The sequence below is a fragment of the Streptomyces sp. NPDC003379 genome (genome assembly GCF_053589195.1).
The window spans coordinates 32,360-86,237 of record NZ_JBSFRK010000004.1; the positions used below are offsets into that span (position 1 = coordinate 32,360).

Sequence of the window (53,878 nt, forward strand, 5' to 3'; positions counted from 1 at the left end):
CGGCCGACACGGCCGACACGGCCGACACGGCCGACACGGCCGACACGGCCGACACGGCCGACACGGCCGACACGGCCGACACGGCCGACACGGCCGACACGGCCGGTCACAGCTCGCGCAGGAGCGGCAGCAGCTCCTCGGCCGTGCGGTGTACGGCAGACCGGTACTTCGGCTCCGTCAGCTCGTCGGTGGGCAGCCGGAGGATGAGGTGGCGGGCCCCCTTCTCGACGTACCGCGCCAACCAGTCGGCGACCTCGTCGCGGGTGCCGCCGAAGATGCCCTGTGTGGTGCGCATGGTGGTGAGGGGCAGGTTGTAGTAGGCGCCGAAGTACGACGACAGGGTGTCCTCCGCCCTCTGCTTCGTGTCGTCCACCGCGACGGACAGGTAGACGGCGCCGGTGACGGCGTCACCGCTCCGCCCGGCCTCGTCACGCGCCGCCGCCACCTGCCGCCAGCCCTCGCCGTACTTCTCGGGAGTGGTGGACGTGGGCATCCAGCCGTCGAGTTCGCGCCCGGCCCGCCGCAGCATCTTCGGGCCGGAGTGGGCGATCCACAGTGGCGGTCCGCCGGGCTTCCAAGTTCGCGCCGGTGATCCGGGCGCTTCAGGACGACCCACGCTTCCACCCGATCGTCATCTCGACCGGACAGCACCGGCAGATGCTCGACGAGACCCTCGACGCCTTCACCCTCAAGCCGGACATCGACCTGGAGATCATGGCGCCGAAGCAGACGCTGTCCCAGGTCACCTCCCGGTCCTTGCACGGCCTCGGCGAGGTGTTCAAGGACCTGTCGGCGGAGGCCGTCCTCGTGCACGGCGACACGGCGACCACCCTGGCCGCCGCGCTGTCCGGCTTCCATCACCAGATTCCCGTGGTCCACGTCGAAGCGGGACTGCGCAGCGGGCACCTGCGGTCGCCGTTCCCCGAGGAGGGCAACCGCAGGCTCGTGGCGCAGATCGCAGTGCTGCACCTCGCCCCCACCCCCGGCAACCGCACCAACCTGCTGCGGGAAGGGATCGCCGACGACGACATCGTGGTGACGGGCAACACCGTCATCGACGCCCTCCAGTGGGCCAGCGGACAGTCCTCCTCCTACGGTGACCCCGCGCTGGAGGACCTCGACACGGACACCCGGCGCATCGTCATCGCCTCCGCCCACCGGCGCGAGGCCTGGCCGCATCTGCCCGAGATCGCGGACGCCTTCGTCGACGTGGCGGAGGAGCCCGACGTCCGCGTCGTCGTGCCGCTGCACCGCAACCCCGCGGTGCGCAATGCCCTGCTCCCGAAGATCGGTGACCACCCGAACATCACCGTGGTCGACCCGCTGCCCTATCTGAGCTTCAGCAAGCTCATGCGGCGCGCGGACATCGTCCTGTCCGACAGCAGCGGCGCACAGGAGGAGGGTCCCGCGCTGGGCAAGCCGACGCTGGTCCTGGGGAACGTGACCGAGCGCTCCGAGGCCGTCGTGGCGGGTACCGCACGGCTGGTCGGCACGGACCGGGACGGCATCGTCGCGGCCACGACCGAACTGCTGCGCAGCCCCGAGACGTACCGCCGCATGGCCACCGCCGCCAACCCGTACGGCGACGGCCGCGCGACGGAGCGCACCGTCCAGGCCATCGCCCACTACTTCAGTGACGGCCCGGCTGCCGAGTCCTTCGCTCCGGCCGTTCCCATCGACGACCTGTCGGTGGAGCTGGCCCGGACCGCCACCCCCACCGCCGCGCCCGCCTGAGCCGTGCGTCCCGGAGCGCCCACGCCGACTGACAAGGGAAGCAGACCGTGAACGACCCCACCCTCCTCGCCCGCACCGCGGCCGAGGACCGCAACGCCGAGACTCCGCTCAACTTCTCGGGCCGGCATGTCGAGGCCACGCTGGTACGCGACGCCGAGAACTTCGTCGTGCGCGGCACCGCCATCGTCGTCAACCTGGGCGTCGACGCGGTCCCCGTCGCCGAGGAGCCACGCAAGGGCATCCCACCGCTGTCGTCCACCATCCTGCGCGACACCGTCATCGAACGAGCCGACGGCCTCGTCCTGTTGCGCACGGACGACGACGTGCCCGTGGCGCCGATCGTCGACGAACCGGGGTGGCGACTCCTCGGCGACCTGCCGGCACAGGCCGCGAAGCAGGGCCCGCAGCGGGACCCGCAGCCCGGCGAGGGAACCCCCTTCCCTCGGGACACCCCCCTGTGGCGCAGCCCGCAGGACGACGCGGGGACGATCCGCTTCGACCCCGCGTACGTCCTCAAGCAGAGCCGACTGCCGGATCGGGAGCAGGAGTTCCGGATCAAGGTGAACCTCTGGTTCGCGCCGGCGGGCACCGACTGCGCCATTCACAACCGGCATGACTTCATCGAGGTCCACACGCAGGTCCACGGGCTGGGCAGCATGCAGAAGTTCCGCGCCCAGGACCACGCGACGCTCTACGAGGACCTGCGGATGAGCCCCGGATACACCACCCCGGACCCCTTCTGCGTCCGGGAGCCCGACGGCTCGTACCGCTACCCCTGGCACCAGTACCGCGCCGACACCGACTGCGTCTGGCTCGCCGTCGAATACCACGCCACCGCCCGCTGAGACGTCCTGGAGAAGACCATGTCCCCCACCGACGCGACCCCGTTCCGCGCCCCCGAGTTCACCCCCGAGACGGTCGCCGACCAACTGCGCGACGGCTACTGGCTCGAGGCGCCCGACATCGACAACGACGGCAAGCCCGACCTGTTCGGCTACGGCCTGAGCCTGGGCGAGATCTACTGGTACCAGAACGGCGAGGAGTGGACCCGGCGACTGATCGCCGACCGGATCAAGATGCCGGTCGGCGCGGACTACGCGGACGTCAGCGGCAACGGCCACCCCGACATCATCGTCTGCTACGACCTGTACGGGCCCATCGGCACCATCTACGACGCCAACGACGCCGGCGGAAAGATCGACTGGCTGGAGAACCCCGGCAGCCCCGACAAGGACGAGTCGCGTTGGAAGCGCCACTACATTGGCCGGACCACCGGTATGCACCGGCTGCGCGTCGGCCACTTCACCCAGAACGAGCGGCTGGAGATCATCGGTCTGCCGATCGTGGCCAAGGAGGACGTCCACGCGGTGCTCCCCGTCGTGCTGTTCACGCAGCCCGACGACGTGCACGGCGCCGAGGAGTGGCCGATGACGGTCATCGACGACACCCACTTCCGGATGATCCACGGGGCGGAGAAGAAGCAGGGCCTCATCCCGGGCTCGGACCGTGACTCGCTGCTGCTCGCCTCCGACGAGGGCGTCACGTGGATGTACTGGGACGCGGACAAGCAGGAGTGGATCCGCAAGCTCATCGGCACCGGCGAGCTCACGCAGTTCGAGCAGACCGGCTTCCGGGGCAGCGGCGACCTCAACGTCGGCCGTGTGGGCGACGATCCCATGGCGTACGTCGCCGCCATCGAGCCCTTCCACGGCAACACCGTCGCCGTCTACACGAAGGCCACCGACGGGCCGGCCGACGAGGTCGAGTGGAACCGCGTCCTGCTCGACGTCTACGGCGACCCCAACGAGAACGGTGAAGGCCCCGGCCACCAGATCGTCACGGCCGACTTCGACGGCGACGGCGAGGACGAGTTCCTGGTCGCCCTGCGCGGCCCGTGGCCGTGGCAGGGGGTCATGTACTACAAGGCCGTCGACCTGAAGAACGGCATCTGGACCAAGTGGCGGGTCTCCGACGAATCCGTCGCCCGCATCGCCACCGCCGACTTCAACGGCGACGGCCGGCTCGACTTCGCCACCATCGCGTACTCGGTCCAGAACTACTACGTGGCCAAGGACGCCAAGCTCATGGTCTACCGCAACGAGATCGACATCCCGTAGCGGAGCCTTCGCTCCCCCTCCCGCGGCACCTCACGTCACACCATCCATGCTTGCACGCGACTGTAAGACGCGTTATCCAGTAAGCGGCGTTGGCCGGTATAAGGCGTGTGCAATTATTACTCCGTTGTCCGCACCCGGCGGCACACCTGACAGGAGGTTGTCCATGCCCCTCGCCCTGTTGGCCCTGGCCATCAGTTCGTTCGGGATCGGTACCACCGAATTCATCATCAACGGCCTGCTGAACGAGGTAGCCGGCGACCTGAACGTATCGATCTCGACAGCGGGCCTGCTGACGTCCGGATACGCGCTCGGCGTCGTCGTGGGCGGGCCCGCGCTCACCGCTCTCACCGCGCGCATGCCCCGCAAGGTCATCCTGCTGGCGCTGATGGCCCTGTTCATCGCGGGCAGCCTGCTGTCCGCCGTCGCGCAGAGCTACGAGCTGCTGATGTTCGGACGCATCGTGTCCGCCTTCGCACACGGCGCGTTCTTCGGCGTCAGCACCGTGGTCGCGGCCGACATGGTCGAACCGGCCAAGCGGGCCCGCGCCATCTCCCTGATGTTCACCGGTCTCACCCTGGCCAATGTGCTCGGCGTGCCCATGGGCACCCTGCTCGGCCAGCAGTTCGGCTGGCGGTCCACCTTCTGGGTGGTCGCCGCCCTCGGCCTCATCGGCTTCATCGGCATCGCCCTGCTGGTGCCGTACTCCCCGGCCGACCCCACGGAGCGACTGCGCGGACAGCTCGCCGCCTTTCGGCGTCCGCAGGTGTGGCTGGCCTTCGGCATCACCGCCATCGGCATCAGCGGTCTGCACGCCTCTTTCACCTACGTCACTCCGCTGATGACCGAGGTCGCCGGCTACAGCTCCGGGGCCATCAGCTGGCTGCTCGTCCTGTTCGGCATCGGCCTGGTGGTCGGCAACCTGCTCGGTGGCAAGGCCGCCGACCGGGCCCTGATGCCCACCATCCTGGTGGTGCTCGCCGGACTCGCGGCGACGCTGGCCCTGTTCACGCTCACCTCGCACAACCGGCCCGCCGCGGCCGCGACCCTCGCACTGCTCGGCGGCGTGGGCTTCGCGACGCTCTCACCGCTGCAGATGTACATCATCAAGCAGGCGGGGGGCGCCAACGCCCTGGTCTCGTCGGCCAACATCGCCGCGTTCAACATCGGTGTGGCACTCGGCGCGTGGGTCGGCGGCCTGACCATCAGCGCCGGCCTGGGATACGCCTCGGTGAACGGCGTCGGCGCCCTCCTCACCACCGGCGGTCTGCTGCTTGCCTTCCTCGCCGCGGCCCTCGGCCGCCGCAGCCCGGCCACCACCCCGGCCACCGCCCCCGCCACGGAACCAGCCACCGCCACCGCGTCCAACTAGGCACAGCGGGGGCCGAGTTCCCAACCCCTGACAGAACCCTGGCAGAACCCTGGCAGAAGGAGACGGAGCAGAGGAGAACCCGTTCCCTCTGCTCGTCCCGTCCATCGCGTATCGCCGCACGGCGGCAGGAGAACTGGAGACGACCCGTGGGGTCCAACTTGCAGAAACGGCTGCCCTCACTGACGGGGATGCGCTTCATCGCGGCTTTGCTCGTCTTCCTCGCCCATATCTCCATCGAGAACCTCTGGGACGAGCCCGAGGTCAACGACTCGCTGACGCACACCGTCAACCGCCTGGGCTGGGTCGGCGTCGGCTTCTTCTTCATCCTCAGCGGCTTCGTTCTCACCTGGTCCGCGCGGCCGCAGGACACGACACGGTCCGCGCCTTCTGGCGCCGACGGCTGATGAAGATCTACCCGAACCACCTGGTCACCCTGGTGATCGGCGCCCTGCTCCTGCTGTGGAGCGGGCAGGCGCTCAACTGGGGCAACACCGTGCCCGGCGCACTGCTCATCCAGTCGTGGTTCCCCAGCCCGAACGTCTTCTCCAGCACCAACCGCCCCGCCTGGTCGCTGGCCTGTGAAGCGCTCTTCTACCTGTCCTTCCCCCTCCTGCACCGGCTCATCCTGCGCATTCCCCGCAACCGCCTGTGGGCGTGGACGGCCGGAGTCCTGGCCGCCGTCGTGCTGGTGCCGGTCTGCGTCCAGCTCTTCGTCCCCGAGCGGCCGCTGGCTCCGTGGGCGGACATCCCGCTGCGGCAGTCCTACGTCGTCTACAACCTCCCGCCCGTCAGGATGCTGGACTTCACCCTCGGCATCCTGCTGGCCCGCCTGGTGCGCACCGGCCAGTGGCTCCCCGTCCGGCTCTCCGCGGCCATCCCGCTGCTCGCGGCGTCCTGCGTCGCCGTCATGTTCGTACCGGCGATCTACGGCATGCTCGCCGTGACCGTCGTACCGCTCATGCTCGTCATCGCCGCGGGTGCCCAGGCGGACGTGGACGGCGCCCGGTCCCCGTTCCGCGGACGGGTCATGATCTGGCTCGGTGAGGTCTCCTTCGCCTTCTAAATGGTCCATGACCTCGTCCTGCACTACGGCCACGAACTCATCGGAGCCGAACAGACCTGGTCGACTCCGGGCGCCATCGGGATATCCGTCCTGTTCGCCGCCGCCAGCCTGTTCTTCGCCTGGCTGCTCTTCACCCTGGTGGAGCGGCCCGCCATGACCCGCTGGGGACGCTCGTCCCGCCCCGCCGGGACGCCGCGCCCGCGGCCGACCGACGTACCGGTACTCCCCGTGGTCCCGCCACAGGCCGAGCGGGAGAAGTCACCCGTCGACCAGTGAGCCCAAGAACCGGCCCGCCTCACGCATCCCCTGGCTGAGGCGGGCCGAGCGGGGGCCGGCGCCCAACACCGTCGGCCTCCGCATGCCCACACTCCGCAGGCCCACCTCCCGCCGAGCGCCGGACATCCGCCCTTCTGCGTCGTGCTCGGCCCCGATCACGTGGGCAAGTCGACCGCCCTCGACCACCTCGGCAGGTCCGCGCCCCCCTGGCGGCTGCTCTCCGTCGACGACGGCCGCCTGGCCCCCGAGCACAGCCTGATCGGCCGGCTGCGCAGGAACGTCGTCAAGGACGTCGCGCCCCACCCGGACGCCTGGTCCCCGGAGGCCAGGACCTGCCGCGCGGTGCCTACTTCCCGTGGGGCACCGGACCCCACCGGTGCGTCGGGGAGCACCTCGCCGAGACCACGATGACGGTGGCCCTCGGCTCCCGGAACCAGCGTGGCAGCACTATCTGCCCTTCGTCCGGCAGCGAGGCATAGCCCTGTGGCACAGGGGTACTGCGGGCGGGGTCACCCCGACGAATGTCCGACGAACGCTTGCAGGAAGGGCTCAGCCATGGCTGTTTTCGTAAGGGACGTCATGACGCCGGGCGTCGTGGCGGTACGCCCCGACGCTTCTCTCGTCGAAGCGGCGCAGCTCATGCGCGCCCAGGACATCGGGGACGTGCTCGTCGCCACGGACGGTCAGGTCGTCGGTGTGCTCACCGACCGGGACATCGCGTTGCGTGCCGTGGCCGACGGGGCCGATCCGCTGACCGTCAGCGCACAGGCCGTGTGCACGCCCAACCCCGTCGTGGTGGCGCCGGACGACGCCGTGTCGGACGCGGTCGGTCTGATGCGCGACCACGCGGTCCGCAGGCTGCCCGTCGTCGAGGACGGCCACCCGGTGGGAATGGTGAGCCTCGGCGATCTGGCGCTCTCCCAGGACCCGTCGTCCGCCCTCGCCGACATCAGCCGCGCCGATCCGGACAGCTGGCCGGGCATCCATCAGGCCTGAGTCACCCGGTCGGCCCCGCCTCGCCGTGACACCGTCCCCTGTGGATCAGGCCGGTGTCACGGCGAGGCGGCCAGCCGCAGCGGCGTGGAGTCGTCGCGCGTGCCGTCACCGTCGCCGTCGCCATCGGCGGCGTTCGCTTCTTCCCTGGTCCACCACGCCGCGTCGCCGTCCTCGATGTAGCGCAGCAGGATGCCCTCCCGCAGCGCCCACGGGCTGACCGTCAGGGTTTCGATGCCGGTCAGCTTCATCGCCGTGTGGGCCACCACCGCGCCTGCCAGGCACTGTCCCGCCCGGGCCGCCGAGATCCCCGGCAGCTGCGCCCGCCGGTCGGCGGGCAGAAGCGCGAGTTCCTTGAGCGCCGCGCCCAGTTCGACGCGGCCCAGCTCCCGCTGGACGAAGGGGCCGTAGCGCCCGGGCGCGGCGCCGCACAACCGGGCGAGCTGCTGGAACGTACGCGAGGTGGCGACGGCGGTGTGCGGCATCTCCCAGCGGATCCGGGCGGCCACGTCCCGCAGCTGGTGGCGGACCTGGCGGCGTACGGCCTTGATGTCCCGTTCGCGCGGCGGGTCCTGCCCGTCGAAGAAGTCCCGCGTGAGGCGGCCCGCGCCCAGCGGCAGCGACGCCGCGTAGTCGGGCAGGCGGCTGCGGCCGAAGGCCACCTCGAACGTGCCGCCGCCGATGTCGAAGAGCACCAGCGGTCCGGCGCGCCAGCCCATCCACCGCCGGGCGGCGAGGAACGTCAGCTCCGCCTCGGCCTCACCGGTCAGGGTGCGCAGCCGCAGCCCCGTCCCGGCCTCCACGGCGTCGAGCACCTCGGCCCGGTTCGGGGCGTCGCGCACGATCGACGTGGCGAAGGCGAACGGCTCCGCCACTCCCCACCGCCGCGCCTGCGCCCGTACGTCCCGCACCGCGTCGACCAGCCTCTGTACGGGTTCGTCGCCGAGACGCCCGTCGCGGTCCACGTCCTGGGCGAGCCGCAGCCGGCGCTTCACCGTATGGACGGGCAGCGGCACCTGCCCGTCCGCGTCCGCGACCACGAGCCGCACCGTGTTCGACCCCACGTCCACCACGCCAACTCTCATGGCAGATCCGGTACCCCGATGCGCACGAAAGGAATCGGCCGCCGCCCGCGCCGTGCCCGCCGTTCTCACACCCGGCGGCCGACCAGGCTCAGCAGCCTGGTCTGCGCGTCGGCGTCCGGCGGCGGCTCCACCGGGGGGTCGAACAGACCGCTCTTCGCCAGTTCCGCCGCGTACGGCGAGATCTCCCGTACGGCGAAGTCGACGAGCTCGTCGGGCAGCGTCTCGTCGGCGCCGATCGCCCGGGACAGGTCCCAGGCGTGGACGACCAGGTCGGTGGTCATCTGGCCGCAGTAGAAGGTGGCGGGGCTCTCGCCGGAGGTGAGGTGGACGGTGCGGTCCAGGGCGCCCGGCTCGCGGAACGCGGCGCGGGAGGCGGCGGCCGCGGTGTCCCAGGAGACGGCCGGATCGGGGCCGAGCAGATCGCCGTCGAAGGTGTCGCCGACGGCTTCGACGGTGGCGCCGTCGCGGACCAGCGGCGGCACCCACAGCTGCTCGGACGTGAGGTGGTTGACCAGCTCGCGCACGGTCCAGTCGGTGCACGGCGTGGGCGCGTCCCACTGGTCGGCGCGGACGGCGTGCACCCGGTCGGTGAAGAGGTCGAGCGCCTGGCCGTGCCGGTCGAGCAGGGGCGGGGCGGTGCTGTCCGTCATGAGTCCGCGCTTCCCCTCTCCCGTGCGCCCGTACGGGTCCGCCCGGGGGCGATCGACCTGCGCGGGTGGCGGCGCACGTACTCGCCCTCCAGCTCCGCCATCCGCTCGCCGTGGGTCCGCAGGGCGTCGTCCGAGCCGTGCAGCAGGGTGGTGTGCCGGGTCCGGTGGATCGCCTCCAGCTCCTTGATGAGCTGCTGGTCGTCCAGCTGGCCCGGGTCGACTCCGTTGCTCATGGATCGCTCCTTGTCGCGTCGCTCCGGTGCCCCCCGGGTACCCGCTCGGCGCGTACTACCCCAGCATGCACCGCGTCCGCTCCGGCCGCGCGGCGCGAAGGCCGCGGCCGACGCAAGGCCGCGGCTACCGCTTGCGCTCCACGCGGCGCTCGTCCCAGACCGGCTCGGGGGTCTCCCGGACCCGGCCGTCGCTGCCGAAGACCAGATAGCGGTCGAAGGAGCGGGCGAACCAGCGGTCGTGGGTGACGGCGAGGACCGTGCCCTGGAAGGCTTCGAGACCTTCCTGCAGGGCTTCGGCCGACTCCAGGTCGAGGTTGTCGGTGGGCTCGTCCAGGAGCAGGGCCGTGCAGCCCTCCAGCTCCAGGAGCAGGATCTGGAAGCGGGCCTGCTGGCCGCCGGAGAGGCGCTCGAAGTTCTGCTCGGCCTGGCCGGTCAGCTCGTAGCGCCGCAGCCGGGACATGGCGGCGCCGCGGTCCTGCGCGTGCTCGCGCCACAGGATGTCCAGGAGGGGGCGGCCGGTCAGCTCGGGGTGGGCGTGGGTCTGCGCGAAGTGGCCGGGCACAACGCGCGCGCCGAGCTTCCAGGCGCCGGTGTGCGCCACGTCCTCGCCCGCCAACAGGCGCAGAAAGTGCGACTTGCCCGAGCCGTTCGAACCGAGGACGGCGACCCGCTCGCCGTAGAAGACCTCCAGGTCGAAGGGTTTCATCAGACCGGTGAGTTCGAGCGCCTCGCAGGTGACGGCCCGTACGCCCGTGCGGCCACCGTGCAGGCGCATGGTGATGTCCTGCTCGCGCGGCGGCTCGGGCGGCGGGCCCGCCTCCTCGAACTTGCGGAGCCTGGTCTGCGCCGCGTGGTACCGGGACGCCATTTCATGGCTGACCTCGGCGGCTTGGCGCAGTGTGCGTACCAGCTTCTTCAGCTGCTCGTGCTTCTCGTCCCAGCGGCGGCGCAGCTCCTCGAAGCGGGCGAAGCGCTCCTTGCGGGCCTCGTGGAACGTGCCGAAGCCGCCGCCGTGCATCCACGCGTCGGCGCCCCCGGGGCTCTGCTCGACGCTGACGATCTTCTCGGCGGCGCGGGCGAGCAGCTCCCGGTCGTGGGAGACGAACAGGACGGTCTTGCGGGTCTCCTTGAGCCGCTCCTCCAGCCAGCGCTTGCCGGGCACGTCGAGGTAGTTGTCCGGCTCGTCGAGGAGCAGCACCTCGTCGGAGCCGCGCAGCAGTGCCTCAAGGACGAGCCGCTTCTGTTCGCCGCCGGAGAGCGTGCGGACCTCGCGGAACTGGGCCTTGTCGTAGGGGACGCCGAGCGCGGCGGTGGTGCAGATGTCCCACAGCGTCTCGGCCTCGTAGCCCTGGACCTCCGCCCAGTCGGAGAGCGCCTGCGCATACTGCATCTGCGCGGCCTCGTCGTCGACCGTCATGATGGCGTGCTCGGCGGCGTCCACGGCCTTCGCGGCCGCCCGGATCCTCGGGTGGGAGACGGAGACGAGCAGGTCGCGCACGGTGCTCTCGTCGCGTACGGAGCCGACGAACTGCGGCATCACGCCGAGGCCGCCGCTCACCGTGACGCTGCCGCCGTCCGGCTGGAGCTCGCCGGAGATCATGCGGAGCAGCGTGGTCTTGCCCGCGCCGTTCGCCCCGACCAGGGCGACCACCGAGCCCTCGCCGACCCGGAAGGAGACATCACCGAGCAGCGCCCGCCCGTCCGGCAAGTAGTACTCGAGGTGCGCGGCTTCCAGATGTCCCATGGGCGGGATTCTCCGTGTCCGGCCGCCGCCACGGCAAACCGGTTTCCCCGGCGGTAGTGGCCGCGACCGCCCCGGGTACCTGGAGCGTATGACCACAGACGTCTCCGTCACATGTCAGGACGGCCTGCGGGCCCGGCTGCTCGCCCTCGACTGCCGGGTCTTCGACGCCGTCGCCTCCCGGCACTGGCCGGGCGCGGACCGCCTCCTGCCCCGGCTGAGCCGCGGCGCCAACCACGGGCTGCTCTGGTTCGGCACGGCGGCGGTGATCGCGGCGACCGGCACGCCGAGGGCCCGCCGCGCCGCCGTGCGCGGGGTCGCCTCGCTCGCGGTGGCCTCCGCGACCATCAACACGCTCGGCAAGCGCTCGGTGCGGCGTGCCCGGCCGCTGCTCGACTCGGTGCCGCTGATCCGGCAGCTGAAGCGGCAGCCCATCACCACGTCGTTCCCCTCGGGGCACTCCGCTTCCGCCGCGGCCTTCGCCACGGGGGTGGCGCTGGAGTCGCGGGGCTGGGGCGCCGGGGTCGCGCCCGTCGCGGGCGCGGTGGCGCTGTCCCGCGTCTACACCGGTGTGCACTTCCCGAGCGACGTCCTCGCGGGCGCGGCCCTCGGCGCGGGCGCCGCCTTCGCGGTACGCGGCCTCGCGCCGACCCGCGCCCAGCTGCCGGCGCCGGGCAGGCCGCGCGCCGACGCCCCGGCGCTGCCGGGCGGCGAGGGCCTGGTCCTGGTCGCCGAGTCCGCGCCGCGCACCGCCGAACGTACGAAGGCCCTGCGCGCCGCCCTCCCTCTGGCGGAGGTCATCACCTGCGAACGAGCCGAACTGTCCGCCGAGCTGGAGAAGGCGGCGGCCCGCGCGCGGGCACTCGGGGTATGCGGCGGCGACGGCACCGTCAATGCCGCGGCCGACACCGCCCTGCGCCACGGCCTGCCACTCGCGGTGCTGCCGGGCGCCACCCTCGGTCACTTCGCGTACGACATCGGCGTCGAGGAGACACGCGACATGTGCCGCGCCGTGGAGGAGGGCGCCGCGGTCTCGGTGGACGTGGGCCGCTTCAGCTCACCGGACGACGGCGCCGCCGGGGGCCGGGTCGAGGGGATCTTTCTCAACACCTTCGGTCTCGGCGTGCGCCCGGAGCTCGTCCGGCGGCGGGAGCGCTGGGCCCATCGTCTGGGTGAGAGGCCCGCGGCCGTTCTCGCCGCCGTCGCCGCCCTGCGGGCGCCGGGGTCGGTGCCGGAGCCGATGAGTGCCGTGGTCCGGGGCCGCAGGCGGGCGGTGTGGCTGCTCGTGGTGGGGAACGGGACGTATCACCGGTTCGGGCTCGGGCCGGGGCGCCGGCTCGATCTGGCGGACGGGCTGCTGGATGTGCGCGTCGTGCACGGCGGACGCAAGCCGGGCGCGCGGCTGCTCGCGGCCGCGCTGGCCGGTCCCGCGGCGGTGCGGCTGCGCAGTCTGCGGGTGGACGACGTCGGACCCGGCACGGTGGCCGCGTACGACGGTGAAGTCATCGGTGTGCAGGGCGCGTTGGTCATCGACAAGCTGCCGGAGGCGCTCACCGTGTACCGCCCGCTCCCGGCCGCCGACTGACCACAGGAGTGACCATGGGAGCGACCACAGGAATGACCAGATACTGATACGCGGGTCTCATTATTCGGCATGGCGGCGTACGGTTCGGCGTACCTCAGCACATACGCAGCGCACCTGGAGGAGTTCGCGCCATGCCGAAGGAGACCGCCGTCTACACGCACGGGCACCATGAGTCCGTGCTGCGTTCCCACACCTGGCGCACCGCCGCCAACTCGGCCGCGTACCTCCTCGGTTCGCTGAAGCCGCACATGAAGGTCCTCGACATCGGCTGCGGCCCCGGCACCATCACCGCGGACCTGGCGGAGCTGGTCCCGGACGGCCATGTCACGGGCGTCGACCACGCGCCGGACATCCTCGGCACGGCGCGCGCCACGGCCGCCGGACGCGGCCTGGGGAATGTCGATTTCGCCGTCGCCGATGTGCACGACCTCGACTACCCCGACGACACCTTCTGCGTCGTCCACGCCCATCAGGTCCTCCAGCACGTGGGCGACCCGGTGCGGGCGCTGCGCGAGATGCGGCGGGTCTGCAAGCCGGGTGGCGTCATCGCGGTCCGCGACGCGGACTACTCGGCGATGACCTGGTACCCGAACGTGCCGGGCATGGACGACTGGCTGGACCTCTACCTCCGGGTGGCCCGCGCCAACGGCGGCGAGCCCGACGCGGGGCGCCGCCTCAGGTCCTGGGCCCTGGAGGCCGGTTTCACGGACGTCACCGCGAGCGCCGGCACCTGGTGCTACGCCTCCGAGGAGGAGCGCGCCTGGTGGAGCGGGATGTGGGCGGACCGCACGGTCGCCTCCTCCTACGCCGAGCGGGCGGTGACGGGCGGGCACGCGGACGCGGAGCAGCTGGCGGCCGTCGCGGCGGCGTGGCGGGCGTGGGGCGGCCACGAGGACGGGTGGTTCGTGGTGCTGCACGGCGAGCTGCTCTGCCGGAAACAGCACGCCCCTTTTCCCCGACCGACGGCGTAAACACGCGGGTTGGGGTCACTCGGTCAGCAGGAGGTACACACTATGGTTCCCATTCTGCTGGTCCTTCTGCTGGCCCTTCTCCTCTTCGGAGCGGGCTTCGCCGTGAAGGTTCTCTGGTGGATCGCCATTGCCGTGCTCGTCGTCTGGCTGCTCGGATTCCTGATGCGCAGCACGTCGGCCACGGGCACGAGGTCCCGCTGGTACCGGTGGTGACCGGCCCCTGAGCGCCGGGTGAGCACTACTCCCTGGGAAGCAGGGGGCCCAGCGGCCCGAGGTCCAGATTCAGGTCCTCGGGCCGCAGCCCGTACCGCCCCCTCAGCTCCGCCATCCGGTCCTCCAGCAGCATGAGCGTCAGCCCGATACGCTCCTCCTGCTCCTCGGTCAGATCGCCGGTGTCGAAGCGGCGCACGGCCTGGCGCTCCATGAGCTGGCGCAGGAGTTCGACGATGGTCAGGACCAGTTTCACCAGGTCCCGCTCCACGGTGTCGGGGTCGAGGTCCATGCGGTTGCGACGGTCATGTTCCACACGGTCACGTTCCACAGTCCACTCACTCCAACTCCGGCCACGGTGACGGTACTTGCTCGTTCACCGAGCTGATCAGGGCGTTCAGGTCGATACGTACGAGATCGACGTCCGCGATCCGCAGGGTGATGTCGCCCGTGATGACGACACCGCCCGCGAGAAGGCGGTCGAGCAGATCGACCAGGGCGATTTCGCGGCGTTCCACGACGGTCATCGCGCGCGGCCCCTTCCGTTTCCGGACCCATTTTCGGTCCCGGTTCCGGTCCCGGTCCCGGTTCCGGTCCCGGTTCCGGTCCCGCTTCCGCTCTCCGTTTCGCCGACGTTGCGTTCCGTCTCGTCGCCGGTGAAGGAGTAGGCGGCCCACGGGCCCGTCAGTTCCACCCGCAGGTCGGCCGTGTCCCGCTCTTCGTCCTTGGTGCGGTCCACGAGTTCGACGAACTCCTCGGAGCGCGAACGCGGCACCAGGTAGGCGGCGTTGAGGACGTTGCGGCCCGGCGTGCGGGACAGGGACGAATTCTGCGGGGCGTGCAGCCGGGAGTCGTCGGCGTGCGAGGACAGCGAATCGTGCAGCCGCCGCGCGAACGTCTCGGCCCGCTCCCAGCTCTCCTCCTGGGCCGAGCGCTGCCTGCGCCGCTGGCGCAGATAGTCGCGGCCCGTACGGGGCTTCTCCGGCGCCGGCGGCTCCTGCGGGGCCCCCTCCCCCGGCGTCCCCTCGCCGCCCATGTGGACCTTGACGCCCCACTCCACGCACCCGTCGATCCGGTCCAGGACGCGCCGGAAGCGCTCCGCCCCGTCCTCCAGCATGGCGCGTACGCCGCTGTCGTCCCGGAAGACGGTCGCGAGCCGCAGCGGCAGCGGGCAGGTGACGGAGGTGAGCGCGGCGATCACCCGCTGGTGGGCGCGGGCCGTGTCGGCGAGCCAGTCCAGGTCCTCCAGGTGCGCGCGCAGCGGCTCCTCGGCGAAGTCCCGCTCCGGCACGGCGCCCACGAGGGCGATGAGGCCCTCGTGGGCGAGCTGCCGGGGCGGGACGCCGCCGACCCCGGTCAGGTCGGCGGCGAGCGGCGCGTCCAAGGGGCGGCACACCGCGTAGACGTAGCGCAGTTGCTCACTTGCCAGGCTCACGTGACTCCTTCTCGGCGGGCTCCAGGGCCTCCAGGGACTCCAGTTCCTCCACGCGGCGCCTCAACTCGGCGTTCTCCCGGGAGAGTTCCGTCCGGCGTGCCCCGGAGGAGAGCGCCGGATCGTCCTCCCACCAGTCGATGCCCATTTCCTTGGCCTTGTCGACGGAGGCGACGATCAGGCGGAGCTTGATGGTGAGCAGTTCGATGTCGAGCAGGTTGATCTTGATGTCACCCGCGATGACGATGCCCTTGTCCAGGACACGTTCGAGGATGTCGGCGAGGTTGGCGCCTCCGCCACTGCTGCCGTAGGGGCCGGGCAGTCCGCCGCCGGGGGTGGCCGTCATCGACGGCCCCGTCCGCCGCCGGCCGACTCGGCGTACTCGCGCTGCTTCTCCTCGTCGGCGTCGACATCGGCCTGGTCGTCGGCCTCGTCGGCCTCGTCAGCCTGGTCGTCGGCCTCGACATCGGCCTCTTCGTCATCGGCCTCTTCGTCGTACTCGTCCTCGGGCTCCTCGTCGAGTTCTTCCTCGTGCTCGTCCTCGTGCTCGTCCTCGTCCTCGTACTCTTCCGCCGGTTCGTCCTCCCGGACGTCCTCTTCCTCGTCGTACTCGTCCTCGGGCCGCCGCTCCTCGGTCTCCTCGCCCTCCTCCTCGGCCACCGCGTCCTCGTGGCTGCGGACGACCTCGCCGTCGCGGATCTCGCCGCGCCAGCCGTCGCTCGCCTCGCCGCGCAGCGAGATGTGCCGGGCGAAGTGCTTGAGGTCGAGGCGGGCCCTGCGGCCCTGGGCGCGCCAGATGTTGCCGGTCTTCTCGAAGAGGCCCTTCGGGTAGTACTCGATGACGAGCAGCACCCGGGTGAGGTTCTCCGCGAGCGCGTGGAAGGTGACGACGCCCTTGGTCGTGCCCTTGGCGCCCTCCGACGTCCAGGTGATCCGCTGGTCGGGCACCTGCTCGGTGGTGTGCGCCTTCCAACTGCGGTTGGACCAGAAGACCTTGAGCTTCCAGTCGGAGTCCGTGTCGTTCGCCACGGTGGCGCCCTTGACGCCCTTGGCGAAGGTGGAGAACTCCTGATACTGGGTCCACTGGTCGTACGCCTCACGGATCGGGACGCCCACGTCGACGTACTCCAGGATCACCGTGGGCTTCTGGCCCGCGCCGCCCTTCTTGCGCTTGCCGCCGCCGATGCCCTTGACGGCGTTCTTCACCGAGTCCTTGAGGTGGCTGCCGCCCAGTTCGAGCGCGCCGCGCACCGGGCCCTTGCCCTCGGCGAGCTTCTTGCCCGCCTGCGCCGCCAGCTTGCCGAAGCCGGGGCTCTTGCCGTCCGCGATGTCGTTCAGCTTGACGGTGGCGTCGCCGAGGCGGTGGCCCACGCCGATGAGCATGCGCTCGACCTGCGCCATGAGGTAGGCCTGCGCTTCTTCCTTCACGCGGTCGGCCGCGGGGCTGCGCGTGATGTTGCTCAGGGGTGACTCAGCCATGGTCGCCTCCCTTCGCCCCGCCGCCCGTGCGGGTGGTCGAGGCCGTCTTGCGGGCGGTGCCGCGGGCGGCCGAGGTGGACTTCTTGGCGGTCCTGCTCTGGGCGGTCTTGCGGGACGTGTTCTGTGCGGTCCTCTTCGCCGGGGTCTTCTTCGCGGCCGACTTCGAGGCGGACTTCGCGTCCGGCTTCGACTCCGATGCCGACTTCGACTTGTCGGCGGACCTCGGCTTCGAGCCGGACGTCCGCTTGGCCGGCGCCTTCCCGCGCCGACCGGCCGACTCGGACTCCGCGGCCTCGTCGCCCTCGCCCTCGCCCTCGTCCGCGTCCTCGTCCGCGTTCTGTTCATCCCGGCCGACGGCCCTCTTGGCACCGTCCGGCACCACGCCGGAGATGCGGTCCTGGACGTCCAGGGTGCGGTCGTGCAGGCGGTCGGCGAGGCCTTCGAGCTGCCGGTTCAGGAGCGAGCCGGTGGCGGCCTTGCCCACGCCCCGCATGTCCTGGCGCAACTGGTCGCCGATCTCCTTGAACTGCGGGTTGTTCTCCAGCTGCTGGGTCACGAGCGCGCCCAGCGCCTTGGGGCTCAGACGCAGCCGCTTCCCGGCCACCATCGTGCCCACGGCGAACGCGAACTTCGCCTTCTTCGTGCGTCCGAGCACGTACCCCGCGCCCACGGCGAGGCCCACTGCGAGTCGGTTCATTGTCTGAAGTCCTGTCCTGTGCTGTGTTGCAGCCGGTCGAGGAGTTCGTCCTCGGCCCGCTCGAACTCGTCCTCGTCGATCTCGCCCGCCTCCAGGAGCTCCTCGAGGCGGGCGAGTTCGCGACGGATGGCCGAGGGGTCGTAGTACTGCCGCTCCGCCTCGTCGACCACTTGTCTCAGCACCCAGAGGGAGCCACGGGCCGGGGCGAGGGGCAGCATCAGCAGTTCGCCGATCAGTCCCATGCCCTCACTCCGCGGACTTGGCGGGTCCCGGGTCGACGAAGCTGTACGGCGGCAGCGGCCCGTGCACCTTGAGCTCCAGGTGCGGCTGCGTGGACCGGAGTTCGTCCACCGCGGCGACGAAGCCCTCGGCCGACTTGCGGTTCACCAGGAAGGAGATGTTGGCGAGCCAGCCGGTGCCCTCGGGCCCCTCGGCGACCGCCTCGGCCGTCGGCTCCAGCGCGCGCCGCACCTCGACGCCGTCGCTCGCCTCCCGGGCCCGCACCGCGGCGGTGACCGCCTCGCCGAGCTTCAGCTTCTGCTCGTGGCTGCCGCCGCCCTGGCGCTGGTTGGCCTCCACCATGGCGCGCAGCTCCGGGTTCTCCGCGAGCACCTGGTGCAGCACGGCCTGCTCGTTGTGCGAGGCCTTCACGTTGTACTCGACCTTGCCGTCGAGGGCGCGCAGCCGCTCCGTGTAGTGATCGGTCCGCTCCCCGAGCACGGATACGACGGTCTCGTCGTCCGGCGCGAGGCTGCCGAAGCGCATCGGGAGCACGGAACCGGCGGCGCCCGCCTCCGACAGCACGTTCTGGTGCGCGAGCAGGTCACGCCGCTTGGGCTTGAGGTCCTCGGGGGCATCGCTGACGATGGCGGCGAGGTCACCCTGCTTCAGGATGCGCACGGTGCACGGCGGCTTCCCGATGCCCTCCATGCCGTCCGGCAGGGCCGGGTGGGAGCTGCTCGCGATGCCGTAGACGTAGGTGCTCACTCCTTCTCCTCCTTCCGGCGGGAGGTCGTGGAGCGCCGGGCCCGCGGGCGTTCCTCGGTCTGACGCTCGCCGTCCTCACGGGACTGCTTGAAGGCGTCCGATATCGTCTCGGCGGCTCCGGAGAGCGCGCCCTTGGACTTGCCCTTGGCGCCGGACTCGGTGATCTCGCCGACGAGGTCGGGCAGGCCGGGGTTCTTCTTCGGCCCGGATTCCAGGTCGAGGCGGTTGCACGCCTCGGCGAACCGCAGATAGGTGTCGACGCTCGCGACGACGACACGGACATCGACCTTCAGGATCTCGATGCCGACCAGTGAGACGCGTATGAAGGCGTCGATGACGAGTCCTCGGTCGAGGATGAGTTCCACGACGTCGTACAGGCCGCTGGAGCCGCCTCCGCCGCCGGACTGTTGTGCCGGGACCACGGTCATACCGACTGTGCCTCCTTGCCTTGTCTGCTCTGTCTTTCTCGGCTCTCTGTCTTTCTGGCTTTCTCGGCCTTCTTGTTCCCCTTACTTGCTGTGGGGGTCCGAACGGCCGCGCTCGTAACGGCGGACCCGCCGGTAACCGGTGAGTTCGCCCTGCGGGTCGAGCCGCACCTCGTAGCTCGCGAGCAGGCTCATCGTGTCGGGGACACGGGCCAGTTCGAGCACCTCGATCTCCAACTGCCAGCCGTCGTCGGTGCGTTCGAAGGACGACACCGACTCGGCCGTCATGCCGGTGAGTTCGGCGAGCTGGTCCTGTGCGGCCCGCAGCACTGCCATGGGGCCCGGCAGTTCTTCGTTCCGCGCGGCGTCCGTCTTCTTGGTGTCTGTCGTCTTGGTGTCTGTCGTCGAGTCTGTCGTCTTACGTGATGTATTGGCCATGTCCACCTCCCGGCCCGGGTGTCCCGGTGGCCCTTGGCCAAACCTCGCCGGTGCGTATCCCCCGGCGGCGCGGGAGGTGTTCAGCCGCGCAGGGCGCGCAGCTTGCGGCGGGCCGGTCCGAGGGCGCGTCCGGCGCGCAGGACGCCGGCCCAGGGGTCGGTGCGGGCCTGCTCCAAGGCGTCCTCGATGGTCCAGCGGCGGGCGTGCACCGCCGGGTCGTCGAGCTGCTCCCAGGCGAGGGGGACGGCCACCGGGGCGCCGGGCTTGGCCCGCACCGAGAACGGGGCCACCGCTGTCTGCGCGTACGCGTTGCGCTGCACGTCGAGGTAGAGCCGGTCGCCGCGCGCCTCTTTGCGGGCGGCCGTGGTGAACCGCTCGGGGTGGGCGGCGGCGAGGGTGTCGGCGACGTCCTTGGCGAAGTCGCGTGCGTCGTCGAAGTCGTGGTGGCCGTTGAGGGGCACGACGACGTGCAGCCCGCGTGAGCCGGTCGTCATCAGGGCGGACGGCAGGCCCATGTGGTCGAGGAGCTCACCGAAGAGCCGGGCCGCGTCGCGCACGGCGCCGAAGTCGTCCTTCGCCGGGTCGAGGTCGAAGACCAGCCGGTCGGGGCGGTCGATCCTGCTGGTACGGGAGAGCCAGCGGTGCAGGGTGAGGCAGGCCTGGTCGGCGAGGAAGAGCAGGGTCGCGGTGTCGTCGCACACGGTGTGGGTGACGGTGCCGCCCTGCTTGGCGACCTCGGCGCGGGTGATCCAGTCCGGGTAGTGGTCCGGGGTGTCCTTCTGCATGAAGCGCGGACCGTCGACGCCGTCGGGGTGGCGCTCCAGCATGAGGGGGCGGCCACGCAGGTGGGGCAGCATGAAGGGGGCGACGGACCGGTAGTAGTCGAAGAGGTCCGCCTTCGTGTAGCCCTTGCTCTTGCCTCTGCCCTCGCTCTTGCCTCTGCCCTTATCGCCGCCGGCCGGGAAGAGGATCTTCTCCGGCCGGTGCAGTTCCACGGTGCGGCGGCCCGCCCGCACTGTCCGTACGTCGGTCATAGGCGTTTCCTTCCGTTCGTCCCGTCAGGCCGGGACGGACCTGCCGAGTACCCCGGGGCGGTCCCGCCAGTCGCCCTGAACCCCCCGGTGTGGTGGTGTTCACCCTGGTCGGGAGGGTGGCTGGCCCCACCCGGAACTCGGGGGACGGCGGGCGTGCCCCGCGGCGCCCGGACCGGAAGGATCGAAGTCACCGAACGGTCGCCCCACACCGACGACCCGCGCATCAGCGCCCCCCGCACCAACGACCCCTCAGTGAGGTCTGCCATGACGCACAGCACCGACTCGCACAGCACCGACTCGCATCGCGCCGCCGCCCTTCGTCCTCAGCCCCGGCACCGGCCCCGGCCCCGGCCGCGTTCCCAGGAGCCGCGGCTGCTGCCCCGCATGCTTCCGGGGACCGACGAGCCGCCGGCCCCCGCCACCGTCAGGGCCGCCTTCGCGCTCTGGCTGACGGCGGTCGCCGCGGGCGTCTTCGAGACGGTGCTCGCGGTGGTCGGGACGGTGGCCGACAGCGACGCGTCCACCGGCGGTCTCGCGGGCGGCGTGGCGCTGCGCGTGGCCGTGTACTCCGCGGTCGTCCTGGTCGCGGTGCGGATGCGCCGCGGCGCGAACTGGGCGCGGCTGGCCCTGGCGGGCGTGCTCGGCGTGTTCGGCACGCTGTCCCTGGTGGTCGAGCCCGTCCGGTGGCTGGCCGGCGGGCACCCGCTCGGTGACGCCTTGCGTGACGTGGGTGTGGTGGACGTGCTGTTCGGCGGGAGCCGCGTCCTGCATGTGGCGGCGGTAGTGGCGGCGGTGGTCCTGATGTTCCGGCCGTCGGCGAACGCGTGGTTCAGGGCGGCGCGATGAAACGGCGACCGGCTAGACGAAGCGGCGCCCTGCCCCCTGCCTCACCGGACCACCGCCTCTTCCACCAGCAGTCGTGCCGCCGCCGCGATCGACTGGGCGTCGATGCCCGCCGCGCGCAGCTGCTGCTCGGGGGAGGCCGAGCCCGGCATCGTGCGTACCGCGAGCCGGACCAGGCGCGGCACCGGGCCGCCGTCGGTGAACGCGTCGAGGACCGCGTCACCGAGGCCGCCCTCCTCGCGGTGGTCCTCGACGGTGACCAGGCACCCGGTCCGCGTGGCCGCCTCGCGCAGGGTGCGGCGGTCGACGGGCTTGACGGAGTACAGGTCGACGACGCGCACCGGGATGCCTTCACCTTCGAGCAACTCGGCCGCGGAGAGCGCCTCGTGGACGGTCACTCCGGCGGCGACAAGGGTCATCCGGTCCGCGTCGGAGGAGCGCAGGACCTTGGACCCTCCGATGGGGAACTCCTCGCCGGGTCCGTAGATGACGGGCGTGTCCCCGCGTGACGTACGCAGGTAGCGGACGCCGTCGAGTTCGGCCATCTGTGCGATGAGCCGTCCGGTCTGGTGGGCGTCGCACGGGTACAGGACCGTGGAGCCGTGCACCGCGCGGAGGAGCGCCAGGTCTTCGAGACCCATCTGGGAGGGGCCGTCCTCCCCGATCGCGACGCCCGCGTGCGAGCCGACGAGGTTGATGCCCGCGCCGCTGATCGCCGCCATCCGTACGAAGTCGTAGGCGCGCGTGAGGAAGGCCGCGAACGTCGTCGCGTACGGCACCCAGCCGCGGGCGGCCATGCCGACGGCGGTGGCGACGAGTTCCTGCTCGGCGATGTAGCACTCGAAGTAGCGGTCGGGGTGTTCCTTGGCGAAGCGCTCCGTCCGTGTCGAGTCGCCGACCTCCCCGTCGATGGCCACGACGTCGCCGCGGGCGGTGCCGAGCGCGGCGAGTGCCTCGCCGTAGGCGTCGCGGGTGGCGATGGCCTCGCCCACCTCGTGGCGGGGCAGTTCCAGATGGCCGGTGCGTACCGCGTGCAGGGTCCGCGCCGCGGCGGGCTTGCGGACCTCCACGCGTACGTCGCGTACGCCGCCCAGCTCCTCGACCGCCGCCTCCGCCTCCGGCAGCGGCTTGCCGTGCAGGCCCTCGCGGTCCTCGATGGAGGCGACGCCCTTGCCCTTGAGGGTGCGGGCGAGGATGACGGTCGGCTGCCCGGCGGTGGAGCCCGCCTCCTGACAGGCGCGGTCGATGGCCTCGACGTCGTGCCCGTCGGTCTCGACGACGTGCCAGTCGAACGCCTTGAAGCGGTCCGCGTACGCCTTCAGGTCCCACCCGTGGCGGGTCGGGCCGCGCTGGCCGAGACGGTTGACGTCGACGATGGCGGTGAGGTTGTCGAGGTGCTCGTACCCGGCGTGCTCGGCCGCCTCCCAGACGGAGCCCTCGGCGAGTTCGCTGTCGCCGCAGAGCACCCAGACGCGGTAGGGGATGCGTTCGAGCCGCTTGCCGGAGAGGGCCATGCCGACGCCGACGGGCAGTCCCTGTCCGAGCGAGCCGGTGGCGACCTCCACCCACGGCAGGGCGCGGGGCGTCGGGTGCCCCTGGAGGCGGCTGCCTTCTTTACGGAAGGTGAGAAGCTCTTCGTCGGTGAGCGCGCCCGCCGCCTTGTACGCCGCGTAGAGCAGCGGTGAGGCGTGGCCCTTGGAGAGGATGAAACGGTCGTTGCCGGGGTGGTCGGGGCGGTCGAAGTCGTAGTGCAGATGGCGGCCGAGGAGCACGGCCATCAGGTCGGCGGCGGACATCGACGAGGTGGGATGCCCGGAGCCGGCGGCGGCCGAGGCGCGAACGGAGTCGACGCGGAGCTGCTGGGCGAGGGCGGCGAGGTCGCGGTCGCTGGGGGTGGTGGTCTGGGGCATGGGGGGCTCCTTGGGAGGGCGGGGCTTCTGGGCGGGGAGGTTCTTGGCGGGAACCGTCCTTGGGCGACTGCCTACGCGGCAGAAGGGCGTCCAGGAGCCAGTCTGCGGCGACGCGCACGCCGTCGCCCGGCAGAACCGGCTCCGACGATGACGGTGGCGGTGGCGGTGGCGGTGGCGGTGGCGGTAGCGGTGACGGTGGCGGTGCGGGATCGGCTCACGATGCGCCTCCGGCGTGGTCGGAACCTCCCGCGTGCCCCAGGCCGACGGGCACCAAACTCCGGATGCCGGGGCGCGGGGGACGAGCCCGGCGGCCACCCGGAAGCGAGCCTGGCGGGCGCCCTGAAGCAAGGCCGAGATCATCTGACGGGCAGGGACGAGAGCATCCGACGGCAAGGCCGAGGAGCGTAGGAAATCCGAGGTCCGTGACGCCTCGTGCACCGTTTGTCACCGCTCCTCGGGGTTACTCGGAGCAGTATCCGACCAGCTCCGCCGCCGCACCGGAGGCGCGCCCCACCATGCCTCCGGCCGACGCGCCCTGCCCGCGCTCCCCGGTCTCCACCGCACCGCCTCCCGCCGCCCCGCGCACGATGAACCTAGGAAGTCCCAGATGAAGGACGCAGTCTCCATCGAACGGCCGGCCGTCTCCGCGTACACCGTGCCCGCGGACGCACCCGAGGCGGACGGCACCTTCGCCTGGGACACCACGACGGTCGTCGTCACCGAGATCACCGCGGGCGACGCGACCGGCACCGGCTGGACCTACGCGCCCGCCTCCGTCGCCGCCCTCGTCGACGAGCAGCTCACTCCGGCCGTCCTCGGGCGGGACGCCCTCGACATCCCCGCCGCGCACGACGCGATGGCGAAGGCGGTCCGCAACACCGGCCGTCCCGGCGCCGCCGCCTGCGCGATCTCGGCGGTCGACATCGCCCTGTGGGACCTGAAGGCCCGGCTCCTGGAACTCCCTCTCGTACGTCTCCTGGGAGCGGCCCGCGACGAGGTTCCCGTCTACGGGAGCGGCGGCTTCACGACGTACCACGACACGCATCTGGCGGCGCAGCTGAACGGCTGGGTGCACGGCCAGAACATCCCGCGCGTCAAGATCAAGATCGGCGAGGGGTGGGGCCGGGCGGCGGCCCGTGACGTGTCGCGGGTGCGGACCGCGCGTGAAGTCATCGGCCCCCAGGCGGAGTTGTATGTCGACGCGAACGGCGGCTACACCCGCAAGCAGGCGGTACGGGTGGGCAGGGTGCTCGCCGAGCACGGCGTGGGCTGGTTCGAGGAGCCGGTGTCCTCGGACGACCTGCGGGGCCTCGCGCTGGTCAGGGACGCGATGGTGTGTGACGTGACGGCGGGCGAGTACGGCTACGACCTGCCCTACTTCGCGCGCATGATCCCCTCCGTGGACTGTCTCCAGGTGGACGCGACGCGCTGTGGCGGCCTCACCGAGTGGCTGCGCGCGGCGGCACTCGCGCAGGCCCACGGCCTGGAGGTCTCGGCGCACTGCGCGCCGCACGCGCACGCCGCGGTCGCCGCGTGCGTGCCCAACCTGCGGCACATCGAGTGGTTCCACGACCATGTGCGGATCGAGTCGATGTTCTTCGACGGGGCGCTCGACCCCACCGGCGGCGTAGTCCGCCCCGACGGCGGGGTCGGGCACGGCCTTGAGCTGCGCACGGACGAGGTGGAGAGGTTCCGGGTGGTGTGAGGACCCGCTGCCCGCCCCCACCCCGGACGACGCCCTCAGTGCTCGTCGCGCCGCGGCAGCTCCTGGCCCGGGACGCGGAGCCGGCCGGGGGCGGCGTCGGTCGCGGGCGCGGTGGGCGGCATCGGCGGCGGCGCGGGCGCGGCGAGGCCACCCGGCGCGATCCCGGGGGCGGCGGGGGTGTTGCCCATGGGGTCCGCGGGGTCCGCGTAGCCACCGGAGTGCGCCTCGGGCCGCCCGGAGCCCGGCCGTGCCGCATTGCGCAGCAGCACCGCCGCGAGGCCGAGCAGCGCGCCCACGATCAGCGCGGCCGCCCAGTCGGGCAGGACGAGCGCGAGGGCGAGGCCGACGGCCAGGGCGACCGCGGCGCCCGCATAGAGCGCGGTGACGCCGGAGCCCGCGTAGAGCGTGGCCTTGCGCCGCTGCTTCTTGGTCTGCTCCCGCAGTTCTTCGCGGAGTTCGGTACGGATCGTGCGGACCAGCTCGTCGGTCAGAGCCTTGTCGAACGGCTGCTTGTCGAGGCCGGTCAGTGGATTCTTCTCGGGGCCAGTCATGGCCGACGGGTACCCGCGGGCCCCGACGGGTAACGGGATGCGACAGGTCCCCACGCCGGAGGCGGTGGCGAGGGAGCGGCCAATCATGAAATCGTTGCGGAGCCGTTGGCCGGTCACAGAGGTGAGGGCGTCCGATCATGGAGATCCTGGGAACCACGCTGCGCGTCTGCGTCGAGGACTTGGAGTCCTCCGTCGCGTTCTACGAGCGGCTCGCGGGCGGCAAGGCGATGCGCTTCGAGCGCGGCGGCGTGTCCGTGGCCGCGGTCGGCTGCTTCCTGCTGATGAGCGGCCCGGAGCAGGAGCTTGAGGTGCTGCGCAAGGTCGCGGCGACCATCGCGGTGCGGGACGTGGACGAGGCGTACGCCGTTCTGACCGCCTCCGGCGCCCGCGTCGTCGCGGGCCCGGTCCCGACCCCCGTCGGCCGCAACCTCATCGCGATGCACCCGGACGGCGCCGTCTTCGAGTACGTGGACCGCCGCACCGCCACGACCTGACGGCCCCGAAGAGCCCGGACCGGGCCGGACGGGCCCCGCGGCGTCTCACTCCCCCGCCGCCTCACTCCCCGGCGGCCGCATCCGGAAGTCGTACCGCGCCGGGAGCTCCTCGCCGCCCGTGGCCGCCGTCCACAGGTCACCGAGGGCCTCGGCGCCCTCCCGCAGGTCCGCCGCCTCGAAGCCCTCGTCGAAGACGGCGCGCACCGCCGCCATATCGCCCTCGGCGTGGAGGAGTTGGGCTTCGACGAGGCGGAAGCGGCCCTCGGCGCGGGTGGCTTCGTGGAGGCGGTTCCAGACCGCGCGGGCCGCTCGCGGGCGGTCCGCGGCGAGCAGCGCCGACATCGCCTCGCGGCCGAGCGCGGCCGTCGCCGCCGTCCAGGTGACGCCGTCGTCGCGCCGCTCCTGGCACAGGTCGTCGAAGGCTTCCGCGTACCGGTCGGCGGCCCGTTCCAGGTGCCCTTCGGTGCGGTCCGCCACGGCGAGGCAGCGCAGCAACGGCCAGCGGGACGGCGCCAGTTCGAGGCCGCGCTCCCAGCTGCGGACGGCCTGCGCCCGGTCGCCCGCGTGCCACTGGGCGACCCCCAGGTGGTACTCGGCGAGCGGGCGTGCGGGCGCGGTCTCCAGCATGTCGCGCCAGTGCCGGGCTACGAGCGTCGGGCCGGGCGGGGCGACCTTGCGCGGCTCGGGTACGGCGCCGGAGTGCAGCAGCTCCAGCCACGGCGCCTGTTCGGGGCCGAGCGTCGACTCGTCGAAGGGCGTGCCCGGCAGCTTGTACCCGGCGCGCAGGACTTCCAGCGCGCCCCAGCCGGAGCCCACCGCGAGCACGTCCCGGGGCTCGGTGTCGGCGCGGGTCAGCCACGCCTCGTACGCGGCGTCGACGGCCTCCCGCGGCAGGGCGTCGGCGAGCCGCGCCTCGGCCTCGCCACGCGCGTCCGCCCAGTCGCCGTGCACCGGATCGGCCCGCGCGGACAGCGGCCCGTACGACTCCAGCCAGCTGAACTCGGACTCGGCGTCCAGGCGTACGTGCTCCAGCTGCGTGCGCGCGAGGCCCGCCTGGATCTCCGCGTAGCCGCCGGTGCCGGGCTCGGTGAGCCACCGCTGCCAGCGCCGGCCGCCGCTGCCGGTGCCCCAGACGAAGAGCTTGCGGCCGCGCGGCAGGTCGGTGGAGGTCTGGACGAGCCCGTTCCCGGACGCGTCGAGCGCGGCGATCCACCGGCGGGCGCCGTCCGGTACGTCGTAGAAGTAGTCGGCGGGGTACTCACTGCGCAGCGGGTACGTCCGGTCGGCGCCGTCGCACTCCGGCACCGGCACCCGCCGCAGCCCGCCCGGGTACGCGAACCGCCAGGCCTCGTCGGCCGGAGCGAGCACTCTGCACTCCTCGGGCACCGCGATGTTCGACCACCAGTAGACGGGCGCGGGCCGCTCGTGCGGGTTGCGGACGCGCACGCCGACGTGGAGGAAGTCGGAGCCGTAGGGCAGCCACAGGTCCACCTGGAAGGGCAGGTCGCGCAACCGCTCCCACTCCCACAGGCGCAGCATCTCGCCGCCGTCGGGCGCGGTCAGGCGGGCGGCGTGCACGGGCGCGCAGGACAGGGTGGTGTGGCCCGTCGCGCCGATGTTCCACTCGATGCCGCCGGAGCACCACGCGCCGTTGAGCGCGAAACCCGCGGGCTGCAACACGGGGTTGCGATAGAGGAGTTCGCGCCCGGTCGGCTTGTGGAAGAGGGAGTGGACCCGGCCGCCGTATCCGGGCAGGACGGTGGCGCGCAGCCGGTCGTTCTCGATGACGAGCGTGTCGAGCTGCGTGTCGGCCCGTTCGCGTCCGTACCCGTCGAGGAGCCGTACGGGCAGGGGGCCGCGCAGCGGCTCGTACCCGAGCTGGCGCGCCATGTCGCGCGGCAGCCCTTCCTTGGCGCGCTCGTCCAGGGTGCGCGCTTCGCGCAGGGGCCGCAGTGGGGGCAGGGGGTTCTCGGGACCGGTCGGAGCGACGGGCAGGGTCATGACGTCACGGCGCACGGTGGTCTTCACGATCACCATGGAACACCGCCGCCGCGGCGCCGACCAGGGCCTCTTCGGGTCAGGTTTGCGCGGAGGCCGCTCGGGGCCGGTCGATGGCCGCCACGAGCAGGTCCGCGAGCAGGTCACCGGCCGTGCCGTCCGGGTCGAGATCGGGGTCGTAGATGGTGAGGTTGAGGCCCGCGCAGCGCGGTGAGTTCACCAACGGCCTCAGCAGTGCCAGGAGTTCCTCGGGGAGCAGCCCGCCGGGGCCGGGGCTGTCGACGGCGGGCATCACCGACGGATCGAGGACGTCGGCGTCCAGGTGCACCCAGAACCCGTCGAGCACGGGCACCTCCAGGGTCTGCGTGACGGCGCGCGCGATGTCGTCGGCGCCCCACTCCCTGATCTCGCCGACGGTGGCGTGGGAGATCTTCAGGGCGGTGAACTCGGCGCGGTCCTCGTCCCCGTCGCGCATCCCGAAGAGGCGTACGTCCTCGTCGCGCACGTAGGGCTTGAGCCCCTCGATGTCGGTGAGGTCGTCCTGTCCGCGCCCGGTGGCGAGGGCCAGCTCCTCGCCGCCCGCGGCGCCGATGTGATCCGAGTTGCCGGGGTGGCGGAAGTCGGCCGAACCGTCGACAGCGGCGATTCCATACCGCCCGACGCGGCGCAGCACGAGCGCCGCCCCGAGCTGGATCGAGCAGTCGCCGCCGAGCACGACGAGGAAGTCACCTGCGCGCACGTGGTGTTCGACGCGGTCGGCGAGCTTCACGGTGTACGAGGCGATGGCGGCCGCGTTGAAGACGCCGTCGCCCTCCTGCCAGTCGCCGCGGTCGTAGCGCGGCGGGACGACGACACCGCCCTCGAAGGCGCCGAGACGCCGCAGAACACCCCGCTCCCGCATCGCTCCGGCGAGTTTGTGGCAGCCGGGCACGGTGCCGGGGGCCGGTGGGCGAAGGCCCAGGTTGGAGGGTGCGTCGACGACCACGATATTCCGCATGCGGCCCATCCTCGGCGACGTACGCTGCATCCAGCAACGGCCGTGGACTCCTCCACGTACGACCGCGGAGGCCCGGACACCATGAAGATCAACCGGAAGCCGTCGCGCCGCTGACCCGGCCCGGCGGCGGCCCCGCGTCCCTGCCGTGGACGAACGCCCAGCGTTCGTGGTCGCGCCAGGCCCCGTCGACGTAGAGGAAGTCCGGCGAGAAGCCCTCCAGGCGGAAGCCGCGCCGGCGCACGAGCGCGATCGACGGGGCGTTGCCCGGCTGGATGTTGGCCTCCAGCCGGTGCAGTCGCAGCTCCCCGAAGGCGTACGCCATGACGAGGCCGAGCCCCTCGGCCATCAGGCCCCGTCCGGCGGCGTGCGCGAAGGCGCCGTATCCGAGTGCCCCGCTGCGGAAGCCGCCCCGGACGATGTTGTTGATGTTGATGAACCCGGCGATGGCCCCGCTGTCGCGCTCGCACACGAGGAACCCGGCCTTGGTCGGGTCCTCGTTGAGCATCGCGGCGTACACGCGGTAGGTGTCGTCCGTGGACGGCGGGAAGAGCCAGGGCCGGTGCAGCTCCCGGCTCTCGCGCGTACGGGCGGTGAACTCCGCGGAGTCCGCGCGGGTGAAGTGGCGTATCCCCACGCGGGGGCCCTCGGCGAGATGCGCGGCCGTGTCGGCGGTGTCGGACATCGGGCCACGCTATCCGCGCCTCCGGATGAAGTAGGCCCCGCACAGGGCACCGATCAGTCCCGTGCCGAGCAGGGCCATCCACAGGGGCATGGTCACTTCGGGGATCAGCAGTCGGATCTTGGTGCTGCGGGTGTTCTCGAAGATGAAGACCAGAGTGAGGACGGCGACCGCGGCGACGGCGACCCTGCCGGGTGTCATCAGCCCGCCGCCCGGGCCGCCGCTCCTGGAGCCGCCCGTGGAGGTTTTGGGGCTCATGATGTGGACCCTTCCGTCGGTGGTACGTCGTTCCGGCCTCCCCCGGCACCAGCATGGGCGGCCCGGCCGGGTTCGCGCGCGGTGGGCGTGCCTCCGGAGTGGGGCGGTGGGCCGGACGGGTGACGGAGGCCGCCGGCCGCGGGCGGGGCGCGCTACTGGCCGGTAGGCGACCGGTCGAAGGGGCGCCCTACGGCGCCGGACAGCACCGGCCGGCCGGTGCCGGTCGGCCAGCGCCGGTCGGCCAGCGCCGGTCAGACGAGCGCCGGTCGGCCAGCGCCGGTCAGGCCAGCGCCGGTCGGCCAGCACCAGTCAGCCAGCGCCAGTCAGACGAGCGCCGGTCAGACGAGCGCCGGTCGGCCAGCGCCAGTCAGCCAGCGCCAGTCAGACCAGCGCCAGCCAGCCAGCGCCGGTCAGGCCAGCGCCGGTCAGGCCAGTGCCAGTCAGACGAGCGCCGGTCAGACGAGCGCCGGGACATCCAGTGTCAACGTCCGCGCGTCCGCGTCCAGTTCGCCCCGCACCCCGAACGGCACGGTCAGCGCCCCGTCGCAGTGCCCGAACCCGAACTCCTCGACCACGGGCACGCCGAGCCCGCCGAGCCGGTCGGCGAAGAGCGCGCGCACATCGTCGTACGGCTCGCACTGCTCCCATGAGCCGAGCGCGATCCCGGCGACGCCCTCCAGCCAGCGCGAGCGCAGGAGTTGGGTGAGGATCCGGTCCAGGCGGTACGGCTCCTCGCCGATGTCCTCCAGGAACAGCAGGCCACCGCGCGCGGACGCCCGCGCCCCGGGGGTGCCGAGGTCGGCGGCGAGCAGCGACGCGCAGCCGCCGAGCGTGACGCCCCGGGCCCGTCCGCCGACCAGCGCCCTCGCGCGCCCGGCGGCGGGGATCACCTGGGCGGCCTCGGGGGTGAAGAGGGTCGTACGCAGGTGGTCCTGGGCGTCCGCGTTCTTGAGGAAGTCGGTCACGGCGGTCATGGGGCCGTGCAGGGTGGCCACGGCGAGCCGCGTGGCGAACGCCTCGTGCAGTGCGGTGATGTCGCTGTAGCCGAGGAACACCTTGGGCCCGGCCGCCCCGGCCGCCCCGGCCGCACCCGCCGCCCGCGCCGCCCCGGTCGCCTTCCGCAGCGCCGCCCAGTCGACGAGGTCCACCATGCGCTGGGCGCCGTACCCGCCGCGCGCGCAGAGCACGGCGGCCACGGACGGGTCGCACCACGCCCGCTCCAGGTCACGGGCGCGGGCGGCATCGGCTCCCGCGAGGTAGTCGAACTCCCGGTGCCGGTCCAGGACATGGGGCATGGCGAAGGGCTCCAGGTCCCAGCCGCGCAGGATGTCGAGGCCCGCTTCGAGACGGTCCTCCGGGACGGGTCCGCTCGGGGCGATGACGGCCACCCGCGCGCCGGGCGTGAGACGCGCGGGCCGTGCGAGGGGTCTCACTTGGCGAGCTCCAGGGTCGGCACGGACCCCGCCAGGTCGAGTCTGAACACCTGTGCGTACAGGGAGAGTTCCGCCTCCAGGGCGCGGATCATCGTGTCGGCGCGGCGGAATCCGTGGCCCTCCCCCTCGAAGGCGATGTAGGCGTGCGGGATGCCGCGCCCCTCCATCCTGGCGAGGAACCGCTCGGTCTGCGCGGGCGGACAGACCACGTCGTCGAGTCCCTGGAGGAGCAGGAAGGGGACGGTGACGCGTTCGGCGTGCTCCAGCGGCGACCGCTCCCCGTACCGCCCGGGCACCTCGTCGATCGGTCCGACGATGGAGTCCAGGTAGCGCGATTCGAGGTCGTGGGTCTCCCCCGACGCGAACGCGGCGAGGTCGAGCACCGGATAGATAATCGTCCCGCAGGCGTAGACGTCGATGCTGGTCAGCGAGACGGCCGCGGTCCAGCCGCCCGCGCTGCCACCGCGGATCGCGAGCCGGGCGCGGTCCGCGGTGCCCTCGTCGGCCAGCGCGAGCGCGACGGCCGCGCAGTCGTCGACGTCGACGACGCCCCACTGTTCGCGCAGCCGGTCGCGGTAGGCGCGCCCGTACCCGGTGGAGCCGCCGTAGTTGACCTCGGCGACGCCGATGCCGCGCGAGGTGAAGTAGGCGATGGCCAGGTCGAGTACGAGGGGTGAGCGGCCGGTGGGGCCTCCGTGTGCCCACACCACGTAGGGCGGCAGTTCGTCGTCGGGCGCGACGTGGCCGGGGTGGTGCGGCGGGTAGATGTGCGCGTGGACGGTGCGTCCGGCCGGGCCGGAGAAGGTGCGGATCTGGGGTTCCGGGTAGTACGTCGGGTCGACGGGGTCGTCGTGGGCGGCGCCGACGACGCGGGCGTGGCCGGTTCCGGTGTCCAGCTCCACGACCTCGTACGCGCTGCGCGGGCTCGCGGCGACGCCGACCACGCGGGGGCCGTGCGCGGCGACGGTCGAGGCCCACTCCGTCCAGGGGCCCGCCGCGTCGACGACTTCGCCGGTCTCGGGGTCGAGTATGCCGAGCGCGGTGGCGCCCTTGCCGTGCACGACGGCGATCAGTCCGGTCTCCAGCGGCGCGAACCAGCTGAGGCCGACCTGCCACAGGGGTCCCGCGAACTCCTCCTCGCGCGGGCACAGGGCCTGTACGCCGGTGGCGTCGTCCGGCGTCGCGCGGTACAGGTTCCACCAGCCGGTGCGGTCGCTGGAAAACAACAGCCGTCCGTCCGCGGCCCATTCGACCTGCGCGACGGACTCCTCGGGCCCGCCGGCGAAGGTCCGTGCGGCACCGAAGGTGCCGTCGCCGCGCACATCGGCGAGCATCAGCTCCGTGCCGTCCCACGGCATGCGGGGGTGGTCCCAGGCGATCCAGGCGGCGCGGGTGCCGTCCGGTGAGAGGCGGGGCCCGGTGACGAACCGGTGGGCGCCGTCGGACAGTTCGCGCACCGCGCCGCGGTCCTTTGCCGCCGAGCCGTCGAGCGGCACCGCGGCGATGACGCGGCGCACGTCGGTGGGCGCGTCGCCGGTGAACTCCTCAAGGACGCACCAGACTTCGCCCCGGTCGAGGCGCAGCACCGGATCGGCCCAGCGCAGGCCGCCGCCCACGGCGGAGAGGGGGGTCAGCGCCCGGGGCGCGGTGTCCGGGGCGTCGGGCTCGTACGCGTACAGGCGCTGGTCGGCGAAGTTCGCGAAGACCAGCAGCGGCCCCGCGGGGCCCTCGGCTCCGGCCCAGGGGCGGCCGCCGTACTCGACGACGCGGCTGCGCACGTTCCACGGCGCGGGCAGCACCGAGCGCTCCTCGCCGTCGGTCAGCCGGCGTACCAGTGCGCGGCGGCCGCCCTCGGTGGGGCGCGGCTCGGTCCACCACGTCTCGGCGCCGACGAAGCCGACGAACCCCGCGGCGCCGTCGTGGGTGGCGGCGAGCTCGGCGTCGATCGGTGACGGCCATGATCCGTACGCCCGGGTCTGCATCATGTCCTTTACTTCCCCCATTTTTCCTAGGCCGTGCGCAGAAAGCGGTCGAGGACACGGACGCCGAAGCGCAGCGCGTCCACCGGGACGCACTCGTCGACTCCGTGGAAGAGCGCCTGATAGTCGAAGCCCTCCGGTGTCCTCAGCGGCGAGAAGCCGTAGCCGGTGATGCCGAGCCGCGAGAACTGCTTGGCGTCCGTACCGCCCGACATGCAGTACGGCACGACGTGCCCTTCGGGCGCGAACTCCTCGACGGCCGCCCGCATCCTCGCGTACGTCGGCGAGTCGACCGGCGCCTGCAGCGCCACCTCGCGGTGGTGGAACTCCCAGTCGACGTCAGGGCCTGTGAGCAGGTCAAGCGTGTGGCGGAACTCTTCCTCGCCGCCGGGCAGAAAACGGCCGTCGACGTAGGCCACGGCCTCCCCAGGGATCACATTGACCTTGTAACCCGACTGGAGCATCGTGGGGTTGGCGCTGTTGCGGACGGTCGGCTCGACGAGCGCGGCGGTCGGGCCGAGCTTCTCCAGGAACGCGTCGACGTCAAAGCCGGGTGCCTCGGGGTCGCTCTCCAGGCCGTAGAGCGCGGCGAGTTCGACGAGCCCGGCGCGCACGGTCGGGGTGATCCGCACCGGCCACCGGTGCTCGCCGATGCGGGTGATGGCGGCGGCGAGTCTGCTGACGGCGTTGGCGCGGTTGACCTTGGAGCCGTGGCCGGCCTTGCCGCGCGCGGTGAGCTTGAGCCAGCCCGTGCCGCGCTCCCCGGCGGCGATCGGGTAGATCTGGTTGCTCCTGCCGTCGTGGAAAGTGAAGGCACCGGACTCGCTGATGCCCTCCGTGCAGCCCTCGAAGAGCGGGGCGTGCCGGTCCGCGAGGAACCCGGAGCCGTCGGCGGCGCTGGCCTCCTCGTCGGCGGTGAAAGCGATCACGATGTCCCGCCTCGGCCGGACCCCGGTGCGCGCCCAGCTCCGTACGACGGACAGGATCATCGCGTCCATGTTCTTCATGTCGATCGCGCCGCGGCCCCAGACGACGCCGTCGCGGACCTCCCCGGAGAACGGGTCCACGCTCCAGTCGGCCGCCTCGGCGGGCACGACGTCCAGGTGGCCGTGGACGAGCAGCGCGTCGGCGCCCGGGTCCGTGCCCTCGATGCGGGCGACGACGTTCGTGCGCCCCGGGGCGCGCTCCAGAAGCGTCGGGGTGAGGCCCGCGTCGGCGAGGCGTTCGGCGGCGTACTCGGCGGCGGGCCGCTCGCGGCAGTCGCCGTCGCCGCGGTTGGTGGTGTCGATGCGGATCAGCTCGGAGGTGAAGGTCACGACCTCGTCGAGCGCCTGCGCGTCCACCTGGTCGTGGCGCTCGTGATGGTGCGCCCGGTCGTGACGCTCCGGGTCGTGGTGGTGCTCCTGGTCGTCGTCCACGTGCTTGTCGTGCTCCTGATCGTCGCGCCCTTGGCCCTTGGCCGGGTCAGCCATACTGCTCCTCCACGGCGGCGTCGGCGATCGTCGTAACCGCCTTGAAGGTACGGATCCCCTCGTACATCGTCTCGCTGTCATACGCGACCTTGCGCTCCCCCGTACGGCGCACTCCCGGTACGACGGTCGAGGCCATCGACAGGTGTTCGGCGTCGAACTCGACCTCCACGGTGAAGGGGCCGCCGACCACCGGTTCATGGCACACGGCGAGCGCGGCGGCCTCCTTCGCCGCGGCGCGGATGTCGGCGGCGGTGCGGGCGGGGGTGCGGCAGACGGCGGCGTACCGCGAGACGTGGTCCTTGACCGCGACCTTCAGCGCGCCCGGCGCATAGCCGAGAGCGTCCTCGCAGGCCAGGTCGTCGCCGGTGACGAGCACGACGGGGACGCCGTACTCGGCGACGACATGCGCGTTCAGCAGCCCTTCACTGGCGCGTACGCCGTTGACCCAGACGCCGGTGATCTGGTTGGCGAGGTAGGTGTGCGCGAGGACGCCCTCCATGCCGGCGCCGGCGTGGTAGCCGACGAACGCGATGCCGTCCACGTCGCCGTGCTGCACGCCCTCCACCATGGAGAGCGACTTGTGCCGCCCGGTGAGCATCTGCGCCCGGTCGTCCAGCTCTTCGAGCAGCAGATTACGCATGGACCAGTGCGCTTCGTTGATGAGCACCTCGTCGGCGCCGCCGTCGAAGAACCCGAGCACGGCGGCGTTCACGTCCGAGGTGAACATCCCACGGCACCGCTCCCACTGCGCGGTGCCCGGCAGCACATCGGCCGGCCACGTCACTCCGGTCGCGCCCTCCATGTCGGCGCTGATGAGGATCTTCATAACCTTCCACCATCCCCTCACGTCAGAGTGGCAAACAGTGCACGCTGACATCAGTCGCCGACAGAGCCCGCAGCGCAGCGTGAGTGTAGTCACAGGCCACTCCGGGGCACGGCGGTGTCAGCGGCCCGTCATTGACCCGCCCTACGCTCCCCGTCCGTCCGGCATTGCGGGTGGGCTGACGGAGAAGGTGGGCGGATGCACGCAGGGACGCACCAGCGGGGGAAGCCGTTGTCCGGATGGGCGGCCTGGGCGGCCTGGGTCGCCGCTGCCGTGCTGGTGGCCTTCGCGGCGTCGGCGGACCCGGCGGACGCGGCGCATGCGGCGGGCCGTTCCGCCCTCGCGGCTGACGTCAACATCGTCGCGCTGCACAGCGGGATGTGCCTGGAAGTCGGCTCGGTCGCCGAAGGCGAGCCGGTCCAGCAGCGTCACTGCGCGGGAAAACGCGGGTCCCTCTGGACCCTGCGGCAGTCCTCAGCGGGATCGGACCTGGTGCATGTCGTCAACGCGTCCAGCGGCCTGTGCATGGCGGTGGCGGACTCCAGCCCCGCTGACGGCGCCCCGGTCCGCCAGGAGAGCTGCGGTGGCCGGGCCGGTGCGAGTTTCCGTCTGATGGACAGCGGCGAGGGAGCCTTGCTCCAGCCGGTGACGGCGAGTCCACGCAAGTGCGTGGGGGTGGCCGGCGCGTCGGTGGCCGACCGGGCGGAGCTGAAACAGTGGGCCTGCGAGGGCGGGGCAGGCGTCCGGTTCCAGCAGCGCCAGCCGCCGCGCGAGTGGCGTACGACGATCGTGAACTCCGCCAGCGGGAAGTGCCTGGGCATGCGTAACGCGGGCCACGGCGAACTGGAGTGGGCGCTGCAACGCACCTGTTCGGGCAGTGCCGATGAGATCTGGCGCATCGTGGTGATGGGCGGTGGCGGCGTGGCGATCGTCAACGTGAACAGCGACAAGTGCCTGGTGGCCACCCGGGACACGAACGGCGCCAACGGAAGCCAGGCCAAACAGGCCACCTGCGACGGGTATCCCTACCAGAGGTGGTCCATGGAGGAACAGGCTCCGGGCGAGTACGCGCTGAACAACCACCTCCTTCGCCAGTACCTGGGCATCCGACCACCGCTCACGGCCGACGCGGCCCTGGCGGAATTCTGGGAGCGGAGCCCCGAACGGGCCCAGGAATGGCGGATGAGTGGTGGGCCCGCGAGCGGAACGTACGCCGGTAGCTGTCCGGGGGCACGCCGAGCGTGCGATTGAAGTGCCGTCGCAGCGTGGTGGCGGTGCCCATGCCGGTGGCGGCCGCAATGGTGTCGACGCTGTCGTCGGACTTCTCCAGCAGCTCCTGGGCGAGGCGGATCCTCTGGGCCAGCAGCCACTGCAGGGGCGTGGTGCCGGTCGTCGCGCGGAACTGGCGGCCCAGGTGGCGCGAGCTCATCCGGGCCCGGCGCGCCAGGTCCTCCACGGTCAGTGGCTGGTCGAGCCGTTCGATGACCCAGGGGAACAGGGCAGTGAGCGGGTGGTCGTCCTGCGCGGGCACCGGGGCGGTGACGAACTGGGCCTGACCGCCGGACCGGTGCGGGGGGACCACCAGGCGGCGCGCGACGGTGTTGGCGATCGATGAGCCATGGTCGAGGCGGACGAGGTGCAGGCACAGGTCCAGTGCGGCGGCCTTGCCGGCGGAGGTGAGCACGCTGCCGTTGTCCACGTAGAGGACGCCGGGGTCGACCTCCACCTCGGGGTGGCGGGCGGCCAGGACGTCGGTGTGCGCCCAGTGCGTGGTGGCGCGCCCTCCGTCCAGCAGCCCGGCGGCGGCCAGTACGAACGCGCCGGTGCACAAGGAGGCCACGCGGGCGCCCGCGGCGTGAGCCGCGCGTACCGCGTCGACCAGTTCGGCGGGCGGCTCCACGTCGATGTCGGCCCAGCCGGGAACGATCACGGTGTCGGCGTACCGGAGGTGGTCGAGGCCGTGGTCGGGCTCCAGGCGGAACCGGCCGAAGGGCACGGTGTCCGGCCCGCAGACGGTGAGGTCGTACCAGGGGACGGTGACGGCGGCCGGGGCGGAGCCGAAGACCTCGTGGGCGATGGACAGTTCGAAGTGCAGCATCCCGTGGGTGACGGCGAGCGCGACAGTTGCCATGTCCGAAAGTGTATGAGGCATGTCGTTCCAGACGCTCACAGTTGACGGTTCAACCACGACAGGCTGTCCCCATCAGTCGAGCGCGGAACCGCACAGGACACAGGGGAGAAGTCATGGCAACGGGGCAGACAGTGACGGTGTACGGCGCATACGGGCACACCGGCCGGTTCGTGGTGGCACATCTGCGAGAGCGCGGATTCGTCCCGGTCCTCTCGGGGCGCGACGCCCACAAGCTGCGGGCACTGGCGGACGAACACCCGGGGGCCGGACTCGACGTCCGCCCCGCGTCGGTCGACGATCCGGTCTCGCTCGACCACGCGCTGGCCGGGGCGGCATCCGTCATCAACTGCGCGGGGCCCTTCGCCACGACGGCCGCCCCCGTGATCGAGGCGGCCCTGCGCGCCGGGATCCCGTACGTCGATGTGGCGGCCGAGATCGAGGCCAACGCCGACACCTTCGCGCGGTTCGCGGACCGCGCCCGTGCCGCGGGCACGGTGATCGTCCCCGCGATGGCCTTCTACGGCGGTCTCGGCGACCTGCTGGTCACCGCCGCCATGGGCGACTGGGACAAGGCCGACGAGGCGCACATCGCGTACGGCCTGAACAGCTGGGAGCCCACCGAGGGAACGCGCGCCGCGGGCAGGATCTCCGTCGAGCGGCGTGGCGGCCGCCGCGTCCGCTTCGCCGACGGGCGGCTGGAGTACCACAACGACGAACTGCCCACCCTGAAGTGGCCCTTCCCCGAACCCATGGGCCCGAGGGCCGTCATCGGCGAGTTCACGATGGCCGACGTCGTCACCGTCCCGAGCCATCTGTCCATCCCCGAAGTGCGCACGTACATGACGGCCGAGGCGGCCGGCGGCGTCGCGGCCCCGGACACGCCGGCCCCCTCCGCGGTCGACGAGCAGGGGCGGTCCGCGCAGACCTTCCTCGTCGACGTCGTCGTACGCTCCGGGGACACCGAGCGGCGCGCCGTGGCAAGCGGCCAGGACATCTACGCCGTCACCGCGCCGCTCGCGGTGGAAGCGGTCGACCGCATCCTCACCGGGCGGACCAGGACGGTCGGCGTCGCCTCCGCCGGCAAGCTCTTCGACGCGCCCGACTTCCTGAGGGCGCTGTCCCCGCACATCACCCTGGAACCGCGCCCGTAACAGCCGTCGTCAGAGCCACGGCCTGCCCGGTTCGCAGCCCAGGCACACAGTCGCCCTCAAGGCCGTACGGGCGCACGATGGAGATAGCGGAGCCGGAACGAACGAACGGGTATGCCGGAAGGAGGTGCGACGCCATGTCCCAGTTCATGGACGTCCACCACGGGATGCAGGGCATTACGGCCGACCAGCTGAAACAGGCCCACCAGGCCGACCTCGCCATCGAGAAGGAAGAAGGCGTCCACTTCGAGAAAGCCTGGGCGGACCCGCAGTCCGGCACGGTCTACTGCCTCTCCGAGGCGCCCTCGGCGGACGCGGTCCAACGCATCCATGAGCGTGCCGGCCACCGGGCCGACGAGGTCCACGAGGTCCCCCTGACCGTGTGAGCAGCACCCTGTGAGCAACACCGTGGGAGTGGCCGGATCCTTTCAGGTCATGACCTTCTGGCCACTCGTTGCCGTGGGGGCGGCATGGGCGCTGGTTCGACCGCGTACTGGCTGAAGAGGTGCTGTTTCCGCTCACGGAAGTCGGCCACGCGCGCGCCGCGGAGGCTCTGCGTGAGCGCCTGCGACCTGGTGCTGCGGCCGGAGCTGGCGCCGGGGCTGTCAGGGGTCGGCGTACACCGTTGAGGTAGGCGGTCCTGGCCCACCTGCCTGACCTCTTTTCAGGGCGTACCGGCTCAGTCGAGTTCGTCCCGTGCCGCGGGCAGCTCGCGGGCGCCGAGGCGCAGGTGCTCGATGTGGTAGACGGCCTCGTCCAGGAGCTGGGCCACGTGGTTGTCGTAGAGGCTGTAGACGATGCGGCGGCCCTGCCGTGAGCCGGTGACCAGGCCGAGGGCGCGCAGCAGGCGCAACTGGTGGGAGACCGCCGACTGTTCCATGCCGACCGCCTCGGCGAGCGCGCCGACGCCGCACGGTCCCTGGCGCAGCTTGGTGAGGATCATCAGCCGGGACGGGGTGGCGAGCGCCTGCAGGGTGGCGGCGATCGCGGCGGCGGAGTCCGCGTCGAGGTGCGTCGCAGGTGTGATCTCGCTGTCGACTCCGTGTCCCATGCGGCAATCCTACTCGGCGCACACTTGAAGACCTCTTCATGTATTCCGCTATGGTGGGCTGCGCCGCTTCTCCAGCGCGTGTGAAGGCGTGTGTGACGGTGCCGACGGCTTGACGTGCCGGACGGCTTGACGCGTGCCCGACGGCTCTCGATGACCCCTGACCACGAGGTGTGCTCCGATGTCTTCCGCTCTGGTGGGCGACCGGCCGGCCCCGGCCCCCTCCCCCGGCTCCCCCGCCGCTCCCGCGCGTGCGCGCCGTACGCGGCTGCTCGCCCTGCCCGAGGTGCGCTGGGCGGCGCTGGCCACGGCCGCGTTCCTGCTCGCGTTCCCGCTCGACCTCGCCGGGGCGCCCGCCTGGGCGTGGGGGCCGCTCTACGCCCTCTGTTACGCGGCCGGCGGCTGGGAGCCGACCGTGGCGGGGCTTCAGGCGCTGCGGGAGCGGAGCCTGGACGTCGATCTGCTGATGGTGGTCGCGGCTCTCGGCGCGGCGGCCATCGGGCAGTTCCTCGACGGCGGCCTGCTCATCGTCATCTTCGCCGTCTCGGGAGCGCTGGAGGCGCTCGCGACGCGGCGCACCGCCGACTCCGTGCGCGGTCTGCTGGACCTGGCACCTGCGATGGCACTCCTGCTCACTGCGGAGGGCGGCGAGGAGAGGGTGTCGGCGGACTCACTGAGGATCGGCGACACCGTCCTCGTACGACCCGGTGAACGGCTGCCCGCCGACGGCACCGTGCTGGACGGCAGCAGCGACGTCGACCAGGCGACCATCACCGGTGAGCCTCTGCCGATGGCCAAGGACATGGGCGACGAGGTGTACGCGGGCACCCTCAACGGCACGGGCGCGTTGCGCGTCCGCGTCGGCCGTGACCCGTCCGACTCCGTCATCGCCCGCATCGTCGCCATGGTGGAGGAGGCGAGCGAGACCAAGGCGCCCACGCAGCTCTTCATCGAGAAGGTCGAGCAGCGGTACTCGGTGGGCGTGGTGGTGGCCACCCTCGCGCTGTTCGCCGTTCCGCTCGCGCTCGGCGCCGCGTTCACGGAGACGCTGCTGCGGGCCATGACCTTCATGATCGTGGCGTCGCCCTGCGCGGTGGTGCTCGCCACCATGCCGCCGCTGCTCTCCGCGATCGCCAACGCCGGGCGCCACGGCGTGCTCGTCAAGTCCGCGGTCGTGATGGAGCGGCTCGGGGCGGTGACCAAGGTCGCCCTGGACAAGACGGGGACGCTGACCGAGGGCGCGCCGCGTGTCACGGAGATCCGGACGCTGCCGGGCACGGACCTCACCGAGGACGAGGTGCTGTGTCTGGCCGCGGCCGCCGAGCACCCGAGCGAACATCCGCTGGCGCGCGCCGTGGTCGCCGCCGCCCGCGAGCGTGGGCTGCCCCTGGAGAGCGCGCGGGACTTCGTCGCCGCTCCGGGACGCGGGGTCCGCGCGGTCGTCGCGGGCCGCGAGATCCAGGTCGGCAGCCCGGACCGGCTCCTCGACGGCGACTCCTCTTGTACGTCGGTCATGGCGGTGGACGCGATGACGCGGGAGGCGACTACGGCGGCTACCGCTGCCGCTGCGGACGACGACGCCCGCACCGTCGTACTCGTCGTGGTCGACGGCGTCCCCTCTGCCCTCCTGCGCCTGGCCGACCTGCCGCGCCCCGGAGCCGCCGAGGCCGTCGCGGGCCTGCGTGAACTCACCGGCTCCAGCCCCGTGTTGCTGACCGGCGACACGCAGCACGCCGCCGCACGCCTGGCGGAGGAGACCGGGATCGAGGAGGTGCGGGCCGGGCTTCTTCCGCAGGACAAGGTGGCGGCCGTACGGGAGTGGGAGGGGCGGGGTGAGCGGGTCCTCGTCGTCGGGGACGGCGTGAACGACGCGCCCGCGCTGGCCGCCGCGCACAGCGGCATCGCCATGGGGCGGACCGGTTCCGACCTGACCCTGGAGACCGCCGACGCCGTGGTCGTGCGGGACGAACTCGCCACCGTTCCCGCGGTCGTGGCGCTCTCCCGGCGGGCCCGGCGCGTGGTGGTGCAGAACCTGGTCATCGCCTCCGTGTGCATCGGCGCCCTGGTGGTCTGGGATCTGGCGGGGCATCTGCCGCTGCCGCTCGGCGTCGCGGGCCACGAGGGGTCCACGGTCCTGGTCGGCCTCAACGGCCTACGCCTGCTGCGCCGTTCGGCGTGGCGACAGGAGGGCGGCACGGGCGGCACACGCCGCTGAGTTCGAGGGTGTGCTCCAGTTCGGCGAAGCCGGTCGTCTCGCCGAGGCGCTCGGCCCACGCCTCGACGTCCCGCGCGTCGACCGGCTGGCTGCGGCCGCAGCGGCGGCAGATGAGGTAGTGCCGGTGCTCGTCGGTGGGCCGCCGCAGATAGAGCCGCTCGCCGGTCTCATCGCGTACGACGTCGACGAGACCGGCGCGGTCGAGGTCCCGCAGCGCGCGGTAGACGGTGGTGAGCCCGACCGCGCTGCCGGCCCCGACGAGCAGCCCGTGCAACTCCTGCGCGGAAACGAACTCCCGGCACCGCGCGAGTGCTTCCAGCACGGCGACACGCTGGGGAGTCCTACGCGCCCCGACCCCCGAATCCCCACGCCCCACCTCCTCAGTCACCACGCCCACACCCCCGCCCACACGCACGCGACGCGCCCCGCCACTCACGGCAACGCCTCGCCCGCCGCCGGGGGCGGGGCGGCCGCCCGGAGCGGGGCGTACGTCACGGCCGGGGTGGACACCGAGAATGGGGCGGATGGCGTCGGCAGGGCAGGTGCCCTCGGCAAGCCGGGGGCCGTGGGTAGGCCAGGTGTCGGGAACGGGGCGGGCCCCGTCGGCAGGGCCGGTTTCGCGCGGGGGGCGCTGCCGAAGCTGAGGGTTCTGTAGACCGTTACGCCGCCCGCGAGCTCCCCGCATGCCTGGGCCGCTGCCGTTACGCGGCGCGTGTACGCGGGGTCCGTGGCGTCGAGCAGGATGCCCAGGGTCGTACCGCTGTGTCCGACGGCCACGCCCAGGCCGCCGACATCGCGGCAGATCGCCCGCATCGGCTCCAACAGCCCCTTGTGGCGCAGGCGTTGGTTCATCAGGGCGCTGCGCGTCGCGATGCGGCCCACCTCCGCGAGGTCACGGGCGCGTACGCCCTCGGTGAGCCGGCCGAGGAGGTCGGCGTAGGCGCGCCGGTCGGCCGGGGTGAACGGCTTGGGGATGCGGTTGAAGTCCACCGTGTCGACCGAGCCGCCTTCGTCGACGCCGACCACGGCCATGGCGGGCAGCGACCCGAGGACCGCGCGGAGCCGCACGCTGCGGTGGTGGAAGGCGACGATCGCGGGGTAGAGCACGCCGTCGGTGGGTTCGATGCGGGACAGGAGCCGTTCGATCCGGGCGGGCGGCATGGCGACGCCGAGGGCCCGGCCGACCGCCCGCGCCGTGGCGACGAGGTCGGCGGAGGAGCTGGCGAGCCCCTTGCCCTCGGGGATCACGCTGCTGACGGTGAGCACCCCGCCGCGCGCCGACCGCGCCCCGCGAGGCGCCAACTCCGCGATCATTCGGGTGAGTCGGAGCGCTTTCGTCTTGCGCGGCGGCCAGACCTCCAGCTCTCCCGAGTCGGACTCCTGCCGGAAGGTCGCCATGGTCCAGCGTGCGACGGGCAGCGTCACCAGGAAGTCCCCGTCCTCCTCCGGCAGCACTCCCTGGAGCAGCTCGCCGAAGGTGCCGAAGGCCGTCCCCACCCCGGTTCCCATGCCCACACCGGCTCCCGTGCCCACCCCCGCTCCCGGCCTTCCTCCCGGGGACGGGCCCCGCCTCGGCAGGCGAGCCCCCGCTCCGGCCTCCTGGGACAGCTTCACGCGACTCCTCTCGACACGGCGGGGCACACAACGGCACCGCCGCCCCTCACGGACCAGTAAGGACCAGTGTGGCGACCTTACCCGGTCTTGACAATCATTTTCATCTAGTGTGATGCTCTCGGCGTCTTCCGCTCCGACGTCCCTACGGGGGGATCTCCGCCATGCACCCACATATCGCCGAAGCCGTGAAGAGACCCGATCTCATATCCCTCGAACCGGATCTGGCCTGCCTCCGGTTCGAGACCATGAAGATCTACTCGGCTCTCGGAGCCGTCCGCCACCTCCTCGAAACCGGTGCCGTCGAACCCGGCGACACCCTCATCGACAGCTCCAGCGGCATCTACGCCCAGGCCCTCGCACTCGCCTGTCACCGCTACGGAATGAAGTGCCACATCGTCGGCTCCACCACCGTGGACCGCTCCACGCGCGTACAGCTGGAGATACTCGGCGCCACCCTGGAGCAGGTCGCACCCTCCAAGAACCTGCGCCTCGACCAGGAGTTGAGGGTGCGCCGCATCGCCGAGATCCTGGCCGACAACCCCTCGTACCACTGGATGCGGCAGTACCACGACGCCATCCACTACCACGGCTACCGCGAGGTCGCCGAGTCGATCGACGAGGACCTCCCCGCCGGGCCCCTCGCGCTGGTCGGCGGCGTGGGGTCGGGGGCCTCCACGGGGGCCGTCGCCACGTATCTGCGCGAGGCCGGGCGGGACGTGACGCTCATCGGCGTACAGCCCTTCGGCAGCGTCACCTTCGGCTCCGAGCACGTCGCGGACCCGGACATGATCATCGCCGGGATCGGCAGCGCCATCGCGTTCCAGAACGTCCGGCACGAGCTGTACGACCGCGTGCACTGGGTCAACTTCGACAGCGCCGTCTCCGGAGCGGTCTCCCTGCTGCGCACCAGCGGCATCTTCGCCGGGCTCTCGGCGGGCGCCTCGTATCTGAGCGCGCTGTGGGAGCGGCGCAGGGACGACTCCCGTACGTACGTCTTCATCGCGGCCGACACCGGCCACCGCTATGTCGAAAGCGCCTACGCACGGCACCAACAGGCCCTGGACATCGACACGTTGAAGCCGCACGAGATCACCTCGCTCGACGAGCTCAAGCACCCCTGGTCCACGACGGCCTGGCCCCCCGTCACCTCCTGAACCACCCGCTGAACCACTTCCTCAATCACCCCCCGAACCGCCCGGCGATCCCAGAGAGAAACACACATGCCGCACCCCATACCCCACACCGTCGCCGAGCTGACCGAGGCCGTCCTCGCGGGCGCCCACGGCCCCGACCCCGCCGAGCTGAGCGTCACCAGCGCGTTCTGGCTCTACAACACCACTCGGCTGGCCGGCGGCGACGTCACGTACCACAACCACTACCTGCTGCTGCGCGTCGGCGACTCCTTCGGCGCCTGCTCCTTCGAAGCGGGCGAACTCGCCCCGGAGTTCTGTGAGAACGCCTCCGGCCACTCCCTGGACAAGCTCCTGCGCGACGAGTGCACGCCGGTGCGCACCGCCGCCCTCGACGCGTACCTGTCGCGGGTGCGCCCGCACCGCGACGCCGACGACGCCGAGCGCGTCATGCTGCCCACCGGCACTCCGGAGGTCCGCGCCGAGGCCCGCGACGCCGCCGTCGCCGGGCTCCTCGACATCGCGCCCGGCGCCAAGGTCGCCCTGATCGGCGTGGTCAATCCGCTCGTCGCCGCGATACGGGAGCGGGGCGGCGTCTGTCTGCCCTGCGATCTGAATCTGCGTACGACCGCGTGGGGCGAGCCGGTCAGCGACGACATGACCGAGGTGCTCGCGCAGGCGGACGCGGTGGTCGCCACCGGGATGACGCTCAGCAACGGCACCTTCGACCTGATCCTCCAGCACTGCGTCGAACACCAGGTGCCGCTGACCGTGTACGCCCAGAGCGGCAGCGCCGTCGCCCGTGCCTTCCTCGGCGCGGGGGTCACCGGGCTGAACGCGGAGCCGTTCACGTTCTCCCAGTTCAGCGCAGACGCCACGCCGATGTACCGCTACCGCGCCGCCCTCCCGAACGGAGCGGCCGCGTGAGCGTCGACGCCGTCAAGGGCCCCGCGGCGGACAAGGCCGAGGAGCCGGTACCGGGCGATCTGCGCATGGCCCGCACCCTGTGGCCGGTCCTGCTCGCCTCCGCGGTCGGCCTGCTCCCGTTCACCGTCTTCAGCACCTACCTCGTACCGATCGCCGACGAGGCGGGCAGCGGCGTCGCCGCGATGGGCGGCCTGCGCGGACTCGGCGGGCTCGCCGCCCTCCTCGTGGGCACCGCGCTCGCCCCACTGATCGACCGGGTGCCCAGGGAGTGGGCGGTGGCGGGCGCGCTCGCCGCGCTCGGCCTCTCGGCGGCGCTCGGCGCCAGCGGCGACTTCGTGCTGCTCGCCGTGTTCTGCCTGCTCATCGGCGCGAGTACGGCCGTCCTCAACCCGGCGCTGACGGCTGCCGCCGCCGACCGCTTCGGCACCGGCAAGGCCGCGGGCCGCGCGGCGACCCTGGTCACCGCCACCCAGTCGATGACCGCCATGCTCGCGGCGCCCGTCATCGCGCTGCCCGCGCTGTTCTGGGGCTGGCAGGGCGACCTGTTCGGCGTGACGGTGGTGTCGCTGCTGCTCGCGGCGGTCTTCGTGGCCCGGCGCAGGAGGCAGCGGGAGGCGTCCCCGGTCGACACTCCCGCCGAGCGGCGCCTCGGCTACCTCGCCTCGTTCAAGGCCCTGGCGGCGGTGCGCGGCGTGGTGCCGCTGCTGCTCATCGGGTTTCTGCGCACCGCCGTTTTCATGGGCTACCTGTCGTATCTCGCGGCCTTTTACGAGGAGCGGTTCGACCTCGACGCCGGGCTCTTCGCGTTCGTATGGACGCTGAGCGGCGCGGCGTTCTTCGTCAGCAATCTGCTCACCGGCCGTGTCACCAACTCCGCGGCGCCGCGCGTCACCACGGAGCGGATGCTCGTATTCGGCCTGGTCGCGGCCCTCGTCTCCGTCGTGGGCTTCTACTTCACGCACTGGCTGCCGCTCGCCCTCGCCATGACGGCGCTGCACGCGGCGAGCCACGCGATCGTCGCCGCGTGCGTGGTCAGCCTCATCGTGCGGCGCTGCGGCACGACGCTGCGCGGCTCGGCGCTGAGCCTGAACGCGGCGGGACAGAGCCTCGGCGTGTTCGCCGGCGCGGCGCTCGGCGGCGCGGGCCTCGGCCTCGCCGGCTACCCCGGCACCGCCGTCGTCTTCGGCGCCCTGGTCGTCGCGGCGCTCGCCGCGGCCGTCCTGGTGCCGCGCGCGCACCGGGGCGACGACGAGGAGACGGAGGCCGAGACCCCGTGAGCACCGTCGTGGAGGCGGCTCCCGCACCGGCACGGGCCACCGTGCGGGAGCGGCTCGCCTCGCCCAGGGCCCTCGTCGTGACCTGCGTCGCGCTCTTCCTCGTCCTTCTCGTCTCCGTCGTCGTCGCCATCGGGCTCGGCGCCGCCTTCGTGACGCCCGCCGAGACCGCCCGCTATCTGTGGGCGGCGCTCACCGGTGGGCGGATCGGCGCCGACGAGACGACGACGTACCAGATCATCTGGCAGATCCGGACGCCGCGCGTGCTGCTCGCCGCGCTGGTGGGGGCCGGGCTGAGCGCGGTCGGCGTCGCCATCCAGGCGATGGTGCGCAACGCGCTCGCCGACCCGTTCGTCCTCGGCGTCTCCTCGGGGGCGTCGGTGGGCGCGGTCGGCGTGACGGTCACCGGCGGGCTCGCCGCCCTCGGCGTCTACGCCGTGTCGGCGGGGGCGTTCATCGGCGCGCTCGTCGCCTCGTTCCTCGTGTACGTCGCCTCGTCGAGCCGGGGTGTGCTCTCGCCGCTGCGGCTCGTCCTGACGGGCGTCGCCATGTCGCTGGGCTTCCAGGCCGTCATGAGCGTGATCATCTACTTCGCGCCGGACAGCGAGGCGACCAGCATGGTCCTGTACTGGACCATGGGCAGCTTCGGCGCGGCCAGTTGGGGGTCGCTGCCCGTCGCCGCCGCGGTCGTCCTGCTCGGCCTCGCCGTGCTCCACCGCCACGGCCGGGCCCTGGACGTCCTCGCGCTCGGCGACGAGACCGCGGCGAGCCTCGGCTTCAACCCCGACCGGCACCGCAGGTCCCTGCTCGTGCTCGTCTCGCTGATCACCGGCGTGATGGTCGCGGTGAGCGGCGCCATCAGCTTCGTGGGGCTCGTCATGCCGCACCTGGTGCGCATGGTGGTCGGCGCCGGGCACGCCCGGGTCCTCGCCGTCGCCCCGCTCGTCGGCGCGGTCTTCATGGTCTGGGTCGATCTGCTGTCCCGCACGGTGGTCGCGCCGCGCGAACTGCCGCTGGGTGTCATCACCGCACTCGTCGGGGTGCCGGTGTTCATCGCGCTGATGCGCCGCAAGGGCTATGTGTTCGGGGGCCGTTGAGATGGACTTGCGAATCGAGGGGCTCGGCGTCGACATCGACGGCAAGAGCCTCGTACGGGAGCTGTCGCTCGACGTGGGCAGCGGCGAGGTCGTCGGCCTCGTCGGTCCGAACGGCAGCGGCAAGTCGACCGCGCTGCGCTGCGTCTACCGCGCGCTGCGCCCGGCCGCCGGCACCGTCCGCGTCGGCGGCGACGACATCTCACGTCTGCCGATGCGCCGGAGCGCGCAGCTCGTCGCCGCCATGACGCAGGACGGCGCCGTCGACCTCGACTTCACCGTCGAGGAGGTCGTCGCGCTCGGCCGGGCGCCCCACCAGCGGGGCAACCAGGCGCTCAGCGGACGCGAACGGGAGCTGTGCGAGTGGGCCATGGAGCGGCTCGACATCCGTCACCTCGCCCAGCGGGGCGTCCTCACCCTGTCCGGCGGGGAGCGCCAGCGCGTCCTGCTCGCCCGCGCCCTCGTCCAGGAACCGAAGATCCTGGTGCTCGACGAGCCGACCAACCACCTCGACGTACGCCACCAGATCGAGATGCTCTCCCATCTGCGGGCCGCCGGGCTCACGGTCCTCGTCGTCCTGCACGACCTGAACCTCGCGGCCGCCGCCTGCGACCGGATCGGTGTGCTCTCCCAGGGGCGCCTGGTGGCTTCGGGGACCCCCGAGGACGTACTCACCGAAGGGCTCGTGGCCGATGTGTTCGGTGTGAAGGCGACCGTCGTCCCGCATCCGCTCACCGGCGATCCCCAGCTGCTCTACGCGCTGCACCCCTCCCTCTGACCCTGTCCCTCCGCCCTGCCGGAACACCTCTGAAAGGCACCACATCCCCATGTCCCACACCCGGTCCATCGCCCTGGGGTCCGCGCTCGCGGCCACGCTGCTGCTGAGCGGCTGCGGCGCCGAGGTCGAATCGGACGGCGACGCGAAGGCGTCCGAGAAGGTCACCGTCAAGAGATGCGGCGAGTCCGTCTCCTACAAGGTGCCCCAGCGCGCGGTCGCCTACGAGGGCGGCAGCGCCGACAAGCTGTTCAGCCTCGGCCTGACCGAGCACGTCCACGGGTACGTGATGCCGCCCGCCAACCCGCCGGTGAGCGAGTCCCCCTGGGCGTCGGAGTACGCCGAGGTGAAGATGCTCAGCGACGACCTGCTCAACAAGGAGATCGTCGTCCAGGCGAAGTCCGACTTCGTCGTCGCGGGCTGGAACTCCGGCTTCAGCGACCAGCGCGGCATCACCCCGAAGATCCTCGACAAGCTCGGCGTCCAGAGCTTCATGCACACGGAGAGCTGCTTCAACTACCCCGGTTTCCCGCAGAAGGTGACGCCGTTCAACGCCCTCTACAGCGATCTGGAGCGGCTCGGGAAGATCTTCCGCGTCGAGAAGAAGGCCGATCAGGTCGTCGGGGACCTGAAGAAGCGGGTGGCGGCGGTGAAGGGGAAGGCGCCCAAGGGTGATCCCGTGCCGGTCTTCCTCTACGACTCCGGGACCGACCAGCCCTTCACGGCGGGCAGCCAGGTCCCGCCGAACGACATCATCAAGACCGCGGGCGGCAGGAACGTCTTCGACGGGCTCGACGAGCGCTGGACCCAGGTCAACTGGGAGGCCGTCACCAAGGCCGAGCCCGAGGTCGTCATCATCTTCGACTACGGCGACCAGCCCGCGAAGAAGAAGATCGAGTTCCTGAAGAAGTCCCCTCACACCAAGGAGCTGCCCGCGGTGAAGAAGAACAACTTCTTCGTCCTCGACTACAACGAGGGCATCAGCGGGCCGCGCAACATCGACGGCCTGGAGAAGTTCGGGAAGTACCTGCGGGAGCTGAAGCGCTGACCATCGCCGCCGCTGGCCATCGCCGTTTCCGTGCGGCTCAACCCGCGAAGGCCGTGCCCGGCAGCCCGCGGCCCGCGTCCGGCAGCACGAGCACCGACCCCGCCAGCGGATGCGGACGCTCCTGGCCGACGGCGGCCGTGGTGATGTAGAGGTCGCGCAGGCCCGGGCCGCCGAAGACGCAGGCGGTGGGGCGGGGCACCGGGAGGTCGACGGTCAGGTCGAGCCGTCCGTCGGGGGTGTACCGGCGGACGGCTCCGCCGTTCCAGAGGGCGACCCAGACGCAGCCGTCCGCGTCGACGGTGAGCCCGTCGGGGTCGCCCGCACCGTCCTCGACCACCGCGAACGGGCGCCGGTGGTGTGCGCGGCGTCCGTCGAAGTCGAGGACGTCGACGCGCCGCGTGGGGCTGTCCACGTAGTACATGAGCCGCCCGTCGGGGCTCCAGCCCGTGCCGTTGCTGACGGCCACGTCGCCGAGCGGTCCCGACTGTCCGGTGACGGTGCCGTCGGCGGCGACGCGGGTGAGGCCGCCGCCGCCCGGTGCCTCGTCGTAGCGCATGGTGCCCGCCCAGAGGGCGCCGTCGGGCGCGACGGCCGCGTCGTTGCCGCGCCGGCCGGGCACGGGATCGCGCACCAGCCACGAGAAGGGCGTACCGCCGGGGCCGTACAGGCCGATGCCGTCGCGGAGGTTGACGACCAGGCCGCCGTCCGCGCGGGGCTTCGCCGCGCCGACGTGCTGTTCGGTGGCCATGACCGTGCGGCGGCCGTCGCCGGGAGCGTACGTATGGACGCGCGAGGCGAGGATGTCGACCCAGACGAGGCGCTCGGTGGCCGCGTCCCAGGTGGGGCCCTCGCCGAGCAGCGCCTGCTCGCGCACCGCCACTTCGTACGCGGCCCTCATCGCGCGCCGCCCCGGTGGCCGAGGCGGACCGACAGGTCTCCGGCGCCCTTGGCGGCCAGCTCGGCCAGCTCGCTCTCGCGCTCCTCGCTCCAGCGGATCATCGGCACGGAGATGGAGAGCGCCGCGACGACCCGGCCCGCGCTGTCCCGCACCGGCGCGGCCACGCAGCTGACATCCGGGTTGGACTCGCGGTGCTCGACCGCGACGCCCCGCTCGCGGACCGCGGTGAGCGCGGTGAGCAGCTCGTCCGGGTCGGTGATGCTGTCGGGCGTCATCGCGGCGAACTCACGGCCGTTCAGACGGGCTTCGAGTTCCGGCTGCGGCAGCGAGGCGAGCAGCATCTTGCCGACCGACGTGCAGTGCGCCGGGAGCCGGCGGCCCGCCGCGGAGACCATGCGCACGGCGTGGGTGGAGTCCACCTTGGCGATGTAGATGACGTCGGTGTCCTCAAGGATGGCGACGTGGACGGTCTCGTCGCAGGTCTCGGCGACCTCGCGCGCCACCTGCTGCCCTTCGGCCGCGAGGTCCAGCTGCTCGGCGTAGCGGCTGCCGAGCTGGTAGGTGCGCACGCCGAGGCGGTAGCGGCCCGGCTGGTCGGGGATCTGTACGAGGTACGAACGGGCCGCCAGGGTGGTGAGCAGCTCGTGCACGGTGGTGCGCGGCAGCTGGAGCCTGCGCGTCACCTCGGGCGCGGAGAACGTCCCGTCCCCTTCCAGGAAGAGTTCGAGTATGTCCAGCGACCTGGTCACCGCGGGAACCAGTCGTCCCATGAGGCCTCCCACCCTGCGCGTCCGAAACCTCGGCCGCTGATCGATATGACGAACACAGGTTAGGCATGGCGCCGTTCGCGACGCAATGGCAGGACGACTCAAGACCGTTTCGCGCGAACCATTGACACCTTCCGGCCAGGATGAATAACGTCACGCCAGCATTTCGAACGTGTGACGAAATACCGAACAAGTCAAGGGACAACTGCCTTGCGCATCACGGGAATCAGCACGCATGTGGTCGGAACGCCCTGGCGTAACCTCACCTACGTCCAGGTGCACACCGACGAGGGCCTGACCGGCATCGGTGAGACGCGCATGCTCGGGCACACCGACGCGCTCATCGGCTATCTCCGCGAGGCGGAGGCCAATCACATCGCGGGGTCCGATCCGTTCGCGGTCGAGGACCTCGTCCGCAGGATGAAGTACGGCGACTACGGCCGCGCCGGCGAGATCGTGATGTCGGGCATCGCGGTCATCGAGATGGCCTGCTGGGACATCAAGGGCAAGGCCCTCGGCGTCCCCGTCTGGCAGCTGCTCGGCGGCAAGGTCACCGACCGCGTCAAGGCGTACGCGAACGGCTGGTACACCACCGAGCGCACCCCGGAGGCGTACCACAAGGCGGCCCAGGGCGTCATGGAGCGCGGCTACCGCGCCCTGAAGATCGACCCGTTCGGGACCGGCCACTACGAACTCGACCACGAGCAGAGCCTGTACGCGGTGTCGTTGATCGAGGCCGTACGGGACGCCATCGGGCCCGACGCCGAGCTGATGCTGGAGATGCACGGCCGGTTCTCGCCCGCCACGGCGATCCGCCTCGCCCGCGACCTCGCGCCGTTCCGGCCCGCCTGGCTGGAGGAGCCGGTCCCGCCGGAGAACCTCAAGGCCCTGGAGAAGGTCGCCGCGAAGGTCGACATGCCGGTGGCGACCGGTGAGCGCATCCACGACCGGATCGAGTTCCGGGAGCTGTTCGAGAGCCAGGCCGTGGACATCATCCAGCCCGACGTCGGCCACATCGGCGGCATCTGGGAGACCCGCAAGCTCGCCGCCACCGCCGAGACGCACTACATGCTGGTCGCCCCGCACAACGTCGGCGGCCCGGTGCTGACCGCCGCCTCGCTCCAGGTCGGCTTCACCGCCCCGAACTTCAAGATCCTGGAGCACTTCAACGACTTCGCGGACGCCGACATCAAGAAGGTCATCAAGGGCGCCCCGCAGGTCGACCCGGAGACGGGCTGCTTCGAGCTGTCGCACGAGCCGGGCCTCGGCGTGGAGCTCGACACCGACGCCGCCGCCGAGTTCCCCCAGCAGCAGGCCCGGTTCGACCTGTGGGCCGACGGCTGGGAGAAGCGCTCGCCGGGCGGGGCCGGGAGTTGAGCAGCCGCGCGATCGTCGTCGACCGGCCGGGCGAGCACCGGCTGGTCACCGGCGACATCCCGGTGCCGGGGCCCGGCGAGGTCCTCATCCAGGTGGCCGCCGCGGGGATCTGCATGAGCGACCGGGAGGTGTACGACGGTCATCGCGACGCCGCGTACGTCCGCTACCCCGTGACGCCGGGCCACGAGTGGTCCGGGACCGTGGCGGCGGTCGGCGAGGGCGTCGACCCCGCGCTCGTCGGCCGCAGGACCGTCGCCGAGGGGTTCCGGGCGTGCGGTGTCTGCGAACGGTGCCGGTGCGGGGAGACCAGCCTGTGCACCGGCGGCTACGCCGAGACCGGGTTCACCGAGCCGGGGGCCTTCGCCGACCATCTGACGGTGCCCGCCCGCCTGTTGCACCTCTTGGCGGACGACGCGGATCTGCGGGCCGCCGCGCTGCTGGAGCCGTCCGCGGTGATCGCGGCGGCGGTGCGGACCGGCCGCCCCCGGCCCGGTGAACGGGTCGCGGTGGTCGGCGCGGGCACCCTCGGGCTGCTCGCGGTGCAGTTGCTGGCCGCGTCGAACCCCGCGGAGCTGGCCGTCGTCGACCCCCGCGCGGCGCGCGGGCAGCTGGCGCTGGACTTCGGGGCGACCGCGGCCCTCTCCCCCGCCGACGCGGAGTCCGTCAACGGTTCCTTCGACCTGGTCGTGGAGACGGCGGGCGCGGCGACCACCGCCGCCTCGTCCTGTCTGCTCGCCCGCAGGGGCGGGCGGGCCGTGCTCACCGGCATGT

58 protein-coding genes and 1 pseudogene (1 of these 59 only partly in view) are annotated in these 53,878 nt (G+C 72.1%); 27 read left to right on the forward strand and 32 right to left on the reverse strand.

The genetic code is table 11. The annotated features are described in order from the left end of the window. Positions 1–106 precede the first annotated feature (106 nt). Positions 107–616 carry an LLM class flavin-dependent oxidoreductase gene (locus ACWDVB_RS05145; protein ID WP_451514243.1) on the reverse strand — a complete coding sequence of 170 codons (510 nt, stop codon included), beginning with the start codon at positions 614–616 and terminating at the stop codon, positions 107–109. Between ACWDVB_RS05145 and wecB the strand changes: the two genes are divergently transcribed. The 9 genes from wecB (at position 589) to ACWDVB_RS05190 (ending at position 7,555) form a co-directional block, all read left to right on the forward strand. Continuing rightward, complete coding sequence (gene wecB, locus ACWDVB_RS05150) at positions 589–1,734, forward strand: non-hydrolyzing UDP-N-acetylglucosamine 2-epimerase (RefSeq protein ID WP_451514242.1); 1,146 nt, start codon at positions 589–591, stop codon at positions 1,732–1,734. The two genes, ACWDVB_RS05145 and wecB, sit on opposite strands and share 28 nt — an antisense overlap. Before the next feature lie 47 nt (positions 1,735–1,781). Beyond that, entirely contained in the window at positions 1,782–2,579 is a 798-nt protein-coding gene (locus ACWDVB_RS05155; RefSeq protein WP_451514241.1) for a hypothetical protein, read from the forward strand. An 18-nt stretch (positions 2,580–2,597) separates the two neighbouring features. After that, the gene (locus ACWDVB_RS05160) at positions 2,598–3,851 is read left to right on the forward strand and encodes an FG-GAP repeat domain-containing protein (RefSeq protein ID WP_451514240.1); all 1,254 of its coding nucleotides are present in this window, start codon (positions 2,598–2,600) and stop codon (positions 3,849–3,851) included. A gap of 163 nt (positions 3,852–4,014) precedes the next feature. Beyond that, a complete protein-coding gene (locus tag ACWDVB_RS05165) occupies positions 4,015–5,220 on the forward strand; it encodes an MFS transporter (RefSeq protein ID WP_451514239.1) in 1,206 nt (401 codons plus the stop codon). A 146-nt stretch (positions 5,221–5,366) separates the two neighbouring features. After that, positions 5,367–5,624: an acyltransferase family protein gene (locus ACWDVB_RS05170; RefSeq protein ID WP_451514238.1), complete on the forward strand. Its 258-nt coding sequence runs from the start codon at positions 5,367–5,369 to the stop codon at positions 5,622–5,624. Further along, positions 5,624–6,283: an acyltransferase family protein gene (locus tag ACWDVB_RS05175; protein WP_451514237.1), complete on the forward strand. Its 660-nt coding sequence runs from the start codon at positions 5,624–5,626 to the stop codon at positions 6,281–6,283. Before ACWDVB_RS05170 ends, ACWDVB_RS05175 begins: the two co-directional genes overlap by 1 nt. Continuing rightward, positions 6,284–6,559 (forward strand): hypothetical protein, encoded by a 276-nt coding sequence (locus ACWDVB_RS05180; RefSeq protein WP_451514236.1) that lies wholly within the window; start codon positions 6,284–6,286, stop codon positions 6,557–6,559. A gap of 332 nt (positions 6,560–6,891) precedes the next feature. Continuing rightward, complete coding sequence (locus ACWDVB_RS05185) at positions 6,892–7,038, forward strand: cytochrome P450 (protein WP_451611944.1); 147 nt, start codon at positions 6,892–6,894, stop codon at positions 7,036–7,038. Positions 7,039–7,114: 76 nt separating this feature from the next. Then, positions 7,115–7,555, forward strand: coding sequence for a CBS domain-containing protein (locus ACWDVB_RS05190; protein WP_451514235.1), 441 nt, complete (start codon positions 7,115–7,117; stop codon positions 7,553–7,555). A gap of 56 nt (positions 7,556–7,611) precedes the next feature. Here the strand turns inward: ACWDVB_RS05190 and ACWDVB_RS05195 are convergent, their stop codons facing one another. The 4 genes from ACWDVB_RS05195 to ACWDVB_RS05210 all read right to left on the reverse strand — a co-directional run bounded on the left by ACWDVB_RS05195 (position 7,612) and on the right by ACWDVB_RS05210 (position 11,264). After that, on the reverse strand, positions 7,612–8,637 hold the full coding sequence (locus tag ACWDVB_RS05195) for a Ppx/GppA phosphatase family protein (protein ID WP_451514234.1): 1,026 nt from the start codon (positions 8,635–8,637) through the stop codon (positions 7,612–7,614). 65 nt (positions 8,638–8,702) lie between these two features. Beyond that, the gene (locus ACWDVB_RS05200) at positions 8,703–9,287 is read right to left on the reverse strand and encodes a TIGR03086 family metal-binding protein (RefSeq protein WP_451514233.1); all 585 of its coding nucleotides are present in this window, start codon (positions 9,285–9,287) and stop codon (positions 8,703–8,705) included. Further along, a complete protein-coding gene (locus ACWDVB_RS05205) occupies positions 9,284–9,520 on the reverse strand; it encodes a DUF6158 family protein (RefSeq protein ID WP_451514232.1) in 237 nt (78 codons plus the stop codon). The genes ACWDVB_RS05200 and ACWDVB_RS05205 overlap by 4 nt, the downstream gene beginning before the upstream one ends. Before the next feature lie 124 nt (positions 9,521–9,644). Further along, positions 9,645–11,264: an ABC-F family ATP-binding cassette domain-containing protein gene (locus ACWDVB_RS05210; RefSeq protein ID WP_451514231.1), complete on the reverse strand. Its 1,620-nt coding sequence runs from the start codon at positions 11,262–11,264 to the stop codon at positions 9,645–9,647. Positions 11,265–11,352: 88 nt separating this feature from the next. Here ACWDVB_RS05210 and ACWDVB_RS05215 point away from each other — a divergent pair, with 88 nt between their 5' ends. From ACWDVB_RS05215 to ACWDVB_RS05225, 3 genes are all read left to right on the forward strand, one after another. After that, a complete protein-coding gene (locus tag ACWDVB_RS05215; RefSeq protein ID WP_451514230.1) occupies positions 11,353–12,846 on the forward strand; it encodes a phosphatase PAP2 family protein in 1,494 nt (497 codons plus the stop codon). Positions 12,847–12,977: 131 nt separating this feature from the next. Continuing rightward, a complete protein-coding gene (locus ACWDVB_RS05220; RefSeq protein WP_451514229.1) occupies positions 12,978–13,817 on the forward strand; it encodes a class I SAM-dependent methyltransferase in 840 nt (279 codons plus the stop codon). Positions 13,818–13,859: 42 nt separating this feature from the next. Next, entirely contained in the window at positions 13,860–14,030 is a 171-nt protein-coding gene (locus tag ACWDVB_RS05225; RefSeq protein ID WP_451514228.1) for a hydrophobic protein, read from the forward strand. Positions 14,031–14,055: 25 nt separating this feature from the next. On the opposite strand, the gene ACWDVB_RS05230 is transcribed toward ACWDVB_RS05225, so the two are convergent. The 11 genes from ACWDVB_RS05230 to ligD all read right to left on the reverse strand — a co-directional run bounded on the left by ACWDVB_RS05230 (position 14,056) and on the right by ligD (position 20,519). Beyond that, a complete protein-coding gene (locus ACWDVB_RS05230) occupies positions 14,056–14,319 on the reverse strand; it encodes a gas vesicle protein K (RefSeq protein WP_451514281.1) in 264 nt (87 codons plus the stop codon). A gap of 46 nt (positions 14,320–14,365) precedes the next feature. Further along, positions 14,366–14,554: a gas vesicle protein gene (locus ACWDVB_RS05235; protein WP_219688115.1), complete on the reverse strand. Its 189-nt coding sequence runs from the start codon at positions 14,552–14,554 to the stop codon at positions 14,366–14,368. After that, positions 14,551–15,462: a GvpL/GvpF family gas vesicle protein gene (locus ACWDVB_RS05240; protein ID WP_451514227.1), complete on the reverse strand. Its 912-nt coding sequence runs from the start codon at positions 15,460–15,462 to the stop codon at positions 14,551–14,553. Before ACWDVB_RS05240 ends, ACWDVB_RS05235 begins: the two co-directional genes overlap by 4 nt. Then, positions 15,446–15,805: a gas vesicle protein gene (locus tag ACWDVB_RS05245; RefSeq protein ID WP_451514226.1), complete on the reverse strand. Its 360-nt coding sequence runs from the start codon at positions 15,803–15,805 to the stop codon at positions 15,446–15,448. Before ACWDVB_RS05245 ends, ACWDVB_RS05240 begins: the two co-directional genes overlap by 17 nt. Further along, positions 15,802–16,938, reverse strand: coding sequence for an SRPBCC family protein (locus tag ACWDVB_RS05250; protein ID WP_451514225.1), 1,137 nt, complete (start codon positions 16,936–16,938; stop codon positions 15,802–15,804). The genes ACWDVB_RS05245 and ACWDVB_RS05250 overlap by 4 nt, the downstream gene beginning before the upstream one ends. Beyond that, on the reverse strand, positions 16,931–17,635 hold the full coding sequence (locus ACWDVB_RS05255) for a DNA primase (protein WP_451514224.1): 705 nt from the start codon (positions 17,633–17,635) through the stop codon (positions 16,931–16,933). Before ACWDVB_RS05255 ends, ACWDVB_RS05250 begins: the two co-directional genes overlap by 8 nt. Continuing rightward, positions 17,632–17,877 carry a gas vesicle protein GvpG gene (locus ACWDVB_RS05260; RefSeq protein ID WP_451514223.1) on the reverse strand — a complete coding sequence of 82 codons (246 nt, stop codon included), beginning with the start codon at positions 17,875–17,877 and terminating at the stop codon, positions 17,632–17,634. The genes ACWDVB_RS05255 and ACWDVB_RS05260 overlap by 4 nt, the downstream gene beginning before the upstream one ends. Positions 17,878–17,881: 4 nt before the next feature. Then, positions 17,882–18,622: a GvpL/GvpF family gas vesicle protein gene (locus ACWDVB_RS05265; RefSeq protein WP_451514222.1), complete on the reverse strand. Its 741-nt coding sequence runs from the start codon at positions 18,620–18,622 to the stop codon at positions 17,882–17,884. Next, positions 18,619–19,050: a gas vesicle structural protein GvpA gene (locus ACWDVB_RS05270; RefSeq protein ID WP_451514221.1), complete on the reverse strand. Its 432-nt coding sequence runs from the start codon at positions 19,048–19,050 to the stop codon at positions 18,619–18,621. Before ACWDVB_RS05270 ends, ACWDVB_RS05265 begins: the two co-directional genes overlap by 4 nt. Before the next feature lie 81 nt (positions 19,051–19,131). Continuing rightward, complete coding sequence (locus ACWDVB_RS05275; protein ID WP_451514220.1) at positions 19,132–19,485, reverse strand: gas vesicle protein GvpO; 354 nt, start codon at positions 19,483–19,485, stop codon at positions 19,132–19,134. 80 nt (positions 19,486–19,565) lie between these two features. Next, positions 19,566–20,519 (reverse strand): non-homologous end-joining DNA ligase, encoded by a 954-nt coding sequence (ligD, locus tag ACWDVB_RS05280; RefSeq protein ID WP_451514219.1) that lies wholly within the window; start codon positions 20,517–20,519, stop codon positions 19,566–19,568. A gap of 264 nt (positions 20,520–20,783) precedes the next feature. Here ligD and ACWDVB_RS05285 point away from each other — a divergent pair, with 264 nt between their 5' ends. Continuing rightward, positions 20,784–21,365 carry a hypothetical protein gene (locus ACWDVB_RS05285; RefSeq protein WP_451514218.1) on the forward strand — a complete coding sequence of 194 codons (582 nt, stop codon included), beginning with the start codon at positions 20,784–20,786 and terminating at the stop codon, positions 21,363–21,365. Positions 21,366–21,406: 41 nt separating this feature from the next. Here the strand turns inward: ACWDVB_RS05285 and ACWDVB_RS05290 are convergent, their stop codons facing one another. After that, positions 21,407–23,272: a transketolase gene (locus tag ACWDVB_RS05290; RefSeq protein WP_451514217.1), complete on the reverse strand. Its 1,866-nt coding sequence runs from the start codon at positions 23,270–23,272 to the stop codon at positions 21,407–21,409. Positions 23,273–23,879: 607 nt separating this feature from the next. Between ACWDVB_RS05290 and ACWDVB_RS05295 the strand changes: the two genes are divergently transcribed. Next, positions 23,880–24,977, forward strand: coding sequence for an enolase C-terminal domain-like protein (locus ACWDVB_RS05295; protein ID WP_451514216.1), 1,098 nt, complete (start codon positions 23,880–23,882; stop codon positions 24,975–24,977). A 35-nt stretch (positions 24,978–25,012) separates the two neighbouring features. Here the strand turns inward: ACWDVB_RS05295 and ACWDVB_RS05300 are convergent, their stop codons facing one another. Then, complete coding sequence (locus ACWDVB_RS05300; RefSeq protein WP_451514215.1) at positions 25,013–25,528, reverse strand: phage holin family protein; 516 nt, start codon at positions 25,526–25,528, stop codon at positions 25,013–25,015. A gap of 137 nt (positions 25,529–25,665) precedes the next feature. Here ACWDVB_RS05300 and ACWDVB_RS05305 point away from each other — a divergent pair, with 137 nt between their 5' ends. Further along, a complete protein-coding gene (locus tag ACWDVB_RS05305) occupies positions 25,666–26,022 on the forward strand; it encodes a VOC family protein (protein WP_451514214.1) in 357 nt (118 codons plus the stop codon). Positions 26,023–26,067: 45 nt separating this feature from the next. Here the strand turns inward: ACWDVB_RS05305 and ACWDVB_RS05310 are convergent, their stop codons facing one another. From ACWDVB_RS05310 to ACWDVB_RS05345, 8 genes are all read right to left on the reverse strand, one after another. Further along, complete coding sequence (locus tag ACWDVB_RS05310; RefSeq protein ID WP_451514213.1) at positions 26,068–28,059, reverse strand: DUF5107 domain-containing protein; 1,992 nt, start codon at positions 28,057–28,059, stop codon at positions 26,068–26,070. Between the two features lie 40 nt (positions 28,060–28,099). Continuing rightward, on the reverse strand, positions 28,100–29,017 hold the full coding sequence (locus ACWDVB_RS05315) for an arginase family protein (protein WP_451514212.1): 918 nt from the start codon (positions 29,015–29,017) through the stop codon (positions 28,100–28,102). Positions 29,018–29,105: 88 nt separating this feature from the next. Beyond that, positions 29,106–29,699 (reverse strand): GNAT family N-acetyltransferase, encoded by a 594-nt coding sequence (locus ACWDVB_RS05320; RefSeq protein ID WP_451514211.1) that lies wholly within the window; start codon positions 29,697–29,699, stop codon positions 29,106–29,108. A 9-nt stretch (positions 29,700–29,708) separates the two neighbouring features. Further along, the gene (locus ACWDVB_RS05325; RefSeq protein WP_451514210.1) at positions 29,709–29,954 is read right to left on the reverse strand and encodes a hypothetical protein; all 246 of its coding nucleotides are present in this window, start codon (positions 29,952–29,954) and stop codon (positions 29,709–29,711) included. Positions 29,955–30,409: 455 nt separating this feature from the next. Beyond that, positions 30,410–31,387, reverse strand: a complete 978-nt coding sequence (locus tag ACWDVB_RS05330) for a S66 peptidase family protein (protein ID WP_451514209.1) — start codon at positions 31,385–31,387, stop codon at positions 30,410–30,412. After that, entirely contained in the window at positions 31,384–33,369 is a 1,986-nt protein-coding gene (locus ACWDVB_RS05335) for an LpqB family beta-propeller domain-containing protein (RefSeq protein WP_451514280.1), read from the reverse strand. The genes ACWDVB_RS05330 and ACWDVB_RS05335 overlap by 4 nt, the downstream gene beginning before the upstream one ends. A gap of 26 nt (positions 33,370–33,395) precedes the next feature. Continuing rightward, positions 33,396–34,838, reverse strand: coding sequence for a M20/M25/M40 family metallo-hydrolase (locus ACWDVB_RS05340; RefSeq protein WP_451514208.1), 1,443 nt, complete (start codon positions 34,836–34,838; stop codon positions 33,396–33,398). Beyond that, positions 34,831–35,664, reverse strand: coding sequence for a M55 family metallopeptidase (locus ACWDVB_RS05345; protein ID WP_451514207.1), 834 nt, complete (start codon positions 35,662–35,664; stop codon positions 34,831–34,833). The genes ACWDVB_RS05340 and ACWDVB_RS05345 overlap by 8 nt, the downstream gene beginning before the upstream one ends. A gap of 195 nt (positions 35,665–35,859) precedes the next feature. Here ACWDVB_RS05345 and ACWDVB_RS05350 point away from each other — a divergent pair. Continuing rightward, positions 35,860–36,747 (forward strand): annotated as a pseudogene (locus tag ACWDVB_RS05350) (RICIN domain-containing protein); the annotation flags it as partial. Between the two features lie 31 nt (positions 36,748–36,778). On the opposite strand, the gene ACWDVB_RS05355 reads toward ACWDVB_RS05350, so the two are convergent. Beyond that, positions 36,779–37,792, reverse strand: coding sequence for a helix-turn-helix domain-containing protein (locus ACWDVB_RS05355; RefSeq protein WP_451514206.1), 1,014 nt, complete (start codon positions 37,790–37,792; stop codon positions 36,779–36,781). A 113-nt stretch (positions 37,793–37,905) separates the two neighbouring features. Here ACWDVB_RS05355 and ACWDVB_RS05360 point away from each other — a divergent pair, with 113 nt between their 5' ends. Further along, the gene (locus ACWDVB_RS05360; protein WP_451514205.1) at positions 37,906–38,943 is read left to right on the forward strand and encodes a saccharopine dehydrogenase family protein; all 1,038 of its coding nucleotides are present in this window, start codon (positions 37,906–37,908) and stop codon (positions 38,941–38,943) included. A 134-nt stretch (positions 38,944–39,077) separates the two neighbouring features. Further along, complete coding sequence (locus ACWDVB_RS05365) at positions 39,078–39,326, forward strand: SCO4226 family nickel-binding protein (protein ID WP_451514204.1); 249 nt, start codon at positions 39,078–39,080, stop codon at positions 39,324–39,326. A gap of 293 nt (positions 39,327–39,619) precedes the next feature. On the opposite strand, the gene ACWDVB_RS05370 is transcribed toward ACWDVB_RS05365, so the two are convergent. Then, positions 39,620–39,991, reverse strand: a complete 372-nt coding sequence (locus ACWDVB_RS05370; protein ID WP_451514203.1) for an ArsR/SmtB family transcription factor — start codon at positions 39,989–39,991, stop codon at positions 39,620–39,622. Between the two features lie 178 nt (positions 39,992–40,169). Here ACWDVB_RS05370 and ACWDVB_RS05375 point away from each other — a divergent pair, with 178 nt between their 5' ends. After that, complete coding sequence (locus ACWDVB_RS05375; protein ID WP_451514202.1) at positions 40,170–42,203, forward strand: heavy metal translocating P-type ATPase; 2,034 nt, start codon at positions 40,170–40,172, stop codon at positions 42,201–42,203. On the opposite strand, the gene ACWDVB_RS05380 is transcribed toward ACWDVB_RS05375, so the two are convergent. Together ACWDVB_RS05380 and ACWDVB_RS05385 are read right to left on the reverse strand one after the other, a co-directional pair. Continuing rightward, on the reverse strand, positions 42,133–42,618 hold the full coding sequence (locus tag ACWDVB_RS05380) for a Fur family transcriptional regulator (RefSeq protein WP_451611942.1): 486 nt from the start codon (positions 42,616–42,618) through the stop codon (positions 42,133–42,135). The genes ACWDVB_RS05375 and ACWDVB_RS05380 overlap by 71 nt on opposite strands. A 17-nt stretch (positions 42,619–42,635) precedes the next feature. Then, positions 42,636–43,712: a GHMP family kinase ATP-binding protein gene (locus ACWDVB_RS05385; RefSeq protein WP_451514201.1), complete on the reverse strand. Its 1,077-nt coding sequence runs from the start codon at positions 43,710–43,712 to the stop codon at positions 42,636–42,638. A gap of 266 nt (positions 43,713–43,978) precedes the next feature. Between ACWDVB_RS05385 and ACWDVB_RS05390 the strand changes: the two genes are divergently transcribed. The 6 genes from ACWDVB_RS05390 to ACWDVB_RS05415 all read left to right on the forward strand — a co-directional run bounded on the left by ACWDVB_RS05390 (position 43,979) and on the right by ACWDVB_RS05415 (position 50,065). Next, positions 43,979–44,971, forward strand: coding sequence for a pyridoxal-phosphate dependent enzyme (locus ACWDVB_RS05390; RefSeq protein ID WP_451514200.1), 993 nt, complete (start codon positions 43,979–43,981; stop codon positions 44,969–44,971). A 66-nt stretch (positions 44,972–45,037) separates the two neighbouring features. After that, positions 45,038–45,874, forward strand: a complete 837-nt coding sequence (locus tag ACWDVB_RS05395) for a Rossmann-like domain-containing protein (RefSeq protein WP_451514199.1) — start codon at positions 45,038–45,040, stop codon at positions 45,872–45,874. Next, on the forward strand, positions 45,871–47,151 hold the full coding sequence (locus ACWDVB_RS05400; RefSeq protein ID WP_451514198.1) for an MFS transporter: 1,281 nt from the start codon (positions 45,871–45,873) through the stop codon (positions 47,149–47,151). Before ACWDVB_RS05395 ends, ACWDVB_RS05400 begins: the two co-directional genes overlap by 4 nt. A 41-nt stretch (positions 47,152–47,192) precedes the next feature. After that, the gene (locus ACWDVB_RS05405) at positions 47,193–48,245 is read left to right on the forward strand and encodes a FecCD family ABC transporter permease (protein WP_451514278.1); all 1,053 of its coding nucleotides are present in this window, start codon (positions 47,193–47,195) and stop codon (positions 48,243–48,245) included. A gap of 1 nt (position 48,246) precedes the next feature. Then, positions 48,247–49,020 (forward strand): ABC transporter ATP-binding protein, encoded by a 774-nt coding sequence (locus ACWDVB_RS05410; protein WP_451514197.1) that lies wholly within the window; start codon positions 48,247–48,249, stop codon positions 49,018–49,020. A gap of 49 nt (positions 49,021–49,069) precedes the next feature. Beyond that, positions 49,070–50,065: an ABC transporter substrate-binding protein gene (locus tag ACWDVB_RS05415; RefSeq protein WP_451514196.1), complete on the forward strand. Its 996-nt coding sequence runs from the start codon at positions 49,070–49,072 to the stop codon at positions 50,063–50,065. Between the two features lie 37 nt (positions 50,066–50,102). On the opposite strand, the gene ACWDVB_RS05420 is transcribed toward ACWDVB_RS05415, so the two are convergent. Together ACWDVB_RS05420 and ACWDVB_RS05425 are read right to left on the reverse strand one after the other, a co-directional pair. Beyond that, on the reverse strand, positions 50,103–50,963 hold the full coding sequence (locus ACWDVB_RS05420) for an SMP-30/gluconolactonase/LRE family protein (RefSeq protein ID WP_451514195.1): 861 nt from the start codon (positions 50,961–50,963) through the stop codon (positions 50,103–50,105). Then, positions 50,960–51,733 (reverse strand): IclR family transcriptional regulator, encoded by a 774-nt coding sequence (locus ACWDVB_RS05425; RefSeq protein ID WP_451514194.1) that lies wholly within the window; start codon positions 51,731–51,733, stop codon positions 50,960–50,962. Before ACWDVB_RS05425 ends, ACWDVB_RS05420 begins: the two co-directional genes overlap by 4 nt. A gap of 207 nt (positions 51,734–51,940) precedes the next feature. Here ACWDVB_RS05425 and ACWDVB_RS05430 point away from each other — a divergent pair, with 207 nt between their 5' ends. Then, positions 51,941–53,107, forward strand: coding sequence for a mandelate racemase/muconate lactonizing enzyme family protein (locus tag ACWDVB_RS05430; RefSeq protein ID WP_451514193.1), 1,167 nt, complete (start codon positions 51,941–51,943; stop codon positions 53,105–53,107). Then, positions 53,104–53,878 carry the 5' portion of a zinc-dependent alcohol dehydrogenase gene (locus tag ACWDVB_RS05435; protein ID WP_451514192.1) on the forward strand. It continues 239 nt past the right edge of the window, so 775 of the gene's 1,014 nt are visible here — the first part of the coding sequence; it begins with the start codon at positions 53,104–53,106; the stop codon falls past the right edge of the window. The genes ACWDVB_RS05430 and ACWDVB_RS05435 overlap by 4 nt, the downstream gene beginning before the upstream one ends.

Excerpts from the sequence above, each read along its gene's own strand:
- ACWDVB_RS05160 (WP_451514240.1), top strand. The coding sequence starts at position 2,598 with ATGTCCCCCACCGACGCGACCCCGTTCCGCGCCCCCGAGTTCACCCCC.
- ACWDVB_RS05165 (WP_451514239.1), top strand. The coding sequence starts at position 4,015 with ATGCCCCTCGCCCTGTTGGCCCTGGCCATCAGTTCGTTCGGGATCGGT.
- ACWDVB_RS05175 (WP_451514237.1), top strand. The coding sequence starts at position 5,624 with ATGAAGATCTACCCGAACCACCTGGTCACCCTGGTGATCGGCGCCCTG.
- ACWDVB_RS05180 (WP_451514236.1), top strand. The coding sequence starts at position 6,284 with ATGGTCCATGACCTCGTCCTGCACTACGGCCACGAACTCATCGGAGCC.
- ACWDVB_RS05190 (WP_451514235.1), top strand. The coding sequence starts at position 7,115 with ATGGCTGTTTTCGTAAGGGACGTCATGACGCCGGGCGTCGTGGCGGTA.
- ACWDVB_RS05195 (WP_451514234.1), bottom strand. The coding sequence starts at position 8,637 with ATGAGAGTTGGCGTGGTGGACGTGGGGTCGAACACGGTGCGGCTCGTG.
- ACWDVB_RS05200 (WP_451514233.1), bottom strand. The coding sequence starts at position 9,287 with ATGACGGACAGCACCGCCCCGCCCCTGCTCGACCGGCACGGCCAGGCG.
- ACWDVB_RS05205 (WP_451514232.1), bottom strand. The coding sequence starts at position 9,520 with ATGAGCAACGGAGTCGACCCGGGCCAGCTGGACGACCAGCAGCTCATC.
- ACWDVB_RS05210 (WP_451514231.1), bottom strand. The coding sequence starts at position 11,264 with ATGGGACATCTGGAAGCCGCGCACCTCGAGTACTACTTGCCGGACGGG.
- ACWDVB_RS05215 (WP_451514230.1), top strand. The coding sequence starts at position 11,353 with ATGACCACAGACGTCTCCGTCACATGTCAGGACGGCCTGCGGGCCCGG.
- ACWDVB_RS05220 (WP_451514229.1), top strand. The coding sequence starts at position 12,978 with ATGCCGAAGGAGACCGCCGTCTACACGCACGGGCACCATGAGTCCGTG.
- ACWDVB_RS05225 (WP_451514228.1), top strand. The coding sequence starts at position 13,860 with ATGGTTCCCATTCTGCTGGTCCTTCTGCTGGCCCTTCTCCTCTTCGGA.
- ACWDVB_RS05230 (WP_451514281.1), bottom strand. The coding sequence starts at position 14,319 with ATGGACCTCGACCCCGACACCGTGGAGCGGGACCTGGTGAAACTGGTC.
- ACWDVB_RS05235 (WP_219688115.1), bottom strand. The coding sequence starts at position 14,554 with ATGACCGTCGTGGAACGCCGCGAAATCGCCCTGGTCGATCTGCTCGAC.
- ACWDVB_RS05245 (WP_451514226.1), bottom strand. The coding sequence starts at position 15,805 with ATGACGGCCACCCCCGGCGGCGGACTGCCCGGCCCCTACGGCAGCAGT.
- ACWDVB_RS05250 (WP_451514225.1), bottom strand. The coding sequence starts at position 16,938 with ATGGCTGAGTCACCCCTGAGCAACATCACGCGCAGCCCCGCGGCCGAC.
- ACWDVB_RS05255 (WP_451514224.1), bottom strand. The coding sequence starts at position 17,635 with ATGAACCGACTCGCAGTGGGCCTCGCCGTGGGCGCGGGGTACGTGCTC.
- ACWDVB_RS05260 (WP_451514223.1), bottom strand. The coding sequence starts at position 17,877 with ATGGGACTGATCGGCGAACTGCTGATGCTGCCCCTCGCCCCGGCCCGT.
- ACWDVB_RS05270 (WP_451514221.1), bottom strand. The coding sequence starts at position 19,050 with ATGACCGTGGTCCCGGCACAACAGTCCGGCGGCGGAGGCGGCTCCAGC.
- ACWDVB_RS05275 (WP_451514220.1), bottom strand. The coding sequence starts at position 19,485 with ATGGCCAATACATCACGTAAGACGACAGACTCGACGACAGACACCAAG.
- ligD (WP_451514219.1), bottom strand. The coding sequence starts at position 20,519 with ATGACCGACGTACGGACAGTGCGGGCGGGCCGCCGCACCGTGGAACTG.
- ACWDVB_RS05285 (WP_451514218.1), top strand. The coding sequence starts at position 20,784 with ATGACGCACAGCACCGACTCGCACAGCACCGACTCGCATCGCGCCGCC.
- ACWDVB_RS05290 (WP_451514217.1), bottom strand. The coding sequence starts at position 23,272 with ATGCCCCAGACCACCACCCCCAGCGACCGCGACCTCGCCGCCCTCGCC.
- ACWDVB_RS05295 (WP_451514216.1), top strand. The coding sequence starts at position 23,880 with ATGAAGGACGCAGTCTCCATCGAACGGCCGGCCGTCTCCGCGTACACC.
- ACWDVB_RS05300 (WP_451514215.1), bottom strand. The coding sequence starts at position 25,528 with ATGACTGGCCCCGAGAAGAATCCACTGACCGGCCTCGACAAGCAGCCG.
- ACWDVB_RS05305 (WP_451514214.1), top strand. The coding sequence starts at position 25,666 with ATGGAGATCCTGGGAACCACGCTGCGCGTCTGCGTCGAGGACTTGGAG.
- ACWDVB_RS05310 (WP_451514213.1), bottom strand. The coding sequence starts at position 28,059 with ATGGTGATCGTGAAGACCACCGTGCGCCGTGACGTCATGACCCTGCCC.
- ACWDVB_RS05315 (WP_451514212.1), bottom strand. The coding sequence starts at position 29,017 with ATGCGGAATATCGTGGTCGTCGACGCACCCTCCAACCTGGGCCTTCGC.
- ACWDVB_RS05320 (WP_451514211.1), bottom strand. The coding sequence starts at position 29,699 with ATGTCCGACACCGCCGACACGGCCGCGCATCTCGCCGAGGGCCCCCGC.
- ACWDVB_RS05325 (WP_451514210.1), bottom strand. The coding sequence starts at position 29,954 with ATGAGCCCCAAAACCTCCACGGGCGGCTCCAGGAGCGGCGGCCCGGGC.
- ACWDVB_RS05335 (WP_451514280.1), bottom strand. The coding sequence starts at position 33,369 with ATGCAGACCCGGGCGTACGGATCATGGCCGTCACCGATCGACGCCGAG.
- ACWDVB_RS05340 (WP_451514208.1), bottom strand. The coding sequence starts at position 34,838 with ATGGCTGACCCGGCCAAGGGCCAAGGGCGCGACGATCAGGAGCACGAC.
- ACWDVB_RS05345 (WP_451514207.1), bottom strand. The coding sequence starts at position 35,664 with ATGAAGATCCTCATCAGCGCCGACATGGAGGGCGCGACCGGAGTGACG.
- ACWDVB_RS05355 (WP_451514206.1), bottom strand. The coding sequence starts at position 37,792 with ATGGCAACTGTCGCGCTCGCCGTCACCCACGGGATGCTGCACTTCGAA.
- ACWDVB_RS05360 (WP_451514205.1), top strand. The coding sequence starts at position 37,906 with ATGGCAACGGGGCAGACAGTGACGGTGTACGGCGCATACGGGCACACC.
- ACWDVB_RS05365 (WP_451514204.1), top strand. The coding sequence starts at position 39,078 with ATGTCCCAGTTCATGGACGTCCACCACGGGATGCAGGGCATTACGGCC.
- ACWDVB_RS05370 (WP_451514203.1), bottom strand. The coding sequence starts at position 39,991 with ATGGGACACGGAGTCGACAGCGAGATCACACCTGCGACGCACCTCGAC.
- ACWDVB_RS05375 (WP_451514202.1), top strand. The coding sequence starts at position 40,170 with ATGTCTTCCGCTCTGGTGGGCGACCGGCCGGCCCCGGCCCCCTCCCCC.
- ACWDVB_RS05385 (WP_451514201.1), bottom strand. The coding sequence starts at position 43,712 with ATGGGAACCGGGGTGGGGACGGCCTTCGGCACCTTCGGCGAGCTGCTC.
- ACWDVB_RS05390 (WP_451514200.1), top strand. The coding sequence starts at position 43,979 with ATGCACCCACATATCGCCGAAGCCGTGAAGAGACCCGATCTCATATCC.
- ACWDVB_RS05395 (WP_451514199.1), top strand. The coding sequence starts at position 45,038 with ATGCCGCACCCCATACCCCACACCGTCGCCGAGCTGACCGAGGCCGTC.
- ACWDVB_RS05410 (WP_451514197.1), top strand. The coding sequence starts at position 48,247 with ATGGACTTGCGAATCGAGGGGCTCGGCGTCGACATCGACGGCAAGAGC.
- ACWDVB_RS05415 (WP_451514196.1), top strand. The coding sequence starts at position 49,070 with ATGTCCCACACCCGGTCCATCGCCCTGGGGTCCGCGCTCGCGGCCACG.
- ACWDVB_RS05420 (WP_451514195.1), bottom strand. The coding sequence starts at position 50,963 with ATGAGGGCCGCGTACGAAGTGGCGGTGCGCGAGCAGGCGCTGCTCGGC.
- ACWDVB_RS05425 (WP_451514194.1), bottom strand. The coding sequence starts at position 51,733 with ATGGGACGACTGGTTCCCGCGGTGACCAGGTCGCTGGACATACTCGAA.